Source organism: Peribacillus sp. CSMR9, from assembly GCF_033141925.1.
Classification (GTDB): Bacteria; Bacillota; Bacilli; order Bacillales; family DSM-1321; genus Peribacillus; species Peribacillus simplex_A.
In genome coordinates this window covers 57,672-100,990 of record NZ_JAOPHO010000006.1, presented here as the reverse complement: position 1 = coordinate 100,990, position 43,319 = coordinate 57,672, and the positions used below count along the sequence as shown (strand labels likewise).

45 protein-coding genes, 2 pseudogenes and 1 riboswitch (1 of these 48 only partly in view) are annotated in these 43,319 nt (G+C 40.6%); of the genes and pseudogenes, 18 read left to right on the top strand and 29 right to left on the bottom strand.

Going from position 1 to position 43,319, the window contains the following annotated elements; translation table 11 throughout:
• Positions 1-194 precede the first annotated feature (194 nt).
• The 3 genes from N9I19_RS06255 to N9I19_RS06245 all read right to left on the bottom strand — a co-directional run bounded on the left by N9I19_RS06255 (position 195) and on the right by N9I19_RS06245 (position 4,198).
• Complete coding sequence (locus tag N9I19_RS06255; protein WP_317777280.1) at positions 195-1,598, bottom strand: amino acid permease; 1,404 nt, start codon at positions 1,596-1,598, stop codon at positions 195-197.
• Between the two features lie 407 nt (positions 1,599-2,005).
• Positions 2,006-2,965, bottom strand: a complete 960-nt coding sequence (locus N9I19_RS06250) for an L-threonine 3-dehydrogenase (protein WP_317777279.1) — start codon at positions 2,963-2,965, stop codon at positions 2,006-2,008.
• Positions 2,966-3,007: 42 nt separating this feature from the next.
• A complete protein-coding gene (locus tag N9I19_RS06245) occupies positions 3,008-4,198 on the bottom strand; it encodes a glycine C-acetyltransferase (protein ID WP_061461541.1) in 1,191 nt (396 codons plus the stop codon).
• Between the two features lie 372 nt (positions 4,199-4,570).
• Between N9I19_RS06245 and N9I19_RS06240 the strand changes: the two genes are divergently transcribed.
• Positions 4,571-4,702 carry a hypothetical protein gene (locus N9I19_RS06240; protein ID WP_286140827.1) on the top strand — a complete coding sequence of 44 codons (132 nt, stop codon included), beginning with the start codon at positions 4,571-4,573 and terminating at the stop codon, positions 4,700-4,702.
• 274 nt (positions 4,703-4,976) lie between these two features.
• Here the strand turns inward: N9I19_RS06240 and N9I19_RS06235 are convergent, their stop codons facing one another.
• Complete coding sequence (locus N9I19_RS06235) at positions 4,977-6,245, bottom strand: S-adenosylmethionine decarboxylase related protein (RefSeq protein ID WP_317777278.1); 1,269 nt, start codon at positions 6,243-6,245, stop codon at positions 4,977-4,979.
• Positions 6,246-6,544: 299 nt separating this feature from the next.
• Complete coding sequence (locus tag N9I19_RS06230; protein ID WP_317777277.1) at positions 6,545-7,330, bottom strand: SDR family oxidoreductase; 786 nt, start codon at positions 7,328-7,330, stop codon at positions 6,545-6,547.
• 208 nt (positions 7,331-7,538) lie between these two features.
• Here N9I19_RS06230 and N9I19_RS06225 point away from each other — a divergent pair.
• Positions 7,539-7,688: pseudogene (locus N9I19_RS06225) on the top strand (3-hydroxyacyl-CoA dehydrogenase NAD-binding domain-containing protein); the annotation flags it as partial.
• A 237-nt stretch (positions 7,689-7,925) separates the two neighbouring features.
• Here the strand turns inward: N9I19_RS06225 and N9I19_RS06220 are convergent.
• From N9I19_RS06220 to N9I19_RS06195, 6 genes are all read right to left on the bottom strand, one after another.
• Positions 7,926-8,444: a YehS family protein gene (locus N9I19_RS06220; protein ID WP_317777276.1), complete on the bottom strand. Its 519-nt coding sequence runs from the start codon at positions 8,442-8,444 to the stop codon at positions 7,926-7,928.
• Between the two features lie 168 nt (positions 8,445-8,612).
• Entirely contained in the window at positions 8,613-9,593 is a 981-nt protein-coding gene (locus N9I19_RS06215) for a tRNA dihydrouridine synthase (RefSeq protein WP_317777275.1), read from the bottom strand.
• A gap of 336 nt (positions 9,594-9,929) precedes the next feature.
• Entirely contained in the window at positions 9,930-11,318 is a 1,389-nt protein-coding gene (gene rlmD, locus N9I19_RS06210) for a 23S rRNA (uracil(1939)-C(5))-methyltransferase RlmD (RefSeq protein ID WP_284471871.1), read from the bottom strand.
• The gene (locus tag N9I19_RS06205) at positions 11,315-12,199 is read right to left on the bottom strand and encodes a DNA-3-methyladenine glycosylase family protein (RefSeq protein ID WP_317777274.1); all 885 of its coding nucleotides are present in this window, start codon (positions 12,197-12,199) and stop codon (positions 11,315-11,317) included. The genes rlmD and N9I19_RS06205 overlap by 4 nt, the downstream gene beginning before the upstream one ends.
• Before the next feature lie 122 nt (positions 12,200-12,321).
• Positions 12,322-13,107 carry a delta-lactam-biosynthetic de-N-acetylase gene (pdaA, locus tag N9I19_RS06200; protein ID WP_317777273.1) on the bottom strand — a complete coding sequence of 262 codons (786 nt, stop codon included), beginning with the start codon at positions 13,105-13,107 and terminating at the stop codon, positions 12,322-12,324.
• A 196-nt stretch (positions 13,108-13,303) separates the two neighbouring features.
• Positions 13,304-13,489 (bottom strand): hypothetical protein, encoded by a 186-nt coding sequence (locus N9I19_RS06195; RefSeq protein ID WP_089362623.1) that lies wholly within the window; start codon positions 13,487-13,489, stop codon positions 13,304-13,306.
• A 111-nt stretch (positions 13,490-13,600) separates the two neighbouring features.
• Here N9I19_RS06195 and N9I19_RS06190 point away from each other — a divergent pair, with 111 nt between their 5' ends.
• Entirely contained in the window at positions 13,601-13,738 is a 138-nt protein-coding gene (locus N9I19_RS06190) for a hypothetical protein (RefSeq protein WP_176431897.1), read from the top strand.
• 48 nt (positions 13,739-13,786) lie between these two features.
• Here the strand turns inward: N9I19_RS06190 and N9I19_RS06185 are convergent, their stop codons facing one another.
• Positions 13,787-15,355, bottom strand: coding sequence for a fumarate hydratase (locus tag N9I19_RS06185; RefSeq protein ID WP_061461525.1), 1,569 nt, complete (start codon positions 15,353-15,355; stop codon positions 13,787-13,789).
• Between the two features lie 320 nt (positions 15,356-15,675).
• Positions 15,676-15,861, bottom strand: coding sequence for an SE1561 family protein (locus N9I19_RS06180; RefSeq protein ID WP_317777272.1), 186 nt, complete (start codon positions 15,859-15,861; stop codon positions 15,676-15,678).
• A gap of 155 nt (positions 15,862-16,016) precedes the next feature.
• Here N9I19_RS06180 and yfkAB point away from each other — a divergent pair, with 155 nt between their 5' ends.
• Complete coding sequence (gene yfkAB / locus N9I19_RS06175; protein ID WP_411730410.1) at positions 16,017-17,138, top strand: radical SAM/CxCxxxxC motif protein YfkAB; 1,122 nt, start codon at positions 16,017-16,019, stop codon at positions 17,136-17,138.
• A gap of 33 nt (positions 17,139-17,171) precedes the next feature.
• Here the strand turns inward: yfkAB and N9I19_RS06170 are convergent, their stop codons facing one another.
• Both N9I19_RS06170 and cax read right to left on the bottom strand, forming a co-directional pair.
• Complete coding sequence (locus N9I19_RS06170; protein ID WP_061461519.1) at positions 17,172-17,984, bottom strand: YfkD famly protein; 813 nt, start codon at positions 17,982-17,984, stop codon at positions 17,172-17,174.
• Between the two features lie 461 nt (positions 17,985-18,445).
• On the bottom strand, positions 18,446-19,504 hold the full coding sequence (cax, locus tag N9I19_RS06165) for a calcium/proton exchanger (protein ID WP_317777282.1): 1,059 nt from the start codon (positions 19,502-19,504) through the stop codon (positions 18,446-18,448).
• Between the two features lie 189 nt (positions 19,505-19,693).
• On the opposite strand from cax, the gene N9I19_RS06160 reads away from it, so the two are divergent.
• Positions 19,694-20,860 (top strand): MFS transporter, encoded by a 1,167-nt coding sequence (locus N9I19_RS06160; protein ID WP_317777270.1) that lies wholly within the window; start codon positions 19,694-19,696, stop codon positions 20,858-20,860.
• 333 nt (positions 20,861-21,193) lie between these two features.
• Entirely contained in the window at positions 21,194-23,113 is a 1,920-nt protein-coding gene (locus tag N9I19_RS06155; RefSeq protein ID WP_089362619.1) for a heavy metal translocating P-type ATPase, read from the top strand.
• Between the two features lie 233 nt (positions 23,114-23,346).
• Here N9I19_RS06155 and N9I19_RS06150 read toward each other — a convergent pair whose 3' ends face one another.
• Together N9I19_RS06150 and N9I19_RS06145 are read right to left on the bottom strand one after the other, a co-directional pair.
• Complete coding sequence (locus tag N9I19_RS06150) at positions 23,347-24,186, bottom strand: YihY/virulence factor BrkB family protein (protein WP_061461511.1); 840 nt, start codon at positions 24,184-24,186, stop codon at positions 23,347-23,349.
• Positions 24,187-24,202: 16 nt separating this feature from the next.
• A complete protein-coding gene (locus tag N9I19_RS06145; RefSeq protein ID WP_284471877.1) occupies positions 24,203-24,601 on the bottom strand; it encodes a YtxH domain-containing protein in 399 nt (132 codons plus the stop codon).
• Positions 24,602-24,831: 230 nt separating this feature from the next.
• On the opposite strand from N9I19_RS06145, the gene N9I19_RS06140 reads away from it, so the two are divergent.
• From N9I19_RS06140 to N9I19_RS06125, 4 genes are all read left to right on the top strand, one after another.
• Entirely contained in the window at positions 24,832-25,056 is a 225-nt protein-coding gene (locus tag N9I19_RS06140; protein ID WP_061461507.1) for a DUF1128 domain-containing protein, read from the top strand.
• Between the two features lie 102 nt (positions 25,057-25,158).
• On the top strand, positions 25,159-26,424 hold the full coding sequence (locus N9I19_RS06135) for a molybdopterin molybdotransferase MoeA (protein ID WP_317777269.1): 1,266 nt from the start codon (positions 25,159-25,161) through the stop codon (positions 26,422-26,424).
• Positions 26,412-26,927 (top strand): molybdopterin-guanine dinucleotide biosynthesis protein B, encoded by a 516-nt coding sequence (mobB, locus tag N9I19_RS06130; RefSeq protein ID WP_289321108.1) that lies wholly within the window; start codon positions 26,412-26,414, stop codon positions 26,925-26,927. Before N9I19_RS06135 ends, mobB begins: the two co-directional genes overlap by 13 nt.
• An 11-nt stretch (positions 26,928-26,938) precedes the next feature.
• Positions 26,939-27,181: a DUF2164 domain-containing protein gene (locus tag N9I19_RS06125; RefSeq protein ID WP_089362615.1), complete on the top strand. Its 243-nt coding sequence runs from the start codon at positions 26,939-26,941 to the stop codon at positions 27,179-27,181.
• A gap of 41 nt (positions 27,182-27,222) precedes the next feature.
• Here the strand turns inward: N9I19_RS06125 and map are convergent, their stop codons facing one another.
• The 7 genes from map to N9I19_RS06090 form a co-directional block, all read right to left on the bottom strand.
• Positions 27,223-27,969, bottom strand: coding sequence for a type I methionyl aminopeptidase (map, locus tag N9I19_RS06120; protein ID WP_061461499.1), 747 nt, complete (start codon positions 27,967-27,969; stop codon positions 27,223-27,225).
• 115 nt (positions 27,970-28,084) lie between these two features.
• The gene (locus N9I19_RS06115) at positions 28,085-28,600 is read right to left on the bottom strand and encodes a type 1 glutamine amidotransferase domain-containing protein (RefSeq protein WP_317777268.1); all 516 of its coding nucleotides are present in this window, start codon (positions 28,598-28,600) and stop codon (positions 28,085-28,087) included.
• A gap of 233 nt (positions 28,601-28,833) precedes the next feature.
• Positions 28,834-29,109, bottom strand: coding sequence for a late competence development ComFB family protein (locus tag N9I19_RS06110; RefSeq protein WP_317777267.1), 276 nt, complete (start codon positions 29,107-29,109; stop codon positions 28,834-28,836).
• Between the two features lie 50 nt (positions 29,110-29,159).
• Positions 29,160-29,912: a flagellar motor protein MotB gene (gene motB / locus N9I19_RS06105; protein WP_317777266.1), complete on the bottom strand. Its 753-nt coding sequence runs from the start codon at positions 29,910-29,912 to the stop codon at positions 29,160-29,162.
• Positions 29,905-30,696 (bottom strand): flagellar motor stator protein MotA, encoded by a 792-nt coding sequence (gene motA, locus N9I19_RS06100; RefSeq protein WP_317777265.1) that lies wholly within the window; start codon positions 30,694-30,696, stop codon positions 29,905-29,907. Before motA ends, motB begins: the two co-directional genes overlap by 8 nt.
• 235 nt (positions 30,697-30,931) lie before the next feature.
• Entirely contained in the window at positions 30,932-31,057 is a 126-nt protein-coding gene (locus N9I19_RS06095; RefSeq protein WP_317777264.1) for a hypothetical protein, read from the bottom strand.
• Between the two features lie 90 nt (positions 31,058-31,147).
• Positions 31,148-32,245: an AbrB family transcriptional regulator gene (locus tag N9I19_RS06090; RefSeq protein ID WP_317777263.1), complete on the bottom strand. Its 1,098-nt coding sequence runs from the start codon at positions 32,243-32,245 to the stop codon at positions 31,148-31,150.
• 134 nt (positions 32,246-32,379) lie between these two features.
• On the opposite strand from N9I19_RS06090, the gene N9I19_RS06085 reads away from it, so the two are divergent.
• From N9I19_RS06085 to N9I19_RS06055, 7 genes are all read left to right on the top strand, one after another.
• The gene (locus N9I19_RS06085) at positions 32,380-32,604 is read left to right on the top strand and encodes a hypothetical protein (RefSeq protein WP_317777262.1); all 225 of its coding nucleotides are present in this window, start codon (positions 32,380-32,382) and stop codon (positions 32,602-32,604) included.
• Positions 32,605-32,782: 178 nt separating this feature from the next.
• Positions 32,783-33,790: a rod-share determining protein MreBH gene (mreBH, locus tag N9I19_RS06080; RefSeq protein ID WP_317777261.1), complete on the top strand. Its 1,008-nt coding sequence runs from the start codon at positions 32,783-32,785 to the stop codon at positions 33,788-33,790.
• 263 nt (positions 33,791-34,053) lie between these two features.
• Positions 34,054-34,617 (top strand): tyrosine-type recombinase/integrase, encoded by a 564-nt coding sequence (locus tag N9I19_RS06075; protein ID WP_061461487.1) that lies wholly within the window; start codon positions 34,054-34,056, stop codon positions 34,615-34,617.
• Between the two features lie 51 nt (positions 34,618-34,668).
• The gene (locus N9I19_RS06070; protein WP_061461485.1) at positions 34,669-35,166 is read left to right on the top strand and encodes a cation:proton antiporter regulatory subunit; all 498 of its coding nucleotides are present in this window, start codon (positions 34,669-34,671) and stop codon (positions 35,164-35,166) included.
• A 6-nt stretch (positions 35,167-35,172) separates the two neighbouring features.
• On the top strand, positions 35,173-36,399 hold the full coding sequence (locus N9I19_RS06065) for a cation:proton antiporter (protein ID WP_125162353.1): 1,227 nt from the start codon (positions 35,173-35,175) through the stop codon (positions 36,397-36,399).
• Positions 36,400-36,516: 117 nt separating this feature from the next.
• Positions 36,517-36,960 carry a hypothetical protein gene (locus tag N9I19_RS06060; RefSeq protein WP_317777260.1) on the top strand — a complete coding sequence of 148 codons (444 nt, stop codon included), beginning with the start codon at positions 36,517-36,519 and terminating at the stop codon, positions 36,958-36,960.
• A 121-nt stretch (positions 36,961-37,081) separates the two neighbouring features.
• Entirely contained in the window at positions 37,082-37,948 is an 867-nt protein-coding gene (locus tag N9I19_RS06055; RefSeq protein ID WP_061461479.1) for a YihY/virulence factor BrkB family protein, read from the top strand.
• Between the two features lie 66 nt (positions 37,949-38,014).
• Here N9I19_RS06055 and N9I19_RS06050 read toward each other — a convergent pair whose 3' ends face one another.
• From N9I19_RS06050 to ribE, 4 genes and pseudogenes are all read right to left on the bottom strand, one after another.
• Positions 38,015-39,181 (bottom strand): DHH family phosphoesterase, encoded by a 1,167-nt coding sequence (locus N9I19_RS06050; RefSeq protein WP_125162350.1) that lies wholly within the window; start codon positions 39,179-39,181, stop codon positions 38,015-38,017.
• A gap of 476 nt (positions 39,182-39,657) precedes the next feature.
• Positions 39,658-40,128, bottom strand: a complete 471-nt coding sequence (ribH, locus tag N9I19_RS06045) for a 6,7-dimethyl-8-ribityllumazine synthase (protein ID WP_061461475.1) — start codon at positions 40,126-40,128, stop codon at positions 39,658-39,660.
• Positions 40,129-40,202: 74 nt separating this feature from the next.
• Positions 40,203-40,841, bottom strand: a pseudogene (gene ribB / locus N9I19_RS06040) (3,4-dihydroxy-2-butanone-4-phosphate synthase); the annotation flags it as partial.
• An 18-nt stretch (positions 40,842-40,859) separates the two neighbouring features.
• Positions 40,860-41,498, bottom strand: a complete 639-nt coding sequence (gene ribE / locus N9I19_RS06035; protein WP_061461474.1) for a riboflavin synthase — start codon at positions 41,496-41,498, stop codon at positions 40,860-40,862.
• A 146-nt stretch (positions 41,499-41,644) separates the two neighbouring features.
• A riboswitch (FMN riboswitch) is annotated at positions 41,645-41,775 on the bottom strand.
• A 255-nt stretch (positions 41,776-42,030) separates the two neighbouring features.
• Here ribE and N9I19_RS06030 point away from each other — a divergent pair.
• Positions 42,031-42,711 (top strand): tryptophan-rich sensory protein, encoded by a 681-nt coding sequence (locus N9I19_RS06030; protein ID WP_317777259.1) that lies wholly within the window; start codon positions 42,031-42,033, stop codon positions 42,709-42,711.
• Between the two features lie 17 nt (positions 42,712-42,728).
• Here N9I19_RS06030 and megL read toward each other — a convergent pair whose 3' ends face one another.
• Positions 42,729-43,319, bottom strand: partial view of a methionine gamma-lyase gene (gene megL / locus N9I19_RS06025; protein WP_089362603.1) — the 3' portion only. 585 nt of this gene lie beyond the right edge of the window; 591 of the gene's 1,176 nt are visible here — the last part of the coding sequence; its start codon lies beyond the right edge, outside the window; its stop codon occupies positions 42,729-42,731.

The window sequence follows — 43,319 nt, the reverse complement described above, 5'->3', positions numbered from 1 at the left end:
TAAGCTAACCACTACTACTGCCTTCATGGTTCGGGACTTTCACCCTATAGATTGCACCCATGCCGGGCGCACGAAAAGGGCTGCAGCAGCAGCCCTTATTTTGAGTTAAGCATCAGACTATTTAGATTTTCTTATCTTCGATCATTAAAAATGCATGAAAAACAATCGTCTCACTTAGAAATATCCAAAGTGAATTATAAATTAATCACTTTATCTTCTGTCTGAGGATCTGTCTGAACATCGGCTTGTACACGCTTGCCTATTCCAAAAGCGAAATAACTAATTACAACGATAGCCAGAAAACCTATTCCAACCATAAGTGATATACGTGTGTCATCATTAAACCACATACCTATTAATACCATAATCAAGAAAGCGATGGTCAGGTAGTTTGTAACAGGTGCAAAAGGCATTTTGAATGGATGATTATCCATTTCAGCTTTTTTTACTTTTCTGAATTGAATTTGACTGATCAGAATGACAAACCACGGAATCATACCAGGAAGTACGCTCGCACTGTATACATGCACAAATAAATTTTCTGGTGCAATATAACTTAAAACAACCCCAATTGCTAACCCGACTATCACGCCGAACGTTCCGAATAAAGGGACACCGCTATTAGATACTTTCGCAAAGAATTTTGGCGCTTGGCCATTCATCCCTAATGTGTAAAGCATACGTCCTGCACTGTAAATACCACTATTGCAGCCAGACATAGCAGCCGTGATTACGACAAAATTAATGATTCCAGCTGCTGCCGTGATACCAACTTTCGCAAAAGTAGCAACAAATGGACTGCCAATCGCACTTAATTGATCCCAAGGGTAAACGGTTACAATAATGAAAATCGCACCGATATAGAAAATTAAAATACGCCAAATGGTACTTTGAATCGCTTTGGTTATCGTTTTTTGCGGATCTTTTGCTTCACCAGCTGTAATCCCTATTAGTTCTACACCTTGATAAGCAGCAACAACTAGTGATAGTGCAAAGAAGAAACCCTTCCAACCACCTGTAAATAAACCACCATGTTCCCAAAGATTTGATAACCCTAATGCTTCTCCCCCGTTACCGATGCCAAAGAAAATAAGTCCAAATCCTGCAACGATCATTAATATAATCGTTACGATTTTTATCAGTGCAAACCAAAATTCAATTTCACCAAAGGACTTAACGGAAATTAAGTTTGCTGCCCCAAGAATAACCATTGCGATTAAGCCTGGAATCCAAGCAGGGAGATCCGGGTACCAATACTGCATGTACGTTCCAACTGCAATAATTTCTGCCATCCCGACAATAACCCACTGGAACCAGTTACTCCAAGCAGTCATATACCCTGCCAATGGATGAATGTACTTATAACCAAATGTTGCAAATGAACCTGTACTTGGCTCTAAATACAGCATTTCCCCCATGGCACGCATAATCAAAAATATAAAAATCCCTGAGATTGCATAAGCTAACATTACAGACGGACCTGTCCATTGGATTGTGCTGGCTGAACCCATGAAAAGACCAACACCAATCGTACCGCCCAAAGCGATCATCTGAATATGACGGCCTTTCAAGTCCCTATTCAAATCTTTGTTTGCCATTCCATTTCCCCCTACACTACTAATAGTCAAAATTTGATGCAAGATGCTTAATGCTCTCCCTATTTAGTATAGAAATGATATAGCAGGCTCCCACTCTTTTAAATCTATCTTAAAGCTGCCTCTTAAAATCATTCTTCACTTTTAATTTAAGCATTCCTGACAGTTAGAAAGGTTCTTGTAAACATGAATTTCTAGTTATTAAGTATCATATGAACTTAGAAGCATAGCTTTATCCTAATCAACCTATTTCCGAATAATTAATACGAGGTTGTTCAATTGCGCCTTATAGAAAGCGCTTACTTTTTATTGGTTATTGAAAGTAATCCTTTAAACGTTTAAAATTCATCTGAATAAAGAAACTCGAATAAAAGAGTATTACAACTCTTTTATTCGGCAAGCAGGTTTATTTATGCGGTTACTAAAAGTGACCTTAATTTCAGTTTCACCAACATGTCATTCGTCATTTTCTCCAAATCATATTCCGCCTTAAATCCCCACTCTTCCTTTGCACAAGTTGAATCTATTGTATTTGGCCAGCTATCGGCAATGGATTGTCTTACAGGATCGACTTCATAATTCATGACAAATTCCGGAATATGCCTTTTAATCTCGGCTGCAATTTGCTCCGGATCAAAGCTCATGGCAGACACATTGAAAGAATTCCGATGTTTTAATTTTGAAGCATCTGCCTCCATTAGTGTAATGATGGCAGCTAAAGCGTCAGGCATATACATCATATCCATATACGTTCCCTTATCAATGTAAGAAGTATATCGCTTGTTTTTAATCGCTTCATAGTAAATTTCAACTGCATAGTCGGTAGTTCCACCGCCAGGAGGTGTAACATACGAAATCAATCCCGGGAATCGAAGACCTCTCGTATCAACCCCAAATTTATGATGGTAATAATCACATAATAACTCCCCGGATACCTTATTCACTCCGTACATCGTATTCGGCCGTTGAATGATGTCTTGCGGTGTCCAATCTTTAGGAGTCGATGGACCAAACGCACCAATAGAACTAGGTGTGAATAACTGGCAATCGAGTTCTCGTGCCGATTCCAAAGCATTGACCAATCCGCCCATGTTTAAATGCCAAGCTAAAAGAGGCTTCTTTTCAGCTGTTGCTGACAATAAAGCAGCTAAATGTATAATCGTATCCACTTCATGTTTTTTTGCCATATTAAACATCGCTTTTTCATCTGTAACATCTAAAATCTCAAATGGGCCTGATTGGGCAACATCGCTGTCCGTTTTTCGAATATCTGTTGCAATGATATTGTCAGATCCATAGATCTCTCTCATTTTCAGCGTCAGTTCTGAACCAATTTGACCTAAAGCACCCGTTACTAAGACCTTTTTCATCAAAAATCCCTCCCCTTTTTCTCTTTACAGCATGCAATGTTCTTAAATGATCGACATTTCTTTTCCTACTTTTTCATAAATCGCTAATGCACGATCCAGCATCTCTTTTGTATGAGCAGCAGTGGGCATATTCCGCACTCTTCCTGTTCCTTTTGGAACGGTAGGAAATACGATGGATTTAGCATATACGCCTTCTTCATTCAGCCTCTTTGAGAATTGCTGCGTTTTTGCTTCATCACCTATAATGCAAGGCGTAATCGGTGTTTCGCTCGCACCGATATCAAACCCTAATTCTTTTAGGCCTTTTTTCAAGTAATCACTGTTTTCCCACAGCTTATTTTGAAGATCTGAGCTAGTCATCAAAATATCAATGGCTTCTATACTAGCTGCAACTGCTCCCGGTGTGACAGCCGTTGAAAATAAAAATGGACGGCTTCTTACTTTTAACCAATCAATTAAATCTTTCTTTCCTGCTACATAGCCTCCTACAACACCAATGGCTTTGGATAATGTTCCAATTTGGAAATCCACTCTATCCGATAACCCGAAATGTTTTACCGTTCCTGCACCATTGCCTAGTACCCCCGAACCGTGTGCATCATCAACATAAGTAATTAAATCAAACTCTTCTGCAATCTCCACAATTTCAGGAAGCTTGGCAATATCCCCATCCATCGAGAAAACTCCATCGGTAATAATCATGACTTTGTTAAATAATCCGGACTCTTTTGCTTGACGCGCTTTTGTTCGTAAATCGTCCATGTCGGAATGGACAAATGGAATAATCTTTGCTTTAGATAATCGACATCCATCAATGATGGATGCATGATTCAGTTCATCTGAAAGAATGGCATCATGTTTATCCATCACTCCTGAAATGGCAGCCATATTACAATTAAAGCCCGATTGATAAGCAATGGCCGCTTCTGTATGTTTAAATTCAGCAAGCTTTTCTTCTAATTTAACATGAATATCTAATGTTCCGTTGATCGTACGAACGGCACCGGCTCCGACTCCATATGTTTTCGTTGCTTCTATGCAAGCCTCTATCAATCGTCGATCTGTTGCTAAACCTAAATAGTTATTTGATGATAAATTAATTAATTCTCTGCCCGCAATGGTGATTACCGGACCGTTTGGACCTTCTACCGGATCAATAACGTTGTAAAGTCCTTTATCTTTTAAATCTTCCAAATTTTCTTTCAAAAATCGATTTAATATTTCACTTGACATTTAATATACCCCCTCATTGATGTTTGGAATAAATGCAGGAATTTTATATGTTTTACCCCTATTTCAAGTTTATTGAATTTGACCATTTTTTCTAAAAACACATGTGTCCTCTCTAAAAACACACAAGGAAGTAACCTAAATCCTTTTATACTAATAGTTATAACAATCATAATAATAGAAATTTTCAATGTTGTCCATATTGTGTGGACAAAAAAATCGGAATTTTTGTAGTTTTACAATAAAACCCGCTAAAAAAGTCGTTCAAATCGCTGGAAATACAATGAGAATATCATCAATTTTCCAAAGAAACATATGTTTTATCTTCTGGCTTTTGGAGACTTTAACAAATAACCATAAAAAAGGAGGGATATAGTGAAAACAGAAGATGAAAAAACCTCAGAAGGCTTAAATGAGATCTTTGAAATCATCAATGCAAAAGGTGATATAGGAGAAATAAAAGAAATCGTCCAAAAATCTGTTGAAGAAGAAAATGAAGACAAGTAAACTTAGCGGATTAATTATCCTCTTTTATCTGTTTACATTGCTCTAATGGACAGTTAGTGTTCATTACAACACATAGGGTCCATACATCCTTTGACTAAACGGACCCTTTAGTTCATCCAAAAAAAAAAAAAGTTATGCACATAATCAGGAGCAAAGTCTGAAGAATAAGGATTTCCCCTATTTCCCCCTTCCTTTATCCACAACTTGTGCACAACTTTATTAAATTGAAAAATTGAAGCCAGTCCCTTTCATTGATGACGACTTCAAATGTACATTATGGGTTCACCCTTTTCATCCTGTGAAGTAAAGGACCATCTGAATGTTTATTTTCCCCTATTACAAAATTCGTCATATAATAGGTCAAATATTGACCATAATGATTATTGGTTTTTAACAATAACTCATCCACATAGTAAACTCCTTTGGGGATTCGATCCATTAGCAGCACCGATAAGGCAGCATATATACCGCAGGCCACTTGAAAGTATGTTGCATTGGTTTTGTATTTGGAAAAGATTTCGCCATTCTCTAATACATTGTACATATAATGCTCCTTTTCTTGATAAACAATAAGGACACCAACTAGATCTTCCCCTTCAAGTTCGTCTTCAAGCGGATCGAGAACCTCCATTTCATGGTCCCATAATTGATCAACATCATCCAGTTTTGAGCGGATTAACTCCGTCGTATGGTCATTTACCTTATATAAAAAGCCGCCTTCCATATCATACAATTTGCCCAAAGAATATACTTCTTCATGAGGCATTAAACAACCGTAAAACTGCTTGTCCCCTAAAGAGACTTTAAATTCGACATCATAAACATTTTCATATAAAAAGAGCGGTGTATGGTGGTTCATAAACATCGGATAGCTTGAAATAGCCTCGTCCAGAAAGCACTCGGGAGACCAGGTTGTGTAAATGACGTCCTTTTTTGCCTTCGCCTTGTCCTTAAAAAAATAATTGTCATGCTCTACAATATAACAGCCAAGTGGACGTTCTCCTGAATCTTTCTTTAACAGCTCAACGGCCATCCATTGAACCACTCCTGGATTCATTCCCGAACCAATAATGGCTGTTGAATTTGAAAATTGATCCTTATACTTTTCAAAATGCCTGATTCGTTCAATTAAAGGAAATCCATGAGATAATTCTTCCTTTTCGTCAATCGTTGTTTTTTCTATAGCGGAATTAACATAATTAACACCTAATGCATTACAGCAATCTAGTATTTCAACCGTATCCGCCCGTGATAGATCTATTACACAAAATGTTTTTGTGCTTTCAAGATGCTTAGTAAACCTCTTTGTATCTTTTAAATCAAGTTGATGGAATACAAAGTGATTTTTTAGCTGTGGAAATAATTCATGATAATATTTTTCTTCTTTTTGTTTAATATCGATTAAATGTAAAGTACAACTGGAAATAAAATGATGGATTGGATCCCTTTTATCAATAACTGATTTATTCAATATGGAAAGTATTGATTTTGCGGCCCCTCCCGCACTTCCTAAAATGGTTATCACTTTTTTGTTATCATCCATTTCTGCACCTCGTCACCTTTTACTTTAAACTATGTAGTTTTGGATGAAATGCAATGGACAAGTATCATTTATTCTTGAATTGAGCAATATGTACAAGCTATTTTCTCTACCATTTTTTAAAAAAGAAGCAGAAAGGCAGTTTCCTCCCAACAAAAAAAGTCATGCGCAAGATTAGGAAAAGGAAAAAAAATAAGGACTTCCTCATTTCTCTTCCTTTGTCCACACTTTATGCACAACTTTACATTTCATTCGGATCTATTCCCTCTAACGAAACAGTGCCCCGTAACCTTTAGACTAAATCAGATTTCCATGCCCCATCGATTCTTTTCGGTTTCCTTCATCTGTTTTTCCGTTTTCTCGGGATGGACGTTACGGAATTTATGGTGGTCAGCAGGGATGATTTCAATCATCTTTTTAATCATGTCTTCCGGACCGAATTGGTTCTTTAATCCCTCTTCTTGCTTTTTCATATCCTCTGCTCTTGTAAAATTCTTGGCTTTATCGAACCACTTCCATTTTTCCTCTGCTGCCCTGTCGTTAAAACCGGTATCGTAGGCACCAGGATTGATGGTCGCAACCTGCACTCCAAATCTCTCAAGCTCATCCTTCAAGGTTAAAGCAATTCCCTCGATGGCATGTTTTGTTGCCGCATAGGGACCGCCATATGGTGTCGTTATGATCCCAGCCATCGAACTCAAAAACACGATTTTTCCGCTTCCTTTTTTGACCATCTTTCTTGCAGCATGCTGAACGGTTTCAAGTGTAGCGAATACATTCACTTCGAAAAGCGCCCTGAATCGGTCCATCGGCATTTCCCCGAGCGGTCCGCCCTCATTGATCGCGGCATTTGCCACAAACACATCAAAGTCTTGGTTATCAATCAAAGCTCGATCACGTGCGTTTGTAATATCCAATTTAAATACTTCCATATCCAAGCCCTGTTCCTGCGCTTCCCTCATTAGATCCGTTTTCTGAGAAGTGATTTCCGTTGTGGCAATTACCCGGTGACCCCTTTTTGCAAGTCCGAGTGCGGCGCCTCTTCCAAGCCCGCTGCCCGCGCCAGTAATGAAGATTGTTTTGGCCATCTTCCATTCCTCCTATCAAAGTTCTCTACTGTTTCTACTTCCCATAAACGAATGACATAAACCATTAAAAATGGTATACACATATACGCGTTTATCCGTTCTATTAAGGGGAAAATGATAGATATATCACCCTAATTCCTGCATCTATTATCCTGATATGAGTAATAATTAACAAGAAGAGATACCCCAAGAAAAAAGGAGAATGGCTATGAATTATAAAAATATCACGATTGCCGGCAGCGGCGTTTTAGGTAGTCAGATTGCATTTCAAACCGCTTATAAAGGATTCAATGTATTTGTATATGACATCAATGATGAAGCATTAGAACGTGCAAAAGATAGAATCTCTAATTTGAAGCCATACTAGTATATCGATAAAGGAAGAATCGGAAGGGGAAGCAGGAGAAGGTTTCTACAAATATCCCAATCCTCAATTTGCCAAACCGGACTTTTTACAAGGATAATGAAGTTGTATGCAGGAGCAGGAGATGTCATTGGAACATCTCCCGTTTTTTCATTAGTGTTCAAAAAAAGACCCCGAAATCAGGGTCAATTGATGATGTGCATGTTAAAATAGTGATATTTTGATTGAACCTTATCCTCTATATTTATAAGCTAACCCTTTTAAGAAATTCCTGGCGAATTTATCCCCGCACTCTTTATAATTTCTATGACCAACTTTTCTTAATATGGCGCTTAATTCTCCTTTGGTTATCATGACTCCTGCTTCTTCCAAGATATCAATCATATCCTCGCTTGTTAATGTCAGCGCGATTTTCATTTTCTTTAGCAGAATATTATTCATGCTTTCCTTATTCTTTGCAGTAGGTGCCGGGTTTTCTGGCTGGCCGGGTTTTGGTTCTTGTTTCCCTCTTTTAAAAATGATCAAGCCATTTAAAAAGGACTCCAACATCGTATTGTTACATTTTATACCTTCATCATCCATATCATCTTCGTCGTATTCATCATAGAAACCGTCTTTCGGCTTTGTGAGCATCTGCATGACTTCTTCTCTTGTCACTTCAATATCCCCAAGTTTAAATATCTCTACCATATCTTTATTTTTTATATCGAGCGCATACCTTAAACGAATCAATATATCATGATTATGCATTCATAAACCTCCTGTATCTTTTTCTTTTTTCACAGTACCTTCATTATTTCACAAATGGATGGGAATAAACACAGCTGAAAATCCGGGAACCCATTACGGATTCCCGGATTTTCAGTTCCGCCACTACAAGCAGAAGCTGAATAAAGTGCACATCTAACTTTTGGGGAGTTACATCATTTCACTGTCTCCGTTTTCCTTTCCAAAGTTATCAAGTAATGCACGCACTTCATCTGTTGATTTCGTGTTCATTAATTGATTTCTTAATTCACCGGCTCCACGGAATCCTTTGACATAAATTTTGAAAAAGCGATGAAGCCCTGTGATTGAACGTGGCAGCATTTCCGCATATTGATCTTGAAGATCAAGCTGCAGCCTTAAAAGATCAAGGTATTCTTTACTGCTATGCTCTTTTGGCTCTTTTTCAAAAGCAAAAGGGTTTTTAAAAATACCTCGCCCGATCATAACGCCATCAATACCATATTGTTCAGCAAGCTGCAGCCCAGTTTGACGGTCAGGGATGTCTCCATTGATTGTTAGTAACGTATTTGGTGCGAGGCGATCACGTAATTTTTTGATTTCCGGAATTAGCTCCCAATGTGCATCCACTTGGCTCATTTCTTTTCTTGTACGTAAATGAATAGAAAGGTTCGCAACATCCTGTTTTAAAATATGCGTTAGCCACTCCTCCCACTCATTTACATCTTCAAAGCCAAGTCGTGTTTTCACGCTGACAGGCAGTCCGCCCGCTTTTGCTGCTTGAATAAGGTCTGCCGCAACGTCTGGACGCAGAATAAGGCCACTGCCTTTCCCTCTCGATGCCACATTCGGTACAGGGCAGCCCATATTAATATCGATGCCTTTAAACCCTAGCTCTGCCATGCCAATACTCATTTGGCGGAAATAATCGGGATTATCCCCCCAAATATGTGCCACCATTGGCTGTTCATCTTCTGTAAACATCAAACGGCCACGCACACTTTTCATACCCTCTGGATGACAATAGCTATCCGAGTTTGTAAACTCTGTGAAAAATACATCCGGTCGACCGGCTTCACTTACTACGTGACGGAAAACAACATCTGTCACATCTTCCATCGGTGCAAGTACAAAAAATGGTCGTGGTAAATCACGCCAAAAATTATCTATCATTTCAAACTCAAATCCTCTCACTATGGATACAACTTCAAACTCTCGGTCAAAAAATACAAAGCCAAATGTTCCACTTCTTTTAACACTTATATCATGCTTAATAATTTATTATCAAACACAAGTACATTTGGACATTTATAATTTGTGAAAAACTATTGTAAAAATCGGCAATGTTTATTTTAACGAAAATCGGTCCTGAATGGTATATTCTTCTTCAAAATCTAAAGTAAGTGATAGACGATTCATATTCTTCATCAACACTCTCCAAACCATATTCAATATAAATTTATTAATCCGCTACAAATAGAATAAGGAAAAGGCAACTCCCGTATAGGGTTAGTTGCCTTCTTTTAAAATGAGTTGCGAGACACACTCCACATGGCTCGTCTGCGGGAACATATCCACAGGCTGCATTGATTCTACTTCGTATAATGCGCTCAATTCTTGAAGGTCCTTCGCCAATGTAGACGGATTGCAAGATACGTACACTATGGTTTTCGGTTTAACTTTCAAGATGGCCTGCAGTAAGGATTGGTCACAGCCGGATCTTGGTGGATCGACGACCAGCACGTCCGGTTTCCAGCCTTCTTTGGTCCAGCGTGGCAGGATATTCTCGGCTTTGCCTGTTTCATAATGCATGTTGGTGCGTTTGTGTCTGATGGCATTTTTCTTGGCGTCTTCAATGGATTCTTTGATGACGTCCATTCCGCGAACCTCTTTTGCATCTTCAGACAGCCAAAGTCCGATAGTGCCTACACCGCAATAAGCATCTACGACTTTTTCAGTGCCGGTTAGGGCTGCCGCTTTTTTCACTTCGTCATACATGCGGACTGTTTGGACCGGATTAAGTTGGAAGAAAGTACGGGCCGATAGTTCGTATGATAGGTCACCCAATGTTTCGTTGATGACTTTTTCGCCTGCAAGATGGATCGTCTTTTCGCCAAAAATAAGTGATGTGTTTTGGTTATTAATATTTTGAACGACTGATTTCACTTCCGGCAGTTGGTCACGAATTTGTTTAAGCAATTGATCTTTTTGTGGAATTTCTTCCGCTCCTGTAACTAAGACCACCTGCACTTCACCTGTTTCAAAGCCAACTCTTGTAATGACTGTACGGATCACACCTTTTCTCTTTCTTTCATTATAGATCGAGATATTCAGGTTCTTTAGGATCTTCTTCACTGTACGTGTTACTTTATTAGTAGCCTTATGCTGTACAAGACAGTTGGGAATATCGATCAAGTTATGGGAGTTTAAGCCGTAAAGACCGGCAATCAATTTGCCATCTTTCTGACCGACTTGGTACTGACTTTTGTTGCGGTAGTTCCAAGGATCTTCCATGCCGATTGTTTCTTTTATATTTAATGAAGAAATCGGGAATTTCGTATGACGTTCCATCGCTTGAATGACGATATCGCGTTTTTCAATAAGCTGCTGGTCATAGCTTAAATGCTGTAACTGACATCCTCCGCATTCAGCATAAACCGGACATGGGGCTGCAATGCGGTGCGGTGATTCTTTCCGGATGGTTTTTATTTTTGCTTCAGAAAAGTTCGGCTGTACTTTCGTTATTAAAGCTACTATTTCTTCACCTGGTAATGCTCCTGGGACGAAGACGACTTTCTTTTTGAAATAACCGACTCCCTCCCCGTTAATGCCAAGCCGTTTAATGGTAAGGGGAAGCGTTTGATCCACTTCTAGTTTTGTATCTTGAATGTTTGTCATTTCTTTTCACTCCGTTTTTCAATGCTTCTCCACAAATAGAGGGAAGCGTAGCTTAGATATGGAGCCCATTTCACACTATAGGTTTCCATTTCTTCTTGGGTTGGCTTTTGCGGTAAGCCATATAATTTTTTCAAGGCATTTTGAATGCCAATATCGGCTTTGGGAAACAGATTCGGTCGGCCGAGTCCAAAAAGCAGGAAGTTTTCAGCCGTCCATCTACCGATACCGCGTATTTTTATTAGTGTATCCATAACATCTTGATCGGATAACTTGTCCATTATATCAAGATTGAGATGGCCCTGAATGATTTGCTCGGAAAGTCCGATGACGTATTCCGCTTTTCGGCCACTGAATTGAATGGCTCTTAATTGCTCGATTTGAAGTTGGGCGGTTGTTTCCGATGTCGGATAAAACCAGGCACCTTCTATCTGGTATCCGAATGTTTTAACGAATCGTTCCGTTAGCGTATGTGCAAAAGATAAATTCAATTGCTGATGTATGATGCATTTGACGAGGCAACTGTAGTAATCGAAGTCCAAGACTATGGCTGTACCGCGGTGCTCTTCGAAGATTTCCCTTAAATCTGATTCCCGGAAATGCCGGGAAACGCCTTCTAATGGCTGATGCCAATGAAAAACCTTTTTTAACCGTTCGATTGCTTTTGACTTGTAAACCTCTGAATGACCTTTGATGATGAAAGATGGTTCATCGATATATCCTATTGCCTGAACCTGCAAAACGATTGGTTCTCTTTCTATATATAGCGGAACTTTTACCGTCCTGTTAGTAAAATCAACTACCTGAAGTGGGTCTAACGATAATCGTTCGAGAACAAGATCGAAATTATAGGGTCCTTGAACCTGTAATTTTTCTGTCCACACAAGCGATCCATCCTTTAGCAGTTTTCCACGTATTATAGCATGTTTCCAGGAATATTACTTGAAATTGAAGAGAATGGATAAAAGCGGGACCTGAATTATCATTACAGGACCCGCTTTTTATTTTAATAAAGCATTCGGTTTGGCAATTGTTTCGCAATCATTAAATCATCAAGGCTGCTGAATTTGTATCCCTGTTTTTCAAGATCCGTCAAAATCGAGTCGAGTGCTTCCGCATTATCTTTTGATACGGTATGCAGTAATAATATCGCCCCGGGATGAATCTGCTTAAGCACTTCATCGTGAGCGAACGCGGCACCCTTTTGTTGGTCAACAATCCAGTCTTTATATGCAAGCGACCAGAAAATGTGGTAATATCCTTCTTTTTGTGCGACTTTCATTGTTCTCTCATTGAATATACCACGCGGCGGCCTAAGGTAGTTCATCCCCTGTTGACCGGTTAATTTTTCCGTCGCTTTTTTAACCCTCTCCAGTTCAGTGCGAATTACATCATCCGTCACACTGGTCATATCAGGATGGTTCCAAGAATGATTCCCGACGATATGTCCTTCATTCGCCATACGGACAACAAGCTCAGGTGCCGTTTTTAAATAATGACCCGTGACGAAAAAAGCCCCAGGAGCCTTATGTTTCTTCAGAACATCCAGAATCTGTGCCGTGTACCCATTTTCATAACCGTTATCAAACGTTAAGTATATATCTTTTTTCTTTGTATCCCCTTTATAAATCGCCTCATATTTAGGCAGCATCTCATTGAAGTTTTTACCAGCATCGGCAGGTGTCCCATTTTTCCCTTTATTGAAGCCCCAGTTATAGGATTCTGCAAAAGCTGGACTTGCCAAAGAGCATATCAAGCATATAAAAGCGGATAAAATCACGATTTTTTTCATTTGAATATCCCCCATGTTCTTTTTTCTTAGTGTTTGGAACATAGAGATTTATATGCATGATATTGCGAAGGTCGAATCTCGCTCCGTGGGGCGAATTATCCGGTTGGACGATTTCTGCTGCTCTAGGCTGAATTATAACCTTAATCCCACACAAAAAAAGGCCTTTCCTCCGAAAAGGATTGGCCCCTCTGTTTGTTTATCCTTTAAATAGCGCCTGTGCAGCCTTCCAAATAATGGTGATGGCAAAAATGAGAACGATTACAATTCCGATTACGTCTAGGAATGTTTCAAGACCGGAGAAAATAGTGTTTGCCACAGGAAGTTGGATGAAAGCAAAACCGGATAACATGGCGATAAAGAATAAGAAGTAGCTATTCTGCATGAAAATCCCCCCTTTCTCTTCTAATATATGTGCGGCCGTTCCAAAAGATTGTACTTTTATGAGGTAATTATCGCCTTTTTTTTCATATACATTTAACAAGGGGGGAAGGAAATGCTGGAATGGGTTATCACGTTAGGCTTTGTTGGTTGTCTTGGTTTAGGTGGTGGAGTGTTTATTCATTTTGTGAAAAGTGGATTGAATTTGGAGGATTCATCGAGGATTGATCCACTTCCGGAAATGGACGAGTAAGATATGCAAAAGACGCTCAACCGATTGGTGAGCGTCTTTTACCATACATTATTTAAATACTGGTTCTTTGAATTGTGCCAATTTTTCCAATGAAGATTGCTGAACATCTTTATGGAGGCTGTTTCCATGTGAATCCATGGTAACAACTGCTGTAAATCCTTCAACGTTCAAATGCCACATTGCTTCTGGAATACCAAATTCAGTAAAGTTAACACCTTCGACGGATTTGATGCAGTCTGCATAATATTGAGCAGCCCCGCCGATTGCGTTTAAATAAACGCCGCCGTGTTCACTTAGTGCTTCTAATGTTTTCGGTCCCATTCCGCCTTTACCGATGACTGCACGGATGCCGAATCGTTTCATGATATCGCCTTGGTATGGTTCTTCACGAATACTTGTTGTTGGTCCCGCAGCCTTCACATGCCATTTACCTTCTTCGTCCTTCAGCATAACTGGTCCACAGTGATAAATGACTTGTCCGTCTAGGTCGATTGGTGCAGGATTTTCAGATAAGTGCTTATGGATAGCGTCACGGCCCGTATATATTCTGCCGTTAATATGAACTACGTCACCAACTTTTAATTCACGGATTTGTTCTTCCGTGATTGGTGCTTGTAGGGTGATTTCACGGGAAGCTTCAACGTCAGATTCTACAGCGGCTGCCACTTCTTCCTTCGCTGCTTTTTCTTCTTCTAGAGCAAAGTCGATTTTCTCGCCTTCTTGGTATAACCACTCATTGATTTCTCCTGTTTCGGGATTCACTTTCACACCTAAACGGCGGAAAGCCCAGCAGTTGTAAGCAACGGAGACGAAAAAGCTTGCCGGAATACGGTGCATGACACCGATTTTACATCCAAGCAGTGTGGTTTCGCCGCCAAATCCCATCGTGCCGATTCCCAATTCATTAGCTGTCTTCATGATGTAATCTTCAAGATTACGAAGATCTTCATTCGGATTCACATCTTCATTACTGCGGAAAAGTTGAGCCTTAGCCAGATCATATCCGGATGAACGGTCCCCTCCAATACCAACGCCGATAAAGCCGGCACTGCATCCTTGTCCTTGTGCTTGGTAGACAGAGTGTAGGACACATTTACGGATTCCGTCCAAATCACGGCCCGCTTTCCCCAATCCTTCAAGCTCCATAGGCAGACTGTATTGAATGTTTTTATTTTCACAGCCGCCTCCTTTTAAGATGAGACGAACATCAATGTAGTCTTTTTCCCATTGATCGAATTTCATGACAGGAAGACCTTCCCCAAGATTATCCCCGCTATTTTCACCCGATAAAGAATCAACTGCGTTTGGACGAAGTTTTCCGCCCTTTGTCGCTAAAATGATTGCATTACGGATTGCGTCTTTTATTTCAAGTTGGTTCACGCCAACTGGAGTTTTAATTTTGAAAGTCGGCAGACCAGTATCCTGACAAATCGGTGATACATTGTCGTCAGCCATTGTAATATTATTCGTGATGGTGGCCAAGCTCAACGCTGAACGAGTGCCTGCATTTTCACGTTGTTTTGCGCTTTTTACCGCACGACGAACATCCTTTGGAAGATTCGTTGAAGTTTCAACGATAAGACTGTACATACTTTCTTGGAATTTTTGAATATCCAAATTTCTCTTCCCCCTCTTATTTCCCCTAAATTTAATCATTTCCCTGCTTCTCTATAAAGAGCGAATGATACAACACCCGTTTTATTATACATCTAACATAATCTTTCGAAAACAAGTAATTATTTTTCTTAATGAAAAGCAATTTGAAGAGGAATGTTCAAGCCGCAAAGAATAAGCCCATGAGTAAAATGTCATCACCAATCTTTACCTATTTATGATGAACGCAATCAAGCATTATATATAAAAAAGGGATGACGCAGGTTGCTCGTCATCCCTTCATGAATATTAACATTGAAAAAATCATACTATCGAAACAAATATTATTCTTCGCGGGTTCTGAATTGTTCAACTTTGCCTTCCAAATCATCTATCATGCCGATTAAGCGGTCTATATCTTCCAATTCAGTATTTTCCGGTTCGATATGATCAAGAACCTCCATGAACATCGTGAGGCGTTCTTTTAAGTATGTTAATTGTTCGTTTTTACCTGTAATGGATTTTCCCATGAGGCACTCTCCTTCCGTTCTTCTTTCATCGTAACGAAATCTGCTTGAAAGTGCAATGGCAAGCTAAAATGCAGCTCTCCGCCATTTGACAATTTTTGTCCCCATTGTTCATAATGGGTTAGTGCATTATTACGTAAGGAGTTTTAAACATGTCAATAATCAAGCAAGATCTTTTAACACCAATTACACCCAAGTATGATCCTTGGGAAGCATATATGGACGTTGAACAATATGGAAAACTCTGCTTGACCAATGTGGAGTTCACTACCACCACCCTTTGCAATATGCGTTGCGAACATTGTGCTGTCGGTTACACACTTCAGCCTAAGGATCCGGATGCTCTGCCTTTGGAATTACTGATTCGGCGCCTTGATGAGATTCCTTTGCTTCGCTCGCTCAGCATCACTGGCGGGGAACCGATGCTATCTAGGAAACAAGTGAAGAATTATGTTTTACCTTTATTGAAATATGCCCGTAGCCGTGGGGTCCGCACACAAATCAATTCCAATTTGACCCTTGACTTGGAACGGTACGAGGAAATCATTCCTTATTTGGATGTCCTGCACATTTCCCATAACTGGGGAACGATCGATGAATTCATTGATATAGGCTTCGCCATGATGGACCGAAAACCATCACGGGAACAGCGAAAGAAGTTATTTGAAAAAATGATTGAAAATTCCCGTGCCCTGACAAAAGCTGGTGTGCTGGTTTCTGCAGAAACCATGCTTAATAAACGCACATTGCCGCATCTTGAGCATATTCACAGACAAATCGTCGATGAAATGGGATGTCAAAGACATGAAATTCATCCGATGTATCCAAGCGATTTCGCTTCGGCACTTGAAACGTTATCATTGGAAAATATGCGTGAAGCGATTCATCATTTGCTTGATATCCGTGATGAAAATGTATGGATGCTTTTTGGTACCCTGCCATTCTATCCTTGCAATAACGCTAAAGAGGATATAGAGCTGCTTCAACGCCTGTATGGTTCACATAAAGTGACGGTTCGAAATGACCCTGATGGACGTTCCAGGTTGAACGTCAATATTTTCACTGGGGAAGTGATCGTGACCGATTTCGGGGACGCACCTACATTGGGAAATATCATTGATTCGCCATTGACCGAATCGTATGACACATGGATGAATTCGAAACTGGCCAATGAATTGAACTGCCACTGCCCGGCAGTAAAATGTCTAGGCCCGAATGTTCTCGTCAAAAATGCATACTACCCGATGGAAGACTTCAGGATCAGGAAGTCTTCCATATAAAGAAAAACTCGCCAATCCGGCGAGTTTTTCTTTTTACCTAGGTTGCTGAGAGACTGTAAAGCTGAAGGAAACATGGTCCTGAACCGGTATCCATGCACCGATGCCTTGAGAAGTGATGTTCTTGATCGTTATGGTTCGCTTATTTCCTTTTAGGTTCAAATATACTTCCCCATATGTGACCTTTCCTTTTTCATTGACTGCAGAAGCATAACTGGATAAGTAACCAATCCTATTTGAAGCAACATTGTATACCTCATCTTTTTTCGTACCAGCTCCGATGATCGTTTCGAAAGCCAATGGCAAATTGGTTTTTTCTGTGGCTTTTAACAGCATCATCTTTTGAACATCCTCAGCCTTAGGGATTTTCGCGGTAAGACCGCCGCTCACTGCCTTCTGACTCTCCTGGATGTAACGGATCCTGTATGGAACTTCACCGCCGCGATTATCATAGTAATTCATATTGATCTTTTGGTATTCCCAGTTTGGGGCCGTTTCCGAAGACTCATAATTCAATGCCCAATGACCAAGGTATATGGTCGCCCTGTAACCAAAAGCAAGCGGAGCCTTTGCAATTGCTGATTCATTCAACATATGAATGAGTTCTGGATTTTCAATCTTTATATCCGACGAGCCGATCAATTGTTTGGCAAACTTACTCGGCTGCAGCATCGGAAGATCCTGAGTCGGGTTCGGATACGTATTCTCCTTTGCAATATTCAATACGGAAGGCGGGATATTCACCTTATTCGGAGTTGCTTTATCTCCTGGTTTATTGGCTGCAAAACTTACATTCGCCTGAATGAAGGCAATTAGGGCAATCATCGTAATAAGAATAATTCTTTTCATGCTGTCGCACTCCTTTTGAGGGGTTCAATCATTTTGTTTATAGATTTTGTTTTTAGCCAACATTCTATACATTTCATTCTGCTGTCGAATTTGTAATATATTTTTAAAGTTCAGAATATTTACTTTTTAATCGGAATCGGTTATACTTAATTTACATTATAAAAAGGAGGCGAAATCGTTCATACCTATTACACTCTCAGGAGGTATGCTTATCGAACAATCCATGACACCCTTTTAAAGGATGACAGAAAACGAATTCGCCCATACTTAAATCTGATGTAAAAGGATGGTGTAACACTCTAGAATATTTTCTCAACTTTTACAAAAGCATGATGAAAAATTTTGGAAAAACTTATGAATGGTAATTTACTAATATAGAAATGACTCTGCTAAATCTAACCTGAGCAGAGTCATTTTTATTTATATAAAAGAAGACCTTCCGCATCGGAAGGCCTGCATTATTATAATAAGTAAAATCCAATCCCCATGATGAAGTAAGCAGCCAATAGGGTAAGGCCTTCAAACCAGTTCGTTTCCCCGTCATTCGAAATCATGATCATCAGAAAGACTGCTGAAACCATTGAAATTAGTTCTGGCCATGTGAAAATAAGCGGCATATGAGTTGGATACATTAACGAAATCAATACGAGTACAGGAGCTACGAACATCGCTACTTGAAGTGTGGAACCAACGGCAATCTCCACAGCGACATCCATTTTATTTTTATAGGCCATTATGACGGCGGACGCATGCTCTGCCGCGTTACCCACGATCGCAACGATAATGACACCGATGAATAACTCTGTCCATCCGAAGGTTTCCCCCACTTCGCTGAAGGTATGTACAAGCTTCTCCGATACGAACGCAACAGCCAAAGTAGCGGCAGCAAGTATTATAATTGCCTTTTTCTTACTCCATTCCGGTTCTTCCTCTTCATGTTCATTGGTTTTCTGGTTATGCTGATATACCCCGCGGTGAGTAACCAATTTAAAGAATAATGCAGCAAGATATAATAAGATCAAAATGATGGAAATTCCGACACTTAATGACATCGTACTTGACTCACTCATTTTTTGTGTGAAAACTTCCGGTATGACGAAGGCAACAATAACTGCAAATATTAACAGCCCGGCATTATGCCTGGCATCAAAAACATTAAATTTCTGCCGTTTGTATTTGGTCCCTCCGATGAAGAACGAAAGGCCAGCCACCAACAATAAGTTCCCTAAAACGGAACCAGTCAAAGACGCCAATACAACACCGACCAGCCCCGCCTTTAATGAAAAGACGGATATGATCAATTCAACTGCATTACCAAAGGTTGCATTCAATAGACCGCCAATCCTTGGTCCCATAACAATCGCTAAGCTTTCAGTCGCCCGGCCCATGAAGCCTGCAAGCGCGACGATTGTTAAGCAATATACTATGAACATGATTACGCTCGGCCAATGAAATAAAGACCCAAGGACAGATACTGGGACCCCTAACAGAACAAGCCCCAAAAATATTTTATTCACGATACTTCTCCTCACAATCCTATAGTTCTTTTTATGTAACAAAAACTATCATACATAATCTTCTGGCAAAGACAAAGGAAAATTTCCCACCGCTCCTCTTCTTGTCAATATTTACCCAAATCCCTATTGCTTAATCCTCTTTCTAAGATGTAACATCAAAATTGTATAACATTTCTTAGGAGACATGATTTTATGAATAATAAACTGCTTTTAAGTGTTTTAATCTTTATTGTCGGCATATCAGGCTTTTCTCAAGGAATGCTTCTGCCGATCATTGCCATCATTTTTGAAAATGACGGAATTAGTTCATCCTTAAACGGGTTTCATGCCGCCTCCCTTTATATTGGGATTCTGTTGATTTCTCCTTTTATGGAAGCGCCACTCCGTAAATATGGGTATAAGCCATTGATATTATTTGGCGGGATAACGGTCATTCTCTCTCTTTCCTTATTTCCTGTTTGGAAATCATTCTGGTTTTGGTTCGTACTACGTTTCTTCATTGGAATCGGCGATCATACACTCCACTTTGCTACCCAGACATGGATCACTGCCATTTCACCAATAGCGAAGCGCGGTAGAAATCTCGCTATTTACGGACTTTTCTTCAGTCTTGGCTTCATGGTTGGCCCGCTAATGACGAAGCTTCTCGAGATTAATCAGTCTTTGCCTTTCATCTTTACATCCATACTCAGTCTTCTTACTTGGTTAACTGTTTTCCTTATTAGAAATGAGCTTCCTGAACAGGATGAATCTGAAAACACATCATTTCTGGGCACACTTAAAAGGTTTACGAAGGTGAGCCGCATAGCTTGGGTCGCTTTTTTACTTCCGTTCACTTTTGGCGTGCTCGAAGCATCATTGAATAGCAACTTTCCAGTTTTCGCCCTGCGCTCCGGAATCGATTTAACTGCGGTATCCATTATAATTCCGGCATTTTCAGGCGGAACTCTTCTTACACAGATTCCCCTGGGAATGATCAGTGATCGCCTTGGCCGGCGAAAAACCTTGCTGACTATCCTCTTTTCGGGCTTTACCATATTTTCTCTAGCAGGGATTTATTCTTATTCAGTGCTTGGACTATTCATCTGCTTCATGCTTGGAGGTATGATGGTTGGTTCGACTTTCTCTCTGGGAATCAGTTATATGGCAGATCTGTTACCTCGAAACCTTTTACCAGCAGGAAATTTATTATGCAGTATTTTCTATAGTCTGGGCAGCATCGGCGGTCCATTCTTTGGCGGCCTTGTAATAGATCATGTACACAGTGGGAATTTTTTTCATATGATAAGTATCATGCTTTTCCTTGTCTTTATTTCATTGGCATTTTTTAAGGAGAAACTGCCTGCATCTGTTATGTAATATAGTTTATTATCTGGACAATTCCATTTATCATTCAATTTGCATGGTATTTACAATAGCCCTTGTATATTGAAATAACTGGCATTTTATATTTTTTACTAGATTAGAATCATTCTTCTTTATTTTTGAATAGGATATGTGGTAATATAATATTAACAAAAGGGACATCACGTTAATAAATCTTTGTAATCATTGCTGTCATCGCAATTACGATGGCAGCTTTCATATTTTATCCAGAGAAATGACGTTGATTATCTTTCTCAATTAGATATTATACAAATGATAATCCATATCATTTACACAAAAATAGAAAAGAATTTGGGAGGGAATCTTATGACTACAGATACTAAACATTTAACCCAACCGGCTACATGCAAAACCTCTTGGTTGGAAAAGGCAAAACCTCATTTAGAACTTATTGCTGCATTATTCAGCGGTTTATTAATAGTTTTGGGCTGGGCTCTTTCAAAGAACGGAATGGAGTCCACTTCCATAGTCATATACTTAGCCTCTTTCCTGATTGGCGGATACGCCAAGGCAAAAGAAGGCATAGAAGATACGATTGCCGACCGGGAATTGAATGTTGAGATGCTGATGATTTTTGCCGCCATCGGTTCTGCGATCATCGGATACTGGACGGAAGGTGCCATATTGATTTTCATCTTCGCTTTAAGCGGTGCCCTTGAGACATACACGATGAATAAAAGCCATAAAGAGATTTCGGCGCTTATGGACTTACAGCCAGAAGAAGCGCTGCGCATCACTAAAGGATATGAAGAGACCGTATCCGTTTCCCAGTTGCTTGTCGGGGATCTGATTTTAGTGAAACCAGGTGAGAGAGTTCCTTCTGATGGAAAAATCACGGACGGCCGTACCAATCTAGATGAAGCGGCCATCACTGGTGAATCCATACCAGTCAGCAAATCCTTGGATGATGAAGTTTTTGCGGGAACGGTTAATCTCCGTGGGACGATTACCGTGGAAATTACCAAACCAGCAAGTGAAACATTATTTCAAAAAATAATCACTCTCGTTCAATCCGCACAAAGCGAAAAGTCCCCTTCCCAGCTGTTCATTGAACGGTTTGAAGGGACTTATGTAAAAGTCGTATTAACAGTTGTCGGCTTGATGATGTTCGTACCACATTTCATATTGGGCTGGAGCTGGACCGAAACATTCTACAGAGCGATGATCCTGCTCGTTGTCGCTTCTCCTTGTGCCCTTGTGGCATCAATAATGCCAGCTACACTTTCTGCCATTTCAAATGGCGCCCGCCATGGCATTTTATTTAAAGGCGGCATCCATCTTGAGAATCTAGGAAATCTACAGGCTATTGCCCTAGATAAAACCGGAACATTGACAAAAGGTAAACCAGAGGTAACGGATGTTATCATCCGCGAAGATTTAAGCGAAGAAGATTTCTTATTTCATGTTGCTTCTGTTGAAAATTATTCAAACCACCCTTTGGCAACATCAATCGTACGTTATGCTAAAACGAAGTTGCAAAAGGACATCATTAAACCGGATAACATGGAAGATATCTCAGGTAATGGGGTTCAAGCTTATTTCAAAGGCATGCTTTGGCAAGTCGGAAAAGCTGATTTCGTCGGCCGCAGCGAAGCCGAACGATTCAAAAACGGCATTGCGCTGACATTTGCTGAACAAGGCAAGACAATTGTTTATGCTAAAGATGATCTTGGGATTGCCGGTATAATCACTTTGAAAGATGTCGTGCGTGAAGAAACGATCGCTGCCATCGAAGCTTTGAAAAATGAGGGGATCCATACCGTCATGCTGACAGGTGATGGTGAAAAAACCGCTAAAGCGATTGCGTCGGAGACCCATATTGATGCATATATTGCCGAGTGCCTACCTGAAACCAAAGTGAATGAAGTGAAAAAGCTGAAAGAAAATTTTGGTACAGTAGCAATGGTTGGGGATGGCATCAATGATGCACCTGCACTGGCAACAGCTTCCGTTGGAATTGCAATGGGTGAAGGCACGGATGTTGCCTTGGAGACAGCTGATGTTGTTCTGATGAAGAATGACCTCCCGCGTATCGCGGAAGCCGTCAAATTATCCAAGAAGATGAATCGAATCATCAAACAAAACGTCATTTTCTCGATCTCGGTCATCATGATTCTGATAGCATCCAATTTCCTTCAATTCCTGGACCTTCCATATGGTGTCATTGGCCATGAAGGAAGCACAATCCTTGTTATATTGAATAGCTTAAGACTTTTGAGAAACTAAAATGAAAAAGAAGGAGCCTAAAAGGCTCCCTTTTTTATGTTCGTTTCATTTAATGATATCCGTTCTTACCGTTTGCTGAACCTGATGTTTTATGGTTCGATCCTTTTTTTCCTTTTTGCTTTGTGCTGCCATCCTTTTTACTCATGAAAGAACTCCCCCTCTACAAAAGTTATGTCATTTCTTGAATAGTATCTGCTTCAGGATAGTCCTCTATTACGGGAACTCCTGGAAGATCATTTACATTCTGGATTTTCCTTTTCACTTAACAAGGCATTTATTTCCCCGCCCAGTATGATGATGAGCCCAGATAAATAAAACCAGACCATTAATACGATTATTCCTCCAAGACTTCCATATGTCGCCGAATAATTAGCAAAGTTCTCCACATAAAAAGAAAACAAAAGGGAAACGAGGCTCCATCCTGCCGTTGCAAAGATAGAACCAGGCAATACGGTTAGGCATTTCAGCCTTTTGTTGGGCGCAATCCAATAAAGGATCGTGAACACTATTAAAAATACAAGCGTGCTGATCACCCAGCGCAGTTGATTCCAAATGATTAGAAACTCATCGGATTGTCCAATTTCAGCAAATAGGAATACTCCGATCTGTTTTCCGAATATCGGAAGCAATAAAACGACAATAAACACAAAAATCATCGCTAAAGTGAGAAGAATCGACATTCCCCGGGAAATAAAGAAAGTTCGACTTTCTTTTACACCATATGCTTGATTAAATGCTTTAATGATTGCATTCATCCCATTCGAGGCCGACCATATGGTTCCAATGACACCAAACGACAATAAAGTACTATTCGCTTCCATCACTTCCGAGAGGTTAGCCTCAATTATTTTCATCGAACCCGCGGGTGCATATGTACTTATAGTATTTAAAATATCTTCTTGGGAAAATGGCAGATAGGCCAATAAAGTGAACAAAAAAATAAGTAACGGAAACAGGGAAAGCAAAAAGAAATAAGACAGCTGTGCGGCAAGTCCTGACACATCATCCATCTGTAACCGTTTTATGAATGTCTTGAAGAATGAGCCTTTCAGCCATTCTTTTTTACTGGCCATACCCCCACCCCATTTTTTAATTTGAGGAAACCCGTCCTTGCGGATCCTGACTTGAAGTCGAATCTTCCGGCTCTGCAGCAAAGACTTCCTTCGTCTCTATCACCACTTGCGCAACTTGCGATGGAATATCTTTCATTTCCTCCACCTTTTGGGAAATGAATGATACATCATCGGAAATTTTTTCAACAGTGGAACGGACCTTAGATGATGTTTCACGTACTTGTGAAAGTACCCCATTGGGATTCTTCACTAATTCTTTCATATTACTCAAGCAACTTTTGCTGTTTTCCAATACCGAATAACGCGTATTTTTATCAAAAAGGCTTACTGCAGCCCCTGCTAACGCCCCGATAAAGACCGCTTGCATAAATTTACTTTTCTTGGCACATTTATATTCTTCTCGAATGTTGCTCATATATTCTCCTCCTCGTCATATATTGGTTGATGATAATGGTAGCTATCTCCATTATACAATGTTTAAAAAAGTTTTTTCCTATCTTTTCCCAAACTCTCTCACTTTAAAACGCAAAGACGACAAAGTGAATTGATGCTCAAGCTTCGTTTTCCACCCGAATATTCATTGACTTCTAGGGGTAATCATGCAAAGATGTAAATAATTTAGGAACGTATGAAAGGATGAGGGGTATGGATTTAACACAAAACACAGCCGAAAGTGTCGAGTTTATGGTTGAAGCAATTAAGGATAAATTGAAGGTGATGAACTTCGGTGCAATCAAATCAACCCATTTTGATATCGAAATGTACGAAGAACTGCACGATATTTATAAAATGGTGATGAAAAAAAACAATTTCAGTGTCCGTGAAATGGAAGCGATCGCTGAAGAACTTGGAAGACTGCGTAATAAGTAACATTCAAATCCTCCCGTTCCGGTGAGGATTTTTTCAATTTTTAAAGATTTCTGCTACATTTGATATAGAACTTATTGTTGAAAACAGACAGGAGTTGTAAGCATGGTAGATAGAAGAACGCCCATCAGTATCGCTGAAGCAGTGGAAAAAGTGATGAAGCATAAATTAGGAGGAGAAGTGGAGCTGATTCCCCTGGAAGAAAGTCAAGATCGTTTTTTGGCTCAAGATATTACAGCTACAAATGATGTTCCGCATTTTAACCGCTCGCCATATGATGGATTCACCCTCAGGTCCAGGGATACCGTTGAAGGTTCCATAAATAATCCACTCGAATTCGAAGTGGTTGAAGAGTTAGCTGCAGGTATGGTATCGACTATCCCCGTGCAAAAAAACCAAGTTGCAAGAATCATGACTGGAGCTCAGATGCCAGCTGGGTGTGATGCCGTAATTATGCTCGAGCTCACGAAGGAATTCGAAAAGGATGGAAAGAAGTACATATCATTTAAACGCTCACTTAAAGTAGGGGAAAATGTTTCTTTTCAAGGTGAGGACGCAAAGAAAGGGGATCTTCTTGTAAAAAAAGGAACAGCGATCAATCCAGGGATCATCGGCTTACTGGCAACATTCGGTTATGTAGAAGTCCCTGTTGCCAAAAAGCCTGTAGTGGGATTATTCGCTACTGGTTCGGAACTACTTGATGTTAATGAACCTTTGCAGCCCGGGAAGATTCGCAACAGCAATTCGTATGCCCTTTCCGCTCAAATACGGAGGGCGGGAGGAGAAGTCCGTTTTTATGGAAAGCTTAAAGATGAATTCGAATTAAGCTACGAAGCCATTTCAACGGCTTTGGAGGAAGTCGATCTACTCATTACAACTGGAGGCGTTTCCGTCGGTGATTTTGACCTTCTCCCAGATATTTATCAAAAAGTGGGAGCAGATGTCTTATTCAACAAAGTGGCCATGCGCCCTGGCAGCGTGACGACCGTGGCCGTATATAATAACAAGATTTTATTCGGTTTATCCGGTAATCCATCCGCCAGTTATGTCGGCTTTGAACTATTTGCAAGACCCATCATCCGCACCATGCTGTTTTCGGAACATCCGCATTTACGAAAAGAGACTGCTCAATTGGCAGAGGACTTCTTAAAGCCCAACCCATTCTCACGTCTGCTTCGAACCCGATTATTTTACGAATCCGGCCGGTTGAAGGTAATTCCTAGTGGTGTGGATAAATCCAATATTACAACAAGCCTGGCTGGTGCCAATTCATTGACTGTCTTACCTGGGGGGACCCGTGGCTTTCAAACTGGAGATATCGTGGACGTTCTGCTTCTCGATGACCAAGAAGGAAGCAAATGGCCTTGGTAAAACCCTTTATTTTTCAAGTGGTTGGCTACCAAAATAGAGGAAAAACGACATTCATAACGAATATAATCGAAAAGCTTCGCGCAGTAAAATTAGAAACTGCCATTTTAAAACACCATGGGCATGGCGGAAAACCAGATATCACTGGTATGAAGGATTCCCATAAACACTTTCAGGCTGGGGCAGCCGCTTCACTTGTTGAAGGAGATGGGACAATAGAATTGCTCGGCAATTTCAAGGGCGAAGCCCCTATCGCTGAGTTGATTCAATTATTGGGTCTATTTCTCCCCGATGTGATTTTAATTGAAGGTTATAAGCAAGAGGACTTTCCTAAGGTCATTATAATCAAAGAAGAGAGTGACCTCCTGCTATTGGAAAGACTTACGAATGTCAAAGCAGCGGTGGCTTGGCCTGAATGTCTGGAACGAACCAGGGATCATGCTTCAGTACCCGTCTTCCCTTTGGATTCGGATCAATTCATTCCATGGTTTTTAAAACAAATATGAAGGAGGGCACAATGTTCATTCAATTTCCCTTAGAGAAACGCCGCAAGATGATCGAACGTATCCAAGAATATGTGTATCAGGAACATGGCAAGGAAATCGGTGAAATCGCTGCTGAAAATCACTTGCAATTCATTTTGGAAAACATCGCTCCCTTTATTTATAATGAAGGCATTAATGATGCGAAAAAAGTGATTGAGGACAGATTAGGCAATATTGAAGAGGATTTGTATTCATTGGAACGACCGATTGATTAAAATGAAAAAACAGCATCATAATTGATGCTGTTTTTTTACGTTCATTGTTCTGTCAGAATAAGCGGACCGTTTTTCGTGATGGCAATCGTATGCTCATATTGAGCCGAGTATTTCCCGTCTGCAGTGGAAGCCGTCCATCCATTCGCATCCCTGCTGGCTTTATATGTACCTACGTTTACCATTGGTTCGATAGTGAATACCATACCTTCTTTAAGACGCGGACCTTTATTCGGCAGCCCATAATGCGGAACTTGCGGCTCTTCATGAATGACATTTCCTATCCCATGTCCGATGAAATCACGAACGACCGAGAAGCCTTCCGCTTCGACATAGGTTTGAATGGCATGACCAATATCACCAATCCGATTGCCTTCCACACACACTTCAATCGCCTTATATAAAGATTCCTTCGTCACATGCACTAAATGTTCAGTTTCCTTGGAAACCTTTCCGACCGTATACGTCCAGGCAGAGTCGGAAAGGGCCCCGTTATAATTGACGACCATATCAATCGTTACGATATCTCCATTTTTCAAAGGGGTCTTACGGGGAAAACCATGACAGATTTCTTCATTTATGCTGGCACATGTCGCATACTCATACCCCTTGTAACCCTTTTGTTCCGGCTTCGCTCCATGTTTTTTTAAGAATCCTTCGACAAATTCTTCTATTTCCCATGTTGTCACACCAGGAACAATCAACTTTGCAATCTCCCTATGACAAGCTGCCAAAATTTTACCCGATTCATGCATCGCTTGAATTTCACGTGCAGATTTTAATACAATCAATCGTGACACTTCCTTTTTTATTCGTCTCTCCTTTTATTTTACTGCAAAGATTGAAGTATATGAATCCTTTAAATCTTATTAAATAAAAAATCCCGGCAGCTGCCGGGATTTTTCATTATTTCAATAGATTAAGCGATTCCCGGTTAAATGCCGGAAGATCATCTGGCGTCCTGCTGGTTACAAGCTGATTGCCGCATACAACGACCTCTTTGTCCAAATATGTGGCACCTGCATACTCCATATCCACTTTAATGGATGTATATCCTGTTGCGTGGCGTCCTTCAAGTGTTTTCGCTGTAATCAGCAACTGCGGTCCATGACAAATTGCAAATACAGGCTTTTTATCATCCATGAACGATTTGGCGAACGATGCGAAGCGTTCATCAGCACGCAGTTGATCAGGCGAGAACCCTCCGGGGATGAACAATGCATCGAAGTTCTCTGGTTTCACCGAATCGATGCTTTCATCAATCTCTACTTCTACTTCCCCTTGTTTCCCTTTAACAATTTTCCCTTTTTCCATTTCAATCGTCGTAACCGTATGGCCGGCTTCTTCAAATGCATTTGCGGGTTCACTGTACTCCGAGTCCTCAAACATATTCGTTACTACACATGCGATATTTTTACCCATGAAAATTCATCTCCTCAATTTTTGATCGAATGAACTTACTTTGTACTTTAATTATGTTCCCTCTTGCAGCATGAATAAAACACAATTTAAAGATGTCACTACCAAAAATCATTTCCGTTCATTTGAGTGAGATCCCGCTAAAATTTCCGACCTTCTTTCGGAGGTTGCTACACCTCGGCTTTAAAATCTGAAAGATAAGGGGTCCCTGACCTCTTTTCTTTTTCCAAGCCTGATCAATGTTTGGGATACTGGCCAACAACGTGTATGGCATTGATGATTCTTTTGTTGATCCACTTCCTGTTCTCTTCTGTATTCAAATTTTCAAATATCCTTTTCCGCCGTTCTTCCGTGGTTACATAGTAATTAGGCAGGTTATTCAGTGATAATGTGATGATGTCATTTTTACATTTGCTGCACGAACAAAATGTTTGGTATTCCATACCTGATATTAAAACCTTGACCCATGTCACAACGATCTCTTCCATCACGTTTGTATATTGTCTTTCCATACATTCTCCTTCAAGAAGAAAAACCCGTCCATATCATGGCAGGTTTTCACTCATTTATTGCTGTCCCTTGGAACAATCAGGATTTCAACTCTCCGGTTTTTCGCTCTTCCTATTTTCGTTGCATTAGAAGCAACCGGCTTGAATTCCCCATGTCCCTTGGCACTGAACATTTCGGGATCCAACTCTTTATTTTCGAGGAGAAGTTTCATGAAATTCACGGATCGCATCACGCTCAGATCCCAGTTGGATTCATACCGGGAATTTTTAATTGGAACATCATCGGTATGTCCGCTTACGATAATGTTTCTGGGTAAGTCCATGACCAGTAAATCCGAGATTTCCTTAGCGATTTTTCGGTTTTCACTTTTCACTTCAGCCACACCCGATTCAAACAGCACGTTTTCCCTAATTGAAATCAACATGCCTTCATCCGTAAGGTTCGTTCCCAATTTATCCGTTAAATCATTCTTCTTTATATAGGCATTTACACGTTTCTGAACTTCCCTAAGTTTTTCTTGTTCGTTTTTCCCTAACTTCTTAAGATCTTCTGCCCCTGATCTTTGCTCTGGTGATGTAGGCTCATTGCTGGGGGAATCACTTGGGAATTCCATAAAACCCGTCCCGCTCGTAAAGACCTGGTTAAATACATTGGACAACTGCTGGAACCTTACTGCATCAACCGAACTTGAAGCGAATAAGACGATAAAAAGCGCAAGAAGCAATGTTAAGATATCGGCATAAGGAACCAACCATGATTCATCGATATGCTCTTCATGCCTTTGTTTTTTTTTTCGCCTAGCCATCTTCTCTCACATCGCCTTCTAACCACTTTTTACGATCTCCAGCAGGCAAATATGATGTTAATTTCTGTTCAATCGTCCTTGGCGCTTCCCCTTCGATGATCGACAAAATCCCTTCTATCATCATTTCTTTGATCCGGACTTCCTGCTTGGATTTCCGTTTGAGCTTATTGGCAAATGGATGCCATAACACATACCCCGTGTAAATCCCCATCAAGGTTGCAACGAAAGCGGCAGATATCGCATGTCCCAATGCCTCCGTGTCAGCCATATTACCCAATGCAGCAATCAGCCCGATTACTGCACCCAATACACCAAGTGTCGGTGCGTATGTTCCGGCTTGACTGAAAATCGCTGCCGCACTCAGATGACGTTCTTCCATCGCATCTATTTCCTCTGCTAAAATATCACGAATATAATCGGCACTCTGACCTTCGACTGCAAGATTCAAGCCATTTTTCAAAAAAGTATTATCCACTTGATCCGAAATGCTTTCCAATGCCAATAAGCCTTCTTTCCTGGCAATGACCGCCCATTCCGAAAAAGTTTTTATTAATTCTTCAGGCTTTGTCAATTTTTGTTCAAAGAATAAAATCTTGAATATTTTTGGTAGTCTTTTTAATTCTGACAAAGGGAAAGCCGTTACGACAGCAGCTATCGTCCCTACAATAATGATCATAATAGCTGCAGGGTTAATCAACGCTGTAACACTAACGCCTTTCAACACCATTCCGACTAAGATGGCCACAATACCCAGAACTACGCCCAAAACTGATGTTATATCCATATTACTCACCCATTCATTTAAAGTCTCGTCTCCTCCTTATATCGGATGAAGTTAAAAAAAAGTGAGGATTATTTTACTAATTTTAAATTTAATTAAATTACCACAAATCCCACCTTTTCCACTACTTGTAAGGTCAAATTCAACAGCATATTTCAATAGCCCAGGTAAAAATTCCGTCGAAAATGGAATTTCAGGGCGTTTCGTTCGTGAGTTTCGCTTTGCGCCTGAAAATTGTTCATTTACTCTTAAGTTTCGGTGCTTTACTCGTGAGTTTTATGCTTTTACTCGTGAATTTCGCCGCTTTACTCGTGAGTTTCGCCGCTTTACTCGTGAGTTTCGCCGCTTTACTCGTGAATTTCATGCTTTTACTCGTGAGTGCTACCCTTTTATGGGCAACATGCTAAAAGTTTTCGACATAGTATTTCCATATTGAAAACAGGGACAAAGCCTGTCAGCTTTGTCCCTGTTTCTGCTTCCCATGGATTCTTCCATCCAACCATTTTATGATGGGTGATAGAAAAAATAAAATGAATAAGATCCTGAATAAATGAAAGCTTGTGACAACGGATAAATCCACATGTACAGACATGGCTGTGACTGCCATTTCGGCCACGCCGCCTGGCGCCATGCTCAAAAATAATTCATTCGCCTGCAAGGATAGGATCGGAGCAAATTGAATGGAAAGATAATAGCAAAATCCAATTAACAGGACATTACTGAGGAATACGGCCCCGAACATCTTTCTGAAAAGTCGGGGATTATCAACCTTCAGTGTGTAGCCTAAATGTGCGCCAATCAACAATTGTGAACAGTTCAACCAAAAGTCAGGAATTTGCGGGGCACCTGGACCTACTAAATTAAATAAGGCTGCGGCCATGAGAGGTCCTAGTAAAAAAGGCAGCGGGAAATTCGCCTTCTTTGTGATGTAGATGAATAATAGCAAGGTTGCCAACATCATGATTGCTAACTTTCCATCATATTCAAATAAGAAAAACGGCCGCTCCGATTTGGCCAATACCGCACCTGATTCAACTGACATTACATGGGTCACAAGCCAAGGAACAATGGATATCACAAGGATGACCCTAAGTGTTTGCATGAAACCTACAACCGTTTCATCACTATCCTTCATTTCCTCACTTAAGACCACCATCTGGGATAGACCTCCCGGAAAACTGCCAAGCATGGAAGTACTCAATGATAAGTCCATTCGCTTCCCTATAAACCAGCCAGTCAAAACTGTAAACAAAATGATTGCGATTGTCGTAAAAAGCATAACCGGCAAATATTCAAGCATCTCATTTAACGATTGTTTCGTGAATGAACTGCCCAGTTGCAAACCAAGAATGACCAATCCTGTGCTTCTAAAGGTTTTAGACCAAAACATGTACTTCCCTAACTTTACTTTCGCAATCATCACCACGAATAATGGTCCTAGCATCCATGGTAAGTATATCCCAAGGCAATCAAACGCATATCCACCCAGGAAAGCTAGAAAAGATGTAAAGATGACTCTAAAACTCTTACTCTCGATTAAATTTGCACTCACAAAATTACCTTCTTTATCTAAGCGGATTTTCATCTATATCTTAACATAAAATAAGCTGGTTCAAAGCTGTCTTGCACCCTTTCAACTGAAGCGAGGGGTATGATGGGGAAAATACGAGGAAGCGAGAATTACTTATGACTTACGAGATTGGAAATAATTTAAAAATCTACCTTGCCGGTCATCCTGGGTTTCATTTTCCTTTTCTTGGATTACCGCTGATCCTTTCACATTTTTTTGCCGTCGTGGCCAATTTATTTGGCGGCTATTGTGCAGATCGATTTGGTAGTCAACGGCAAGCATTTGTATCCAAGCTTGCCCTTACACATATGAGGGGAAATATTTTGCAGCAGCTGCAATAGGCAGAATGTTGGCCCCGCTCTCCATCGCCAGCGCATTTTTATATTTCATCATGTTTTCGCTCTATGAAAAGGAACAGTTCGGCATTTCCACTATTTACTAGATTTCCCACCCCCACAAACTCGCTACAAAAGGTAGAATGAATATATAGGGGTCAAACTCTTATGGAGGGGTGACTAGATGTTATCAAATACAGAAATAGGCATTGACTTAGGAACTGCAAATACGCTAGTTTACAGTAAAAATAAAGGAATCGTATTTAATGAGCCATCGGTGGTGGCCATTGATATAGAGACTAATAAAGTATTGGCAGTCGGTGTGGATGCTAAAAACATGATCGGGAAAACACCTGGAAATATCGTTGCGATCCGTCCACTTAAGGACGGTGTCATTGCGGATTTTAATGTAACCGCGCAAATGCTTCGGGAAATCATGAAAAAAGCAAGTAAGGCATTAGGCTTATCGATTCGAAAGCCTAGTGTAGTGGTCTGTACACCATCAGGTTCCACATCAGTTGAGAGAAGGGCCATTCAGGATGCTGTCAAAAGCTGCGGAGCCAAACAGGTCCACCTTATCGAGGAACCAGTAGCGGCAGCAATCGGCGCAGGCCTGCCTGTCGAAGAGCCCATTGCCAATGTCATCGTTGATATCGGCGGCGGCACGACTGAGGTCGCAATCATATCTTATGGCGGCGTCGTTTCTTGTAATTCAATTAGAATTGGTGGAGATCAATTGGATGAAGATATCAGCCAATATGTTAGAAAAAAACATAATGTGCTGATCGGGGAAAGAACAGCCGAGGAAATAAAAAAAGAAATTGGCTACGCACTCGTTGAACATCCTGTGATCACCATGGAAGTTAGGGGCCGCGATCTTGTAACGGGTCTTCCAAAGCCGATTACAATATCATCCACTGACATCCAGGAAGCCATCCAAGAATCGCTTCTTCATATATTGGAAGCAATCAGGGCCACTTTGGAAGACTGTCCTCCTGAATTAAGCGGGGATATCGTCGATCAAGGTGTCATTTTATCCGGCGGGGGTGCACTTCTCAACGGGATACAAGAATGGCTGACGAATGAAATTGTCGTCCCAGTCCAACTTGCAGATAATCCGCTTGAATCAGTTGCCATCGGAACAGGGCTTTCACTTGAGGTCATTCACAAATTACAAAAAGCCGTATATTAAAATGATGAAGGAATCCCAACTTGGGGTTTCTTTTTTTTATCTACAAAGCCTGATGTTCCCATGATGATAATCTCCACATTTTAGTTAAATAACTCCCTGATATATTTTACCTCGTTTGGGTAGAGAATAAGGAAAATGGTTTTTAGTTCGACAGTATGCGTTGCTTTTTGGGAAAGATTATTTCTCCAGGACTAAACTCATGCAATGTAACATAAGTTGTGATACAATATAATTATGTTACATTGGTGAAAGGAGAAGATCTTATGGAATATGTAGAAGCCTTTAAGGATATCAATCAGATCAGCAAAATTAAAACATACTTACGAGCTCATTCCAGTCGGGATTATTTATTGTTCGTACTTGGCATCAATACAGGTATGAAGATAAATGAAATGCTCGAAATCACCGCCGCCAACGTTCTTGATGAAACTGGAAAAATCAAGGAGTTCTATGAGCAACGGATGGAAAATGACGAGGTCAACCAAATTTATTTGAACCTGAAAGTCCGAACTGCCTTACAAGAATACCTTAAAGGTTCGAAGGTTATCGAAGGTCAGTTTTTATTTCTTTCCCCTAAGACGAAAAAGCCGATTACACGTCAACAGGCGCACCGGATTATCCATGATGCTGTGGAAGGTGCAGGTCTGACGGGTAAATTCGGAGCAAGTTCGATGCGTAAAACTTTTGGCTACCATGCCTATAAACAAGGAGTTTCACTAGCCTTGATACAAAAGCATTACCATCATTCAAGTCCATCGGAGACATTAAAATACATCGGCATATCCAAGGAGAAGAAATTCAAGACGAATATTGACGTTAACTTATAACATTCTGCTATCTTCTGTAAACTCTAACCAACATTTTAAGGAGGAATTCCAGTGAGAATTAGAGAAAGTGAACTTCCTGGTATTGGTCAAAAATTTGAAATCATAACAAGGAATGATGAAAAGTTAGTAATCGTTATTCACGATGACGGCCGTCGGGAATTGTACCATTTTGATAGTGAACATGAAGACGTCATATCGAGCATCACCCTTAACGATCAAGAATCACGGCAAATGGCTTCCATCATAGGCGGAATGGTTTATAAACCACAAGCACTTGAAACGATTGAAATGTCATTGGGAGACTTAGTGATTGAATGGTTCAAAGTGGAACCTGGTTCCAAGGCCATCAATCAAACGATCGGTTCGATAGATATCAGGAGCAATTATAACGTAACCGTCATTGCCCATTCGAAAAAAGGAAAAAAACAACTGAATAATCCTGGTCCCGACTCTATCATCGAAACAGGCGATACCCTTGTGATATCCGGGGAAAGAAAAGATATCCGTAACCTGACAAGAGAATTATTGACCGACGAAAGGAGTGACTAAGCTCATATGGACCATTTAGTCTTTGAAGTGGGAACTGCCCTACTTCTAGTAGCATTGGCTGCTCTCGTTGCAGGTAAATTTAAAATCTCAAATGTTCCACTATTAATTATCATCGGGATGCTCGTTGGCCCTCATGCCCCACAATTCGGATTAATTGACCTACGTTTCATTGAAAGTGATGAAATCATAGCGTTCCTCGGACGTGTCGGTATCTTATTCCTTCTTTTTTACTTAGGTCTGGAATTTTCCGTTAAAAAGCTTATGAAGTCCGGGAAAAATATCGTGACAGGCGGAACGTATTACATTGTAATCAACGCCGGATTAGCCTTTGTATATGGTTTCCTTCTCGGTCTTCCTTTAAAAGAAGTACTAATATTAACGGGGATAATCAGCTTTTCATCCAGCGCCATTGTGGCAAAGGTGCTTGTGGACCTTAAAAGGACCGGGAACAATGAAACGGAGCTTATCCTTGGCATCATCATGTTTGAAGATATCTTCCTCGCTGTTTATTTATCAGTCGTATCCGGATTGGTATTAAGCTCCTCTGGTTCCATTTGGGGAACGTTACTTTCTACTTTTATCGCGATTGGGTATATGCTTGTATTTTTTGTTATCGCCCGGAAAGCATCTGGGATCCTTAACAAATTATTCAATATAACCTCTGATGAGATTTTTATCATCGTCGTGTTCGCTTTACTATTCTTCATTGCAGGTTTCTCGGAAACGATTCATGTTGCGGAAGCCATTGGTGCATTACTGCTCGGCCTAGTCTTTTCTGAGACGGAACACAGCGACAGGATTGAGAAACTTGTCATTCCCTTTAGAGACTTCTTCGGTGCCATATTCTTCTTTAGCTTTGGATTGAGTATCGATCCGACGACGCTTGGTGGAGCTGTCTGGATGGTTCTTGGAGCTGTCATCATCACTATAATCGGTAACTTTGTTGCTGGTATGATTGCCGGACGCAAATCCGGTTTATCTCACAGAGCTTCCGCAAACATCGGTTTAACGATCGTTTCACGTGGCGAATTCTCCATAATTTTGGCAAACCTAGGCATTGCCGGCGGTTTAATGCCTATACTAACCCCGTTCGCGGCACTTTATGTTTTGACCTTAGCGATTCTTGGGCCGATCCTTACAAAAGAATCCAAACACATCTATAATATCCTAAATAAAGTCTTCAAATGGACCCCTCCTAAGGTTCCAAAGGAACAGGGAAAAGAAGTGCAATAGATAAAAAAGCCAGTCAAGCTGTCTGGCTTTTTTTCTGTTTACCTATAATAACACACTCGAAATAACTTCCATAATTTACTAGTTGTTATTATACTTGTTATAAAGGGGGCAAAAATCATGAATCTTTCTTCGAAAAGAGCCATTAGATATTTAATATTTCTAGTAGTATTATCGGGCGTATTATTCATAGGATTAAAGTACCAACAGCACCTATTTAAGCTTAGCCGCGAAACATATGAGATTAAGGGGTACTTGTTGTTCGAATCTTCATTCCCGATTTTCCTGGGCATGGTACTCGCCATTCCCCGAATTCTGCAAATTTTTTCAAAAAAAGGGCATTTGAAAGTGAATTGGCTAAGAATAGTCATCCTTGGCTTGCCATTCCTTTACTTCGCCATCATTCCGATTTTGTATTTCTCTGAAGCAGTTAAAATTGATTTGCCCCTCTCTAAGCTGGTTTTTGGTTATTTCGGCGTAAATGGATCCACCACATTAAATACGATCACTGGAGTAATTGCAGGTTATATCATTGTTACAAGCTTCTACAAGCGGGCGGATTAAACATGAAAGGGACTTCTTCTTTGGAAGCCCATTTCAATTTCTTTTAATTTTTGAGGATTAACTTACATGAACAGAGGGAAAAGAAGCAGATAACCTAAGTAACTATTCAGGAGTGATGCGAATGAATAAGTCGATTAAATTTTCAAAGGAACTGATTAAAGAAATAAAGGAAGATCGTGTAACGGGGCTGGCCGCTGAACAAGCTTATTACTATTTACTCGCACTATTCCCTTTACTCATTTTACTGCTGTCCATATTACCTTACCTGAATATTGATATTCAGACAGCCCTGGACACGATAAAAACCTTCATGCCTACGGAAACGATGGAAGTCATCGAGAAAAATATCATCAACATATTATCTGAACGGAACGGCGGATTACTGACTTTTGGTTTCCTTGGCACCATATGGTCTGCTTCCAACGGAATGAATGCATTCATCCATTCCATGAATATCGCTTATGATGTTGAAGAAACAAGGAATTTCCTTAAAGCCCGCTTCATCTCCATTATGTTGACATTAGGCTTGGTTGTAGCATTCATCGTCATGTTGGGTCTCCCAGTCTTCGGAAAAGTCATCATCGATATATTACAGCAAGTCATTCCGATTCCTGAAGAAATGCAAATTTTATTCAGCTTATTACGGTGGATTATCGCGGTTGCAGTCATCTCACTCGTCCTGACTTTTCTATATCGCTTTGCACCTAATAAAAGTTTTCCCATTAAACATGTCATCCCCGGGGCAGTGACCGCAACTGTACTTTGGCTGGGAATATCACTTGGATTTTCATTCTATGTCAGTAACTTTGCCAACTATTCTTCCACATACGGCAGTTTAGGAGGCGTCATCATCTTGATGCTATGGCTGTATTTGAGTGGTCTGATCTTTGTGATTGGCGGAGAAATAAATGCAATCCTTCATCGCCAAAATTCCATTCCAAAAAAACAGTCACGTACGATCGTACATCCTGTCCCGCTTAAAAGATAAAATCATGAATTTCGATGGAAGAAACTAAGAAAGCGGCTATCCCATTCGGACAGCCGCTTTTCCTATTCACCCTTTATTGACAAACTCTTCATATCTCTCATCATGGGCCAGCCATGCCGCATATTTCCGCTTCATGTATTTTTCCGCTTCCCCAAATGTATCGAATGTTTTTTTCTGTTGTTTTCCGTTGATTTCAACAATCCATTCCTCTTCTTCATCTTCATAGATGAATATGTCCTGTTTTTCTCTTGTTGAATATAGGCATCCCTCTGGGGATTCTTTTACATTCAATTGATTTTTATGTGCATCGCGTTTAAGAGGCTCGGCAAAGAAGGTCTTTTCGACATATTGACTATATGCCTTTTCGGACATGGTACAACCGGCGGCTTTTTGATGGCCACCCCCATCGTACTTGCCAGCAACTTCAGAAACATCTATGTCATCGTGGATTGTCCGGAAGCTGATTCTTTTACTTCCGACCATCAGGATTGCGATATAATCCAAATGTGAGAATTCTTTCGACAGTTCGTTTCCAAGTTCTGAGTGATATGACTCTGCGTGGACCACACCAGCTGTATGTGGACCGACCGTAGCTTGATAAACTTCTCTTTTTTTCCTGTTTATGTACCGATCTACTCGACTTTCTTCTACATTTAGAAGCGTTTGCTCCACTTCGTCAAAAGTGAAACTTTCAGCAGTAGAAAGCTTATTTGCGATTTTCATTTCGAATTCCTCTATCGGAATCATGAAAAACAGGTCATTCAACCGTTTTGCCGTTGAATTTTTATTTACTTCCCATTCCCAAGTATCGTATTGACGGACCAATTCAACGAATTCAGCGACAATATTTGAAGGTTCCAGCAATTTATTTTCAACTGCATACTGATAGAATAATGAAGTTGCTGCCGTCTGTTTACCGTCTTCCTGTTCGACAGTTACAGATGCCCAATCATGCTCGTTCAAATGCAGTGCTGACTTATGATGATCGATCAGAAGCGCTTTGCCTCCGTCTTCCACAAACTGCGTAATCATTTTTTCGTTATCTTCATCAACCGATAGATCAGTAACAATCAATGTATCCTCAATCTTTGCCTGCTCAAGAAATGCTCCTACATTTTGATTAAGGCGACCGATTGAATTATAACTAACCACTACTTCTTCTCCGAATGCCAGCTTAGCGACAATGCCGCAGCCGACTCCATCTAAATCATTATGTGTAAAGAGATGGTACACACAAACCCCTCCTAATAACTAATAATTTTACTTTTCCCTAAAGACAGGAATTTCAATTGCAATCTTTACAATTGTAGCATAATCATATCCGCATATTTTATCATGCTTTCATTACGCGATGCTTTTGTTCGGTTTTTTTTTCGAAAAACCACTAATGATTCATTATTTCATAGAAATTATACCCAAATATAATGAAAACACATTACTTTGAAATTGTATTTCCATGTCTTCCTTTAAAACTGACAGGGCAGCACAGTTAACCTTTAATGATTCAGACATCTCCCCGTTAGTGACTACTTAAAGTCTTACCCTATCCATCTTTCTAGGTCCCTCCCAATAAGTGGCCATATCCATTTTCAAGATTGTCCATACAACAGGGGAAAAATAGGAAGTCACAAATGCTTCATTGACCTTAAAATCCGGCACATCAAAAAGCCGCAGGGAATGTTATTCCCTGCGGCTTTCCTGATGTGAAATCACTGTTCTATCAATTTTCCAAGGTTGGCCATTTCAATGGCACTAACGGCAGCTTCATAGCCTTTGTTACCTGATTTTGTTCCGGCACGTTCAATGGCTTGTTCAATGTTCTCAGTTGTCAACAAACCGAAGATAACCGGTACACCTGTGTCCAAAGAAACGGAAGCCATGCCTTTAGCTGCTTCATTGCAGACATAATCATAATGTGAAGTGGCACCCCTGATTACCGTTCCAAGTCCGATAACCGCATCGTATTTACCCGTATTCACAAGTTTCTTCGCAATTAACGGAAGTTCGAAAGCACCCGGCACCCACGCGATGTCAACATCATTTTCATCAACGCCATGACGCTTAAGGCCATCCAATGCCCCTCCTAAAAGCTTGCTTGTGATAAACTCATTAAATCTTCCTACCACGATTCCGACTTTCAATCCTGATCCTATTAATTGTGCTTCAATAACTTTCCCCATGTCCAATTCCTCCTAATTTTAAAAAACATTTTTTTCATTTAAAGATTAATTTCGCTAAAAATCCTTCAAGCATTCGGGATGTTCAGTTCAAGTGCCTGTTTCCCGATTGTATCACTTTGTTCAAGATACCGAATCAAATCGGCTATCGTAATGAACTTCAGGTTAAATTTCCCAGCGATGACTTCTAAATCGGATACGCGTGCCATCGATCCATCATCATTCATGATTTCACATATGACACCAGCTGGAGCGGCACCGCATAATTTTGCCAAATCCACCGAAGCCTCCGTATGTCCTGCCCTCCTTAATACGCCGCCTTCTTTAGCGACTATCGGAAAAGTGTGACCAGGCCTTTGAAAATCTTCAGCAACCGAATCTTCTTTAAGAAGCTCAAGAATGGTCAAGGACCGTTCAAAAGCACTTATTCCTGTGGAAGTGCTTTTATGATCGACACTAACCGTAAAGGCAGTACCATGATGATCGGTATTTTCTCCTACCATAGGATGCAGGTTCAATTTCCCTGCCAGTTCTTCTGTAATGGTTGTACATATCAAACCTCGTCCATGAGTCGCCATGAAATTGATCGCTTCCGGCGTAGCCTTTTCGGCCAACAAGACGAAATCCCCTTCGTTTTCACGGTCTTCATCATCGGATACGATTACTACCTTGCCAGCTTTCAAATCCTCGATCGCTTCTTCAATTGTATGGAACATCATTACACCGCCCTTTTATTAGAATCCGTGCTCTGCCAAAAACTCTAAATTCAGTCCTGGTTTTGAATCGCCATTTTTCATTTGATGTATAATATATTTCCCTATCATGTCGTTTTCAATGTTAACGATATCGCCAGCCGCTTTTTGTCCCAATACGGTGTCCTGATGAGTCAATGGAATCAGAGATACAGTCAAAAGGTTTCGTTCAATTCCAAATATCGTCAGGCTCGTTCCATCAATGGCTACAGAGCCTTTTGGAATGCAAAAGGCACTGAGCCCTTCTTCCAATTGGATTACATAATATACGGCATTTTCTTTTCGTTCTTTTTTTATGATTGTTCCGGTCCCGTCGATATGACCTGAAACAAAATGACCGCCAAACCTTCCCTGTGCACTCATGGCTCGTTCGAGATTCACAGGTGATCCCAATTTTAACGTCCGGATCGAGGAAGCTTTGACCGTTTCCGGCATTACGTCGACCGTAAACAAACTTTTCGTGAAGGACGTTACCGTTAAGCAGACCCCGTTGACTGAAATACTATCCCCCAGATGAACATCTTCAAGGATTTTTTCAGAACGGATCGACAACTCCATACTGCTTTTCCCTTTTTTCAAGGAATGGACGGTACCGATATCCTCGATGATTCCCGTAAACATGTTTTTCCCCCTTTTATAAAATATAAAAAACCCCTTAGGATGACCTAAGGAGTTAACAGGAGAAATGAGTGAAAAAAACTGTATACCTAAAAGGCCTAATATTTTCTTTTTTGAAAAATTAGGCGTACGTATACACTTGGGTTCCACACGTCCTTCTCCCATCCAGACTTTACTGTCGGCTTTGGAATCTCACCAAATCCTGCCTTTATCAGGCTCGCGGGCTTAGAATTTCTTCATCACCGCCGGTTGGGATTTTCACCCGACCCCGAAGGACTAAAATAATATGAATCTTTGAATATTTTATCACCTTAAAGTGAGGATGTAAAATTTCTAAACTTAAATGGTTCATTTGTTACAGGAACTCCCTCACTTTATGGAAAAATGAAATTCCGCTCCAAGTAACTTCGATGTGCTCCAAAAGGTTAACCGGGCCTAATTGGTGGAATAGGTTATAGGGATTACAATTCAAACAAGGAGGAAGCCCAAGCTTATTGCCATCAACAATTTGCTTTTCTTTCTATTCGTCGTCACGATGAATTTTTTAGCCAATTTCCTGCCTTTGAACGGCCGAACATCTGGAGAGATTTCCGATAAACTGGATGTCCTCTTCACTCCTGCCGGTTATGTATTTTCCATATGGGGTTTAATCTATTTTCTGCTCGCCATCTGGGTATTCAGGCAGTTTTTAAGTAAACATCAAAACAGCCCTGCCAATAAGGCATCCTTCCCTTGGTTCGCTTTAAGCTGTGTCCTAAATGGCGCTTGGCTTTTGGCTTGGCATTACGAACGATTTTTGTTATCCGTATTCATTATCATTGCTCTTTTGGCTATATTATTGGTCAGTTATACAAGCATTAAAAAAGTGGAGCATACTCCTTTCGACCTATTTCCGTTTTCCGTTTATACCGGCTGGGTGAGTGTTGCAGCCATCGCCGACATTTCTTATTACCTTACCTATATCGAATGGGACGGTTTTGGGATTTCCAGTGTAGCTTGGACGATCGTTTTGCTGATTGCAGCAACAATCCTGGCCTTTGTCTTTTCTGGTAAAAACCGGGATTGGTGCTATCCTCTCGTATTCGTTTGGACGTTCATTGGCATCCGGATCCGAAATGGTGCGCCCTGCCAGGTAATCACAGACATTTCTTATATTCTGGCTGCTCTCCTTTTTATCGTGTCGATCACGACCTTCATTAAAAATCGGAAGAACTGATAGGGAAATCTGGTGGTCTAAAAAGCTTGCTGAAGATCGTGCCAGATGTCCTGCCAAGCTTCAAGGCCAACTGAGAGACGGACCAGTTGGTCACTGATGCCCATTTGTTCCCGCGATTCTTCAGGAACGGCAGAATGCGTCATGGTAGCGGGATGCTGGATCAATGTCTCGGCATCCCCTAGACTGACGGCAATTTTGATAAGTTTCAATTTATTGAGGAATTCCTGTGCATCCTGTTTTGTACCATGCAATTCGAAAGAGATAAGGCCGCCTCCGTGTTTCATCTGTTTTTGCATTATATAATGATCCGGTGAAGCTTCATCACCTGGATAATATACCTTTTTCACCTTTGGATGTTTCACAAGTTCATGAAAGATGTTCATTGCATTGGCTGAGTGACGGTCCATCCTGACAGGCAAGGTCTTTAACCCCCGCAATAGTAACCAGGCATCGAATGGTGAAATGATTCCACCGATATCCTTCTGTGTAGTCCCAGCTACCTGATTAATAAAGTCCTTCTTACCAACGACAAGGCCCGCAACGACATCCCCATGTCCGCAAAGATATTTCGTAGCACTATGAAGGACGATATCACACCCATATTCAAG

What these genes read in the sequence shown, in the direction of transcription:
- N9I19_RS06255 (WP_317777280.1), bottom strand. Translation starts at nt 1,598, where the DNA reads ATGGCAAACAAAGATTTGAATAGGGACTTGAAAGGCCGTCATATTCAG.
- N9I19_RS06250 (WP_317777279.1), bottom strand. Translation starts at nt 2,965, where the DNA reads ATGAAAAAGGTCTTAGTAACGGGTGCTTTAGGTCAAATTGGTTCAGAA.
- N9I19_RS06245 (WP_061461541.1), bottom strand. Translation starts at nt 4,198, where the DNA reads ATGTCAAGTGAAATATTAAATCGATTTTTGAAAGAAAATTTGGAAGAT.
- N9I19_RS06235 (WP_317777278.1), bottom strand. Translation starts at nt 6,245, where the DNA reads ATGGATGATAACAAAAAAGTGATAACCATTTTAGGAAGTGCGGGAGGG.
- N9I19_RS06230 (WP_317777277.1), bottom strand. Translation starts at nt 7,330, where the DNA reads ATGGCCAAAACAATCTTCATTACTGGCGCGGGCAGCGGGCTTGGAAGA.
- N9I19_RS06220 (WP_317777276.1), bottom strand. Translation starts at nt 8,444, where the DNA reads ATGCATAATCATGATATATTGATTCGTTTAAGGTATGCGCTCGATATA.
- N9I19_RS06215 (WP_317777275.1), bottom strand. Translation starts at nt 9,593, where the DNA reads ATGATAGATAATTTTTGGCGTGATTTACCACGACCATTTTTTGTACTT.
- rlmD (WP_284471871.1), bottom strand. Translation starts at nt 11,318, where the DNA reads ATGACAAACATTCAAGATACAAAACTAGAAGTGGATCAAACGCTTCCC.
- pdaA (WP_317777273.1), bottom strand. Translation starts at nt 13,107, where the DNA reads ATGAAAAAAATCGTGATTTTATCCGCTTTTATATGCTTGATATGCTCT.
- N9I19_RS06195 (WP_089362623.1), bottom strand. Translation starts at nt 13,489, where the DNA reads ATGCAGAATAGCTACTTCTTATTCTTTATCGCCATGTTATCCGGTTTT.
- N9I19_RS06190 (WP_176431897.1), top strand. Translation starts at nt 13,601, where the DNA reads ATGCTGGAATGGGTTATCACGTTAGGCTTTGTTGGTTGTCTTGGTTTA.
- N9I19_RS06180 (WP_317777272.1), bottom strand. Translation starts at nt 15,861, where the DNA reads ATGGGAAAATCCATTACAGGTAAAAACGAACAATTAACATACTTAAAA.
- N9I19_RS06170 (WP_061461519.1), bottom strand. Translation starts at nt 17,984, where the DNA reads ATGAAAAGAATTATTCTTATTACGATGATTGCCCTAATTGCCTTCATT.
- N9I19_RS06160 (WP_317777270.1), top strand. Translation starts at nt 19,694, where the DNA reads ATGAATAATAAACTGCTTTTAAGTGTTTTAATCTTTATTGTCGGCATA.
- N9I19_RS06155 (WP_089362619.1), top strand. Translation starts at nt 21,194, where the DNA reads ATGACTACAGATACTAAACATTTAACCCAACCGGCTACATGCAAAACC.
- N9I19_RS06150 (WP_061461511.1), bottom strand. Translation starts at nt 24,186, where the DNA reads ATGGCCAGTAAAAAAGAATGGCTGAAAGGCTCATTCTTCAAGACATTC.
- N9I19_RS06145 (WP_284471877.1), bottom strand. Translation starts at nt 24,601, where the DNA reads ATGAGCAACATTCGAGAAGAATATAAATGTGCCAAGAAAAGTAAATTT.
- N9I19_RS06140 (WP_061461507.1), top strand. Translation starts at nt 24,832, where the DNA reads ATGGATTTAACACAAAACACAGCCGAAAGTGTCGAGTTTATGGTTGAA.
- N9I19_RS06135 (WP_317777269.1), top strand. Translation starts at nt 25,159, where the DNA reads ATGGTAGATAGAAGAACGCCCATCAGTATCGCTGAAGCAGTGGAAAAA.
- mobB (WP_289321108.1), top strand. Translation starts at nt 26,412, where the DNA reads ATGGCCTTGGTAAAACCCTTTATTTTTCAAGTGGTTGGCTACCAAAAT.
- N9I19_RS06125 (WP_089362615.1), top strand. Translation starts at nt 26,939, where the DNA reads ATGTTCATTCAATTTCCCTTAGAGAAACGCCGCAAGATGATCGAACGT.
- N9I19_RS06115 (WP_317777268.1), bottom strand. Translation starts at nt 28,600, where the DNA reads ATGGGTAAAAATATCGCATGTGTAGTAACGAATATGTTTGAGGACTCG.
- N9I19_RS06110 (WP_317777267.1), bottom strand. Translation starts at nt 29,109, where the DNA reads ATGGAAAGACAATATACAAACGTGATGGAAGAGATCGTTGTGACATGG.
- motB (WP_317777266.1), bottom strand. Translation starts at nt 29,912, where the DNA reads ATGGCTAGGCGAAAAAAAAAACAAAGGCATGAAGAGCATATCGATGAA.
- motA (WP_317777265.1), bottom strand. Translation starts at nt 30,696, where the DNA reads ATGGATATAACATCAGTTTTGGGCGTAGTTCTGGGTATTGTGGCCATC.
- N9I19_RS06095 (WP_317777264.1), bottom strand. Translation starts at nt 31,057, where the DNA reads ATGAAATTCACGAGTAAAGCGGCGAAACTCACGAGTAAAGCGGCGAAA.
- N9I19_RS06085 (WP_317777262.1), top strand. Translation starts at nt 32,380, where the DNA reads ATGACTTACGAGATTGGAAATAATTTAAAAATCTACCTTGCCGGTCAT.
- mreBH (WP_317777261.1), top strand. Translation starts at nt 32,783, where the DNA reads ATGTTATCAAATACAGAAATAGGCATTGACTTAGGAACTGCAAATACG.
- N9I19_RS06075 (WP_061461487.1), top strand. Translation starts at nt 34,054, where the DNA reads ATGGAATATGTAGAAGCCTTTAAGGATATCAATCAGATCAGCAAAATT.
- N9I19_RS06065 (WP_125162353.1), top strand. Translation starts at nt 35,173, where the DNA reads ATGGACCATTTAGTCTTTGAAGTGGGAACTGCCCTACTTCTAGTAGCA.
- N9I19_RS06060 (WP_317777260.1), top strand. Translation starts at nt 36,517, where the DNA reads ATGAATCTTTCTTCGAAAAGAGCCATTAGATATTTAATATTTCTAGTA.
- N9I19_RS06055 (WP_061461479.1), top strand. Translation starts at nt 37,082, where the DNA reads ATGAATAAGTCGATTAAATTTTCAAAGGAACTGATTAAAGAAATAAAG.
- ribH (WP_061461475.1), bottom strand. Translation starts at nt 40,128, where the DNA reads ATGGGGAAAGTTATTGAAGCACAATTAATAGGATCAGGATTGAAAGTC.
- ribE (WP_061461474.1), bottom strand. Translation starts at nt 41,498, where the DNA reads ATGTTTACGGGAATCATCGAGGATATCGGTACCGTCCATTCCTTGAAA.
- N9I19_RS06030 (WP_317777259.1), top strand. Translation starts at nt 42,031, where the DNA reads ATGAATTTTTTAGCCAATTTCCTGCCTTTGAACGGCCGAACATCTGGA.